At 46.5% G+C, this 57,671-nt stretch carries 54 protein-coding genes and 2 riboswitches (2 of these 56 running past the window's edge); of the genes, 23 read left to right on the forward strand and 31 right to left on the reverse strand.

Annotated features, from left to right (window positions below; genetic code table 11):
- The 11 genes from ACV3PA_RS01175 to pta form a co-directional block, all read right to left on the reverse strand.
- On the reverse strand, nucleotides 1-76 hold the start of the coding sequence (locus ACV3PA_RS01175) for a GDYXXLXY domain-containing protein (protein ID WP_456125444.1). The gene continues 368 nt to the left of window position 1, outside the view; only the first 76 of its 444 coding nucleotides appear in the window; the start codon lies at nucleotides 74-76; its stop codon lies off the left edge, out of view.
- A complete protein-coding gene (locus ACV3PA_RS01180) occupies nucleotides 73-1,260 on the reverse strand; it encodes a DUF2157 domain-containing protein (protein ID WP_456125445.1) in 1,188 nt (395 codons plus the stop codon). Before ACV3PA_RS01180 ends, ACV3PA_RS01175 begins: the two co-directional genes overlap by 4 nt.
- 169 nt (nucleotides 1,261-1,429) lie before the next feature.
- Nucleotides 1,430-3,409, reverse strand: coding sequence for a methyl-accepting chemotaxis protein (locus ACV3PA_RS01185; protein ID WP_456125446.1), 1,980 nt, complete (start codon nucleotides 3,407-3,409; stop codon nucleotides 1,430-1,432).
- 154 nt (nucleotides 3,410-3,563) lie between these two features.
- Nucleotides 3,564-3,863, reverse strand: a complete 300-nt coding sequence (locus ACV3PA_RS01190) for a rhodanese-like domain-containing protein (protein WP_053452423.1) — start codon at nucleotides 3,861-3,863, stop codon at nucleotides 3,564-3,566.
- Between the two features lie 223 nt (nucleotides 3,864-4,086).
- Nucleotides 4,087-5,532, reverse strand: coding sequence for a glycoside hydrolase family 1 protein (locus tag ACV3PA_RS01195; protein WP_456125447.1), 1,446 nt, complete (start codon nucleotides 5,530-5,532; stop codon nucleotides 4,087-4,089).
- 25 nt (nucleotides 5,533-5,557) lie between these two features.
- On the reverse strand, nucleotides 5,558-7,387 hold the full coding sequence (locus ACV3PA_RS01200) for a beta-glucoside-specific PTS transporter subunit IIABC (RefSeq protein WP_456125448.1): 1,830 nt from the start codon (nucleotides 7,385-7,387) through the stop codon (nucleotides 5,558-5,560).
- 105 nt (nucleotides 7,388-7,492) lie between these two features.
- On the reverse strand, nucleotides 7,493-8,344 hold the full coding sequence (gene licT, locus ACV3PA_RS01205; RefSeq protein ID WP_456125449.1) for a BglG family transcription antiterminator LicT: 852 nt from the start codon (nucleotides 8,342-8,344) through the stop codon (nucleotides 7,493-7,495).
- A 347-nt stretch (nucleotides 8,345-8,691) separates the two neighbouring features.
- The gene (locus tag ACV3PA_RS01210) at nucleotides 8,692-10,068 is read right to left on the reverse strand and encodes an amino acid permease (protein WP_456125450.1); all 1,377 of its coding nucleotides are present in this window, start codon (nucleotides 10,066-10,068) and stop codon (nucleotides 8,692-8,694) included.
- A gap of 220 nt (nucleotides 10,069-10,288) precedes the next feature.
- Nucleotides 10,289-11,590: a nucleobase:cation symporter-2 family protein gene (locus ACV3PA_RS01215; RefSeq protein ID WP_456125451.1), complete on the reverse strand. Its 1,302-nt coding sequence runs from the start codon at nucleotides 11,588-11,590 to the stop codon at nucleotides 10,289-10,291.
- Nucleotides 11,587-12,171 (reverse strand): xanthine phosphoribosyltransferase, encoded by a 585-nt coding sequence (locus ACV3PA_RS01220; RefSeq protein ID WP_238238505.1) that lies wholly within the window; start codon nucleotides 12,169-12,171, stop codon nucleotides 11,587-11,589. Before ACV3PA_RS01220 ends, ACV3PA_RS01215 begins: the two co-directional genes overlap by 4 nt.
- 76 nt (nucleotides 12,172-12,247) lie before the next feature.
- Nucleotides 12,248-12,347, reverse strand: a riboswitch (purine riboswitch).
- Between the two features lie 70 nt (nucleotides 12,348-12,417).
- A complete protein-coding gene (gene pta / locus ACV3PA_RS01225) occupies nucleotides 12,418-13,404 on the reverse strand; it encodes a phosphate acetyltransferase (protein WP_053452419.1) in 987 nt (328 codons plus the stop codon).
- Nucleotides 13,405-13,749: 345 nt separating this feature from the next.
- On the opposite strand from pta, the gene hemQ reads away from it, so the two are divergent.
- Nucleotides 13,750-14,526: a hydrogen peroxide-dependent heme synthase gene (hemQ, locus tag ACV3PA_RS01230; RefSeq protein ID WP_456125452.1), complete on the forward strand. Its 777-nt coding sequence runs from the start codon at nucleotides 13,750-13,752 to the stop codon at nucleotides 14,524-14,526.
- 92 nt (nucleotides 14,527-14,618) lie between these two features.
- A complete protein-coding gene (locus ACV3PA_RS01235) occupies nucleotides 14,619-14,768 on the forward strand; it encodes a hypothetical protein (protein ID WP_023466754.1) in 150 nt (49 codons plus the stop codon).
- 94 nt (nucleotides 14,769-14,862) lie between these two features.
- Here ACV3PA_RS01235 and ACV3PA_RS01240 read toward each other — a convergent pair whose 3' ends face one another.
- Both ACV3PA_RS01240 and ACV3PA_RS01245 read right to left on the reverse strand, forming a co-directional pair.
- Nucleotides 14,863-15,231, reverse strand: coding sequence for a DUF423 domain-containing protein (locus ACV3PA_RS01240; RefSeq protein ID WP_029343179.1), 369 nt, complete (start codon nucleotides 15,229-15,231; stop codon nucleotides 14,863-14,865).
- 2 nt (nucleotides 15,232-15,233) lie between these two features.
- The gene (locus tag ACV3PA_RS01245) at nucleotides 15,234-15,839 is read right to left on the reverse strand and encodes a trimeric intracellular cation channel family protein (RefSeq protein WP_053452417.1); all 606 of its coding nucleotides are present in this window, start codon (nucleotides 15,837-15,839) and stop codon (nucleotides 15,234-15,236) included.
- Between the two features lie 165 nt (nucleotides 15,840-16,004).
- Here ACV3PA_RS01245 and ACV3PA_RS01250 point away from each other — a divergent pair, with 165 nt between their 5' ends.
- The 4 genes from ACV3PA_RS01250 to ACV3PA_RS01265 all read left to right on the forward strand — a co-directional run bounded on the left by ACV3PA_RS01250 (nucleotide 16,005) and on the right by ACV3PA_RS01265 (nucleotide 20,437).
- The gene (locus tag ACV3PA_RS01250) at nucleotides 16,005-17,633 is read left to right on the forward strand and encodes an ABC1 kinase family protein (RefSeq protein WP_456125453.1); all 1,629 of its coding nucleotides are present in this window, start codon (nucleotides 16,005-16,007) and stop codon (nucleotides 17,631-17,633) included.
- Between the two features lie 142 nt (nucleotides 17,634-17,775).
- Complete coding sequence (locus ACV3PA_RS01255; RefSeq protein ID WP_456125944.1) at nucleotides 17,776-18,627, forward strand: GRP family sugar transporter; 852 nt, start codon at nucleotides 17,776-17,778, stop codon at nucleotides 18,625-18,627.
- 17 nt (nucleotides 18,628-18,644) lie between these two features.
- Complete coding sequence (locus ACV3PA_RS01260) at nucleotides 18,645-19,430, forward strand: glucose 1-dehydrogenase (protein ID WP_456125454.1); 786 nt, start codon at nucleotides 18,645-18,647, stop codon at nucleotides 19,428-19,430.
- Between the two features lie 32 nt (nucleotides 19,431-19,462).
- Nucleotides 19,463-20,437: a cation diffusion facilitator family transporter gene (locus ACV3PA_RS01265; RefSeq protein ID WP_456125455.1), complete on the forward strand. Its 975-nt coding sequence runs from the start codon at nucleotides 19,463-19,465 to the stop codon at nucleotides 20,435-20,437.
- 44 nt (nucleotides 20,438-20,481) lie between these two features.
- Here ACV3PA_RS01265 and ACV3PA_RS01270 read toward each other — a convergent pair whose 3' ends face one another.
- The 3 genes from ACV3PA_RS01270 to ACV3PA_RS01280 all read right to left on the reverse strand — a co-directional run bounded on the left by ACV3PA_RS01270 (nucleotide 20,482) and on the right by ACV3PA_RS01280 (nucleotide 22,245).
- Nucleotides 20,482-21,192 (reverse strand): thermonuclease family protein, encoded by a 711-nt coding sequence (locus ACV3PA_RS01270; protein WP_456125456.1) that lies wholly within the window; start codon nucleotides 21,190-21,192, stop codon nucleotides 20,482-20,484.
- A 75-nt stretch (nucleotides 21,193-21,267) separates the two neighbouring features.
- Nucleotides 21,268-21,918 carry an SDR family NAD(P)-dependent oxidoreductase gene (locus ACV3PA_RS01275; protein WP_456125457.1) on the reverse strand — a complete coding sequence of 217 codons (651 nt, stop codon included), beginning with the start codon at nucleotides 21,916-21,918 and terminating at the stop codon, nucleotides 21,268-21,270.
- 60 nt (nucleotides 21,919-21,978) lie between these two features.
- A complete protein-coding gene (locus tag ACV3PA_RS01280; protein WP_456125458.1) occupies nucleotides 21,979-22,245 on the reverse strand; it encodes a DUF5327 family protein in 267 nt (88 codons plus the stop codon).
- 57 nt (nucleotides 22,246-22,302) lie between these two features.
- On the opposite strand from ACV3PA_RS01280, the gene ACV3PA_RS01285 reads away from it, so the two are divergent.
- Both ACV3PA_RS01285 and ACV3PA_RS01290 read left to right on the forward strand, forming a co-directional pair.
- Nucleotides 22,303-23,271: a Gfo/Idh/MocA family oxidoreductase gene (locus tag ACV3PA_RS01285; RefSeq protein WP_456125459.1), complete on the forward strand. Its 969-nt coding sequence runs from the start codon at nucleotides 22,303-22,305 to the stop codon at nucleotides 23,269-23,271.
- Nucleotides 23,272-23,304: 33 nt separating this feature from the next.
- The gene (locus tag ACV3PA_RS01290; RefSeq protein ID WP_456125460.1) at nucleotides 23,305-24,966 is read left to right on the forward strand and encodes a glycerol-3-phosphate dehydrogenase/oxidase; all 1,662 of its coding nucleotides are present in this window, start codon (nucleotides 23,305-23,307) and stop codon (nucleotides 24,964-24,966) included.
- Nucleotides 24,967-25,014: 48 nt separating this feature from the next.
- On the opposite strand, the gene ACV3PA_RS01295 is transcribed toward ACV3PA_RS01290, so the two are convergent.
- The 5 genes from ACV3PA_RS01295 to ACV3PA_RS01315 form a co-directional block, all read right to left on the reverse strand.
- On the reverse strand, nucleotides 25,015-26,451 hold the full coding sequence (locus ACV3PA_RS01295; protein ID WP_456125461.1) for a branched-chain amino acid transporter BcaP: 1,437 nt from the start codon (nucleotides 26,449-26,451) through the stop codon (nucleotides 25,015-25,017).
- A gap of 226 nt (nucleotides 26,452-26,677) precedes the next feature.
- Nucleotides 26,678-27,973 carry a DUF2252 domain-containing protein gene (locus ACV3PA_RS01300; RefSeq protein WP_456125462.1) on the reverse strand — a complete coding sequence of 432 codons (1,296 nt, stop codon included), beginning with the start codon at nucleotides 27,971-27,973 and terminating at the stop codon, nucleotides 26,678-26,680.
- A gap of 67 nt (nucleotides 27,974-28,040) precedes the next feature.
- Entirely contained in the window at nucleotides 28,041-28,988 is a 948-nt protein-coding gene (gene msrA / locus ACV3PA_RS01305) for a peptide-methionine (S)-S-oxide reductase MsrA (protein WP_456125463.1), read from the reverse strand.
- 69 nt (nucleotides 28,989-29,057) lie between these two features.
- On the reverse strand, nucleotides 29,058-29,240 hold the full coding sequence (locus ACV3PA_RS01310; RefSeq protein ID WP_035399267.1) for a hypothetical protein: 183 nt from the start codon (nucleotides 29,238-29,240) through the stop codon (nucleotides 29,058-29,060).
- 80 nt (nucleotides 29,241-29,320) lie between these two features.
- Nucleotides 29,321-30,802 (reverse strand): amino acid permease, encoded by a 1,482-nt coding sequence (locus tag ACV3PA_RS01315; RefSeq protein WP_456125464.1) that lies wholly within the window; start codon nucleotides 30,800-30,802, stop codon nucleotides 29,321-29,323.
- Nucleotides 30,803-30,933: 131 nt separating this feature from the next.
- A riboswitch (Lysine riboswitch) is annotated at nucleotides 30,934-31,122 on the reverse strand.
- 165 nt (nucleotides 31,123-31,287) lie between these two features.
- Here ACV3PA_RS01315 and ACV3PA_RS01320 point away from each other — a divergent pair.
- Both ACV3PA_RS01320 and ACV3PA_RS01325 read left to right on the forward strand, forming a co-directional pair.
- Nucleotides 31,288-31,743 carry a MarR family winged helix-turn-helix transcriptional regulator gene (locus ACV3PA_RS01320; RefSeq protein ID WP_456125465.1) on the forward strand — a complete coding sequence of 152 codons (456 nt, stop codon included), beginning with the start codon at nucleotides 31,288-31,290 and terminating at the stop codon, nucleotides 31,741-31,743.
- Nucleotides 31,744-31,879: 136 nt separating this feature from the next.
- Nucleotides 31,880-32,971, forward strand: coding sequence for a diguanylate cyclase domain-containing protein (locus ACV3PA_RS01325; RefSeq protein WP_456125466.1), 1,092 nt, complete (start codon nucleotides 31,880-31,882; stop codon nucleotides 32,969-32,971).
- A 42-nt stretch (nucleotides 32,972-33,013) separates the two neighbouring features.
- Here ACV3PA_RS01325 and ACV3PA_RS01330 read toward each other — a convergent pair whose 3' ends face one another.
- A complete protein-coding gene (locus ACV3PA_RS01330; RefSeq protein ID WP_456125467.1) occupies nucleotides 33,014-33,619 on the reverse strand; it encodes a TetR/AcrR family transcriptional regulator in 606 nt (201 codons plus the stop codon).
- A 191-nt stretch (nucleotides 33,620-33,810) separates the two neighbouring features.
- Here ACV3PA_RS01330 and ACV3PA_RS01335 point away from each other — a divergent pair, with 191 nt between their 5' ends.
- The 5 genes from ACV3PA_RS01335 (at nucleotide 33,811) to ACV3PA_RS01355 (ending at nucleotide 38,959) form a co-directional block, all read left to right on the forward strand.
- Nucleotides 33,811-34,467, forward strand: a complete 657-nt coding sequence (locus ACV3PA_RS01335; protein ID WP_456125468.1) for an HlyD family secretion protein — start codon at nucleotides 33,811-33,813, stop codon at nucleotides 34,465-34,467.
- A gap of 12 nt (nucleotides 34,468-34,479) precedes the next feature.
- The gene (locus ACV3PA_RS01340) at nucleotides 34,480-36,171 is read left to right on the forward strand and encodes a DHA2 family efflux MFS transporter permease subunit (RefSeq protein WP_456125469.1); all 1,692 of its coding nucleotides are present in this window, start codon (nucleotides 34,480-34,482) and stop codon (nucleotides 36,169-36,171) included.
- A 130-nt stretch (nucleotides 36,172-36,301) separates the two neighbouring features.
- Entirely contained in the window at nucleotides 36,302-36,859 is a 558-nt protein-coding gene (locus tag ACV3PA_RS01345; RefSeq protein WP_456125470.1) for a hypothetical protein, read from the forward strand.
- A 123-nt stretch (nucleotides 36,860-36,982) separates the two neighbouring features.
- On the forward strand, nucleotides 36,983-37,540 hold the full coding sequence (locus tag ACV3PA_RS01350; RefSeq protein WP_456125471.1) for a nitroreductase family protein: 558 nt from the start codon (nucleotides 36,983-36,985) through the stop codon (nucleotides 37,538-37,540).
- 222 nt (nucleotides 37,541-37,762) lie between these two features.
- Complete coding sequence (locus tag ACV3PA_RS01355) at nucleotides 37,763-38,959, forward strand: MFS transporter (protein WP_456125472.1); 1,197 nt, start codon at nucleotides 37,763-37,765, stop codon at nucleotides 38,957-38,959.
- 79 nt (nucleotides 38,960-39,038) lie between these two features.
- On the opposite strand, the gene ACV3PA_RS01360 is transcribed toward ACV3PA_RS01355, so the two are convergent.
- The 3 genes from ACV3PA_RS01360 to ACV3PA_RS01370 all read right to left on the reverse strand — a co-directional run bounded on the left by ACV3PA_RS01360 (nucleotide 39,039) and on the right by ACV3PA_RS01370 (nucleotide 40,538).
- Nucleotides 39,039-39,338 carry a hypothetical protein gene (locus tag ACV3PA_RS01360; RefSeq protein ID WP_456125473.1) on the reverse strand — a complete coding sequence of 100 codons (300 nt, stop codon included), beginning with the start codon at nucleotides 39,336-39,338 and terminating at the stop codon, nucleotides 39,039-39,041.
- 68 nt (nucleotides 39,339-39,406) lie between these two features.
- Nucleotides 39,407-39,859, reverse strand: a complete 453-nt coding sequence (locus ACV3PA_RS01365; protein ID WP_456125474.1) for a DUF4385 domain-containing protein — start codon at nucleotides 39,857-39,859, stop codon at nucleotides 39,407-39,409.
- A gap of 49 nt (nucleotides 39,860-39,908) precedes the next feature.
- The gene (locus ACV3PA_RS01370; RefSeq protein WP_456125475.1) at nucleotides 39,909-40,538 is read right to left on the reverse strand and encodes a TetR/AcrR family transcriptional regulator; all 630 of its coding nucleotides are present in this window, start codon (nucleotides 40,536-40,538) and stop codon (nucleotides 39,909-39,911) included.
- A gap of 108 nt (nucleotides 40,539-40,646) precedes the next feature.
- Here ACV3PA_RS01370 and kynU point away from each other — a divergent pair, with 108 nt between their 5' ends.
- The 4 genes from kynU to kynB are packed head-to-tail and all read left to right on the forward strand — an operon-like array spanning nucleotide 40,647 to nucleotide 44,814.
- Complete coding sequence (kynU, locus tag ACV3PA_RS01375) at nucleotides 40,647-41,924, forward strand: kynureninase (protein WP_456125476.1); 1,278 nt, start codon at nucleotides 40,647-40,649, stop codon at nucleotides 41,922-41,924.
- Between the two features lie 10 nt (nucleotides 41,925-41,934).
- A complete protein-coding gene (locus ACV3PA_RS01380) occupies nucleotides 41,935-43,314 on the forward strand; it encodes an amino acid permease (protein WP_456125477.1) in 1,380 nt (459 codons plus the stop codon).
- A gap of 23 nt (nucleotides 43,315-43,337) precedes the next feature.
- Complete coding sequence (gene kynA / locus ACV3PA_RS01385) at nucleotides 43,338-44,177, forward strand: tryptophan 2,3-dioxygenase (protein WP_456125478.1); 840 nt, start codon at nucleotides 43,338-43,340, stop codon at nucleotides 44,175-44,177.
- A 13-nt stretch (nucleotides 44,178-44,190) separates the two neighbouring features.
- A complete protein-coding gene (gene kynB, locus ACV3PA_RS01390; protein WP_456125479.1) occupies nucleotides 44,191-44,814 on the forward strand; it encodes an arylformamidase in 624 nt (207 codons plus the stop codon).
- A 40-nt stretch (nucleotides 44,815-44,854) separates the two neighbouring features.
- Here kynB and ACV3PA_RS01395 read toward each other — a convergent pair whose 3' ends face one another.
- The 3 genes from ACV3PA_RS01395 to cydD form a co-directional block, all read right to left on the reverse strand.
- On the reverse strand, nucleotides 44,855-45,493 hold the full coding sequence (locus tag ACV3PA_RS01395) for a cyclase (protein WP_456125480.1): 639 nt from the start codon (nucleotides 45,491-45,493) through the stop codon (nucleotides 44,855-44,857).
- 123 nt (nucleotides 45,494-45,616) lie between these two features.
- Entirely contained in the window at nucleotides 45,617-47,326 is a 1,710-nt protein-coding gene (gene cydC, locus ACV3PA_RS01400) for a thiol reductant ABC exporter subunit CydC (RefSeq protein ID WP_456125481.1), read from the reverse strand.
- The gene (gene cydD, locus ACV3PA_RS01405; protein WP_456125482.1) at nucleotides 47,323-49,053 is read right to left on the reverse strand and encodes a thiol reductant ABC exporter subunit CydD; all 1,731 of its coding nucleotides are present in this window, start codon (nucleotides 49,051-49,053) and stop codon (nucleotides 47,323-47,325) included. Before cydD ends, cydC begins: the two co-directional genes overlap by 4 nt.
- Before the next feature lie 208 nt (nucleotides 49,054-49,261).
- On the opposite strand from cydD, the gene ACV3PA_RS01410 reads away from it, so the two are divergent.
- On the forward strand, nucleotides 49,262-49,744 hold the full coding sequence (locus ACV3PA_RS01410; protein ID WP_456125483.1) for an Rrf2 family transcriptional regulator: 483 nt from the start codon (nucleotides 49,262-49,264) through the stop codon (nucleotides 49,742-49,744).
- 21 nt (nucleotides 49,745-49,765) lie between these two features.
- Nucleotides 49,766-50,134, forward strand: a complete 369-nt coding sequence (locus ACV3PA_RS01415) for a nuclear transport factor 2 family protein (protein ID WP_456125484.1) — start codon at nucleotides 49,766-49,768, stop codon at nucleotides 50,132-50,134.
- Between the two features lie 62 nt (nucleotides 50,135-50,196).
- Here the strand turns inward: ACV3PA_RS01415 and ACV3PA_RS01420 are convergent, their stop codons facing one another.
- Nucleotides 50,197-50,364, reverse strand: coding sequence for a hypothetical protein (locus tag ACV3PA_RS01420; RefSeq protein WP_456125485.1), 168 nt, complete (start codon nucleotides 50,362-50,364; stop codon nucleotides 50,197-50,199).
- Between the two features lie 83 nt (nucleotides 50,365-50,447).
- Nucleotides 50,448-51,290 carry a KPN_02809 family neutral zinc metallopeptidase gene (gene ypfJ / locus ACV3PA_RS01425; RefSeq protein ID WP_456125486.1) on the reverse strand — a complete coding sequence of 281 codons (843 nt, stop codon included), beginning with the start codon at nucleotides 51,288-51,290 and terminating at the stop codon, nucleotides 50,448-50,450.
- Nucleotides 51,291-51,474: 184 nt separating this feature from the next.
- Between ypfJ and ACV3PA_RS01430 the strand changes: the two genes are divergently transcribed.
- The gene (locus tag ACV3PA_RS01430; RefSeq protein WP_456125487.1) at nucleotides 51,475-55,920 is read left to right on the forward strand and encodes a hypothetical protein; all 4,446 of its coding nucleotides are present in this window, start codon (nucleotides 51,475-51,477) and stop codon (nucleotides 55,918-55,920) included.
- A 47-nt stretch (nucleotides 55,921-55,967) separates the two neighbouring features.
- On the opposite strand, the gene ACV3PA_RS01435 is transcribed toward ACV3PA_RS01430, so the two are convergent.
- Entirely contained in the window at nucleotides 55,968-57,140 is a 1,173-nt protein-coding gene (locus ACV3PA_RS01435) for a glycosyltransferase (protein ID WP_456125488.1), read from the reverse strand.
- 49 nt (nucleotides 57,141-57,189) lie between these two features.
- Here ACV3PA_RS01435 and ACV3PA_RS01440 point away from each other — a divergent pair, with 49 nt between their 5' ends.
- A protein-coding gene (locus ACV3PA_RS01440) for an MATE family efflux transporter (protein WP_456125489.1) crosses the window boundary here: on the forward strand, nucleotides 57,190-57,671 show its start. Its footprint extends 697 nt past the window's final position; 482 of the gene's 1,179 nt are visible here — the first part of the coding sequence; its start codon is at nucleotides 57,190-57,192; its stop codon lies beyond the right edge, outside the window.

The following is a 57,671-nucleotide window of genomic DNA, read 5'->3' on the forward strand; positions in this document are numbered from 1 at the left end:
AGGAAGTCGCAAAAAAACTGATAATCAATAGACCAACAACGCATGTTTGAAGTACAGGCATGAGATAACGTTTCATGATGCGACACCTCCTTTTCGGCGTAACCACCATAAGACACCGGATAATAGGAAGATAAGCAACGCACCGATGAGGAAAAATAAAGACATGTTCAAACGATTCCAGGCATAGATGACGTAAATTGCGACTTGAACAAGAATGAAATAGAGAAAGGCGGGCCAGACGACCGCATGACGGCGTTCTTGATACAACAGATAAAGTAGCGCGGATAATTCAAAGAGGATAGCGAGTAGAATCGCCTGTTCATCGAGCCAAAGGACGCCGACGAAACCAAGCGGAACGATGAATAATAAAGAACGGCGTTTTTGATAGAGGAAAATTCCTAACCCGATGGATACGATTGCTAGCAAAACTGCTTCTGTCACGGAAGGTAATGCAACGGTTGATTCTGCACGAACAGACAGATAAATGATTGAACTAATGGCAGCAACAATCAGGTAGATCATCTCAACGATTCGACGGTTAGATTCCTCACGAACAAGCCAGAGCAGTGGGACGAGTAAGAATAGCGTCCAGACTGGCCACAGGAATCCATCATATGATACGAGCAGAAATAAAGATAAGCCGCTGAAAAAGAGAAACAACCAGCTAAACAAAAGCGATGGTAGACGTTGACTAAAATAAAACCAGCTGAACGAAAGTATGACCATAAGACCAAACGACGTCCAGTCGAGATAACTCGCCTGCTCCTGACCAAAGCCCCCGAGACTCGTGAAGATTGTCCACCCGGAAAGAAAGGTGACGACACCGTATGCTTCATGACGCCAAAGTACATAATGTACTAACGCGGCGACAAACACACACCAACCGAGTAATGATCCTTCCATCGGCAAATGAAAACTTTGAACAACGACAAGAATTGAGGCACCAAATGCTAGGATTCCACCGATTCGAAAAATAATCGGATGAAGAATACTGCGACGTTCTGAGAGATCTGCCATGATGTAACAGCTCCACATGAGTACTACGACGAGTCCAATTTTCCAACCGACCGGCATCGCTTGCCAATTAGCAGCTAAAAAGCTGAATACAGCCAATACGACGAAGGTACCTCCAATGATCAACAACAAAGGCAGACGTTGTTTCGTGGAACGTTGATTTTCGTAATTCACGATTCGTTCAACGGTTGCTTCATCCAAAAGACCTGCATCCTGCCATTCTCGCATCTTGCGTAACTGCTTCACCGTACCCACCTCCTTCGAAGTGTTAGATACTTATTAAATTCCCGTTTTAACACCGTCTCAAGCCCGGATTAGCAAGGATATCAAGATGTTTGTTCGTTTTTTCACAAGATGTTAACAGACGAAAAAGGCAAGGAAGACGGGCTTCCTTGCCTTTGTTTGATTTGATCATTTAAACACGGAAACGGGCAACGAGTCCCTGTAATTCTTCCGCCATATCAGATAATGCTTTAGCTGATTGCGAAATCTCTTCCATCGCACTCAACTGTTCTTCCGTCGTCGCTGCGACTTGTTTCGAAGCGGACGAATTCTCTTGCGCGATATGTGCGATTTCCGTCGCTGACGCAGATACTTCTTGGACATTCGCCGCGATCTCTTCGACCGTCGCCGTCACATCTTCGATCCGTGGCGTCATTTCCTGCGTGCGTTCGAGAATCTTTTGGAAACGCTCTGCTGATGCTTCTGTCGTCGACAAGCCAGCTTTCGTCTGTCCTGAGACCTCCTTCATCATCGTGACAGATTGATCCGTCTCTTGTTTAATGTTTTGAATCAAGTGAGCAATTTGTTTCGTCGAATCCTGTGATTGCTCTGCCAGTTTTCGTACTTCGCTTGCGACGACAGCAAATCCTTTTCCGTTTTCGCCTGCGCGTGCTGCTTCGATTGCCGCGTTCAGTGCTAACAAGTTCGTTTGCTCGGCAATCCCGTTGATGACATCAACGATTTTTCCAATCTCATTCGAACGATGGGCAAGTGACGTGATAACACCGCCGAAGTTCTGAACAGAAGCATCGATTTCTTTCATCTGCTCAACGTTCTGCAATACAGCAACTGTTCCATTCTCGGCTTCTGTTGCCGTTGAACGTGACAATTCCGAGACGTCCGTTGAGCTCTCAGCGATTCGCATGATGCCTGCTGTAATCGATTGAAGTGAAACAGCGTTCGCATCGAGTTGACGTTTCGATTGATCCGCCCCCGCTGCAACCTGTTGAATCGATCCTGCGATCTGCTCAGATGCAGATGTCGTTTGGGCAGAGTTCGCCATCAATTCCTGTGAAGAGCCAGCCACTTGTGTAATCGACTGATCGAGATTGATGATGATTGAACGGAGTGAGTCGACCATGACATTAAAGCTTTGCGCCACTTGTCCCACTTCATCGTTTGATTCAACGATGACTGGTTCTGTTAAATCCCCAGACTGAATACGTTCTGCCCCACGCGTCAAATGACCGAGTGGACGTAAGATCGAGCGAAGGATGAAGTAAATGAAGACTGCTGCAATGAGTAACATCCCGCCAATGACGGCAAGTGTCGTCCAAAGAATGCTCGATGTCGCATCTGTAATTTCATGATCGTACAGCGTTCCTGCCACTTTCCACTTCGTCAGGTCATTCGTCATGAAGTCCATCTGTTTGCCTTCATTTTCGAATTCATAAGAAAATTGTCCGGCCGGGTCAGCATAGAGTGGCGCCACCCAATTCCCCGTTGCCTTTTCACCTGGTTTTAATGTCGGATGCGTAACGAACTTCTTATTCGAATCGAGAATCGTCACATAACCCTCTTTACCAATTTTAATCTTTTTAGCAATTTCTGCGATGCGGTCGACATCGACATCAATCGCGACGACGCCTCTTCCGTTACCCGTCGATTGCGAGAGCGTGACCATCATCTTGTTCGAGGCAGCATCGACATAGGGATCAGTGATGACAACCTTCCCACCCGCTGCTTCTGCCGATTGATACCATGAACGTTCACGTGGATCATAGTCATCTGGCATGACCTGTTCCGGGAAAATATTCATATCCCCTTCTGTCGTCGCGAAATAGATATTCGCAGCTTGCGGATGCATATCGAGGTATTCCGTCATTTTTTCCTTTAACGCAGCATTCGGTTTCCCTTGTTGATAAAGCGTACCGTCAATCCGATCCGCAAAAAAGGCGACATCGCGTCGCATCGGATCAATAATATTCTGAATCTCATCGTTCATCCGATCGACTCCACCGTGTGCCGATTGCAGGATTTGCTCTGTCATCGATTGTTTTGCCTGATTGTAGGCGACGAATCCGATAACAAGTGCTGGAATTACTAACAGTAAAATTGATGTCAGAATTAATTTTTGTTTGATACTCATCGTTCGTTTAATCTTTTGTTCCATGTGTCACTCCATTCTCGAGTGCAAGGACTCGCTATTCTACCTTCTCTATCGGAAGAACAACGAAAAATATTCATAGAAAAAATGATATTCGTTCATTGATTCACATAAAAAAAGACGACTCACTTGGAGTCGTCTTACTTGGTAACGCTTACGCTTAGGCTTCTTGATCGCCCTTCCAGTTCATCATACCGCCTTCAACGTTGACGACGTCGTAGCCGTACTGTTCGAGGAAACGACCAACGTTTTCACTACGTCCGCCCGCTTTGCAGATCAAGTAGTATGTTTCGCCTTCCTGAAGTTCTGTATAGCGTTCACCGATCTCAGACATCGGAAGGAAGCGGACGTTTGGAATATGTCCTGCATCATATTCATCTTGCTCACGTACGTCGACGACATGTAACGCCTCGCCTGTTTCTAATCGCTCTTGTAACTCATCTACATGAATCGTTTTCATCTCGTATGACCTCCTGTATCGTTCTGTCGTAAGTGTAGCAAATCTCTCATTAAAACAAAACGAAACCGTTCTCTTTGTTAAGCGCGATGAAAAAATTGCACGATATGATCTCAACGATTTCAAAGAGAAACAACATTTTTTTAAATTGATCAACACTACATATCAAAACCCTAAAAATAGACAGCTCACGTCTACTTTTAGGGTTCAGGATCATTATTTTTGTTTATTTCGAGACGGACGTTTGCGTGAGTGAAGCACCATTTGAAGCAATCACTTCTTTGTACCAATAGAATGAATCTTTCCGTGAGCGATTCAATGTGCCTGATCCATCATCGTGTTTATCAACATAGATGAAACCATATCGTTTGCTGTATTCGCCAGTCGATGCACTAACGAGATCGATACAACCCCAGCTCGTATAACCCATCATCTCGACGCCGTCCTGAATCGCTTCCATCATAGCTTTCAAGTGACCTTCGAGATACGTAATCCGGTAGGAGTCATGAATCGTACCGTCTGCTTCGACGTTATCATAGGCACCGAGTCCATTTTCGACGATGAACAACGGAATCTGGTAACGGTCGTATAGTTTATTCAGAATGATTCGTAGACCATCCGGATCGATTTCCCAGCCCCAGTCACTCGCTTTCAAATACGGGTTCTTGACACCACTCATGATGTTTCCGTCTGCTTCATCTCCGTCTTTTTCTGCCTTTTCCGTTCGCGACATATAGTAGCTGAGTGAGAAGAAGTCGACCGTATAGTCGCGTAACAGATCAAGATCGCCGTCTTCGATTGCTAGCTCGATTCCGTTTTCTGCGAAGAAACGGTCAGCAAATGCCGGATACGCACCACGAACATGAACGTCGCCGCAGAAGTAGTTCATCATCCGTTCTGCTTCGAGTGCAAACTGAACATCGACTGGATTTGAACTGTAAGCATATACCGGTGCAGAAATCAGCATACAGCCAATTTGCATCGATGGATCAATTTCGCGAGCCGCTTTCGTTGCTAAACTGCTCGCAACGAATTGATGATGTAACCCTTGATATGTCGACTGCAGCATATTTTCATCTTCACGAACCGCCATTCCGAGACTAAGCATCGGCATAAACTGGGCTCCATTGATTTCATTGAACGTCAACCAGTACTTGACTTTCCCTTGATAGCGTTCAAATAATACCCGGCTGTATCGCTCGAAGAACGTCACGAGTCGACGATCACGCCAACCACCGTACTCTTTCGCGAGATGAAGCGGCAATTCGTAATGTGAAATCGTTACGAGTGGCTCGATGCCATGTTTCAACAACTCGTCAAAGACATTATCGTAAAACTGCAGTCCTGCTTCATTCGGTGCTGTCTCATCTCCGTTCGGGAAGATTCGACTCCAAGCAATCGACATCCGGTATGTCTTAAAGCCCATTTCGGCAAACAAGGCGATGTCTTCTTTGTAATGATGGTAAAAGTCGATTCCGTCATGATTCGGATACGTGTATTCTTCTTTTAATTCAAAATCAAATTGTGGATCGTGGATGACGTTCATCCGGTGCTTCCCACCCGGCATGACGTCAGCAATCGACAAGCCCTTCCCATCCGTCGCATACGCGCCTTCTAGTTGATTGGCTGCTGTTGCGCCGCCCCATAAAAAATCGGATTTGATCTGTTTCATAAAAAGTTCCTCCTCTGATTGAATGTTAGACTAAGATGCGTAAGACATCGCGTGATGGTTCGACTGTTCCTCGGTATGTCGGTAAGACATCCAGATAACTTGCTGTATTCGTCACGATGACCGGTGTGATGATGTCGTACCCTGCTTGTTTGATCTGTTCAATATCAAAACGAATCAACGGATCGCCAACTCGAATCGACTGACCACTCTCGACCAGCGCTTCAAAATATTGACCATTCAACTGGACTGTATCGAGTCCGATATGGACTAAAATCTCAACTCCTGTATCAGATCGTAATCCGATTGCATGTTTTGATGGATATACTGTCACGACTTCTCCATCGAACGGTGCATAAACGACACCTTCGTCTGGAACAATCGCTAATCCTTTTCCCATCGCCCCACTTGAAAAGACTGCGTCCTCTACTTGCTCGAGCGAAATAATTTCACCTTTGACCGGTGCTAGTACGGGGAGACCAACCTGTTCACTGATGACCGGCATATCTTGTGTGACCGATTGTTTTTCATTTGCGAAGAAGTAGGTCAACGTAAAGGCAACTGCCGCTGCGACAGCTAGTCCGATGAAGGCACCCCAAAAGGCAAGGCTGACACCACTTTGCGGAATCATGACGGGAATACTGAAAATACCAAGTCCACCCATCGCGTAAGCTGCCGTACCTAATCCACCACCAACCAATCCGCCTGCTGCACCACCGACGACACCGAAGATAAATGGCTTTTTGCGTGGGAGTGTCAGACCATACATCGCTGGTTCGGTGATCCCAAAGATCCCAGCAATCGTCGAAGAGGTACCAAGTCCTTTGATTTTCGGATCTTTCGCCCGTAATGTAAGGGCAAAGACAGCACCTACTTGACCAAAGGTTGCCATCAAGACTCCGACACTGATTGTATCAAAGCCATTCACGGCTAAATTGTTAATAAGAATCGGGACGAGGCCCCAGTGAAGACCAAACATGACGAAGATTTGCCAAAATGCACCGATGAAGGCAATCGCAATGACTGGACTTAAGTTGTAAATGAACGAGTAACCGGCTGCCAGTCCTTGGCTGGCATACGTTGCAAGTGGACCAATCGCAAGAAATGTCAGCGGGACAACCAACATGATGACGAGCATCGGTGTCGTAAAGTTTTTAACTGCTTCATGCGAATGACGATTGAAGAACTTTTCAAGTTTTGACGAAACGAACGTCGCAAGGATGATCGGAATGACGGACGACGCATAACTCATGAGGACGACCGGAATCGTCAAGAACGTTAAGCCATCACCCGAAGCTTGTAAGGCGACGATCGACGGATAAACTAGCGCTCCCCCGATAATCATCCCGATATATGGATTACCTCCGAACTTTTTCGCCGCCGAATGACCGAGGACAACCGGTAGGAAGTAAAACAGGGCGTCCGCTGTTGCATTTAAAACGATGTACGTGCCCATTGTCGGCGTCAATAACCCCGTCGCAACAAGGATTGCAAGCAAACCTTTTAAAAGTCCGCTTCCTGCCATCGGACCAAGGATTGGTGTGAAGATGCCAGCAATCGTGTCGATGAAACGATTAAATAAACTCGTTTTTTCCGTATCTTCCGACGTCTCCTGACCAATGCCGTTTAGTTCGTTGTAGACATCACCGACATGGTTGCCGATGACGACCTGGAACTGACCACCACTTTTTACGACGGTAATGATGCCATCGATTTGTTTTAGCGCTTCAGCATCCGCTTTTTGTTCGTCTTTTAATTTGAAACGTAATCGTGTTGCACAGTGAAAGACTGTTTTGACGTTGTCTTCGCCACCAACCAAGCGTACGATGTCTTGCGCAAGAGCTTGATATTTGCCCATCTGATTCACTCCATTCGTATTTTTGGAATAAAAAAACCTAAACGACGGCAAGTGGAAAAACACCTGCAATCATTTAGGTTTGGCCCGTCGATGCGGTAACCATCCTTAAGATTGATTCTGTTTCATCAGATTTTCGATATGAATCATCAAATAGAGTCGTTCATCCTTCGATACTTCATAGTCATACTTACCAGCAATCAAATTCGCAATTTTTTCGACGCAATCATAGGCGAGTGGATAGCGAGACTTGACCATCTCATACAGTTCCTCGTCCCCACCAACTTTCAGCGTCGTTTTTGAGACAATCCGTTGGACAAAAAATTTTAAATGCGTCAAAAAGCGAGCGTATGCGTGAGATTCCTCATCTAATTCTACTTGAAAGTGGTACGTGATGATTGTCATGATGGCTTGTGTCGCCTTCGTCATTTCAGTGACGATATGAAGGCTCTCACCTTTAACACCAGACATCGAGGCATTGACGAGGTGTAGCGCAATCGAGACGGCTTCCTCTTCTTCTAAACGAACTCCGTGCCGGTCATTAATCAGCCGAACTGCTTCTTTTCCGATTGAAAATTCAGGACCGTAAAATCGTTTGACCTCCCAGACGAGCGGGTTTCGAATCACAATTCCTTCTGCATACCGTGATAGCGCATAATGGATGTGGTCTGCCAGTGTCACGTAGATCGTGTCATGGAGTGATTTGTTGAGCTTCGTTTCTGCCATCTTGACGATTTCCTTGACTGTCTCGATTTCAGCTTGCGGCATCTCGTTTAAAAAATCGATAAATCGTTCCCGACTTTCCTTACTCTCGAGCGTAAATATTTTTTCAATCCGTGATTCGTCAATCACATCACCCATTCGTTTTTGAAACGCGATTCCTCGCCCCATGACGACATGTTCTTGCCCATTCGATTCAATCGCCACCACGTTATTATTGAACACTTTCACGATTTGCATGGAATCTCTCACCTCCACCCTTGAGCATCGTATTGAAAAGAAAAAACCTAAATTCATATCCATCGCCGCAACACGCAACAGATATCAATTTAGGTTTTGCCTGCTTTCGCAGTAACAATCCTGAACGGTTTATTCTTTTCATGATTAGCATACGACGGAATGGATACGGCGTCAACTAATTTATGAAGCGCTTTCAAAATATATTTCAAAGGATAAAAAATAGGTATGATCTTATGAAGAAGAGCATGAAAAAACTGAGTCCAGTATTGACTGGACTCAGTTGATCAAGATCACTTTACGAAACGATACCGCATGATATGTTTCGTTTAGTTCCATTTGTCTATCTCTTATTCCCCTGATGCTTGACGCGTTGATTGACGTGTCTCTTTATGCATTCCCCGTGCATAATAGACGGCAATCAAAATTGCGTACCAGAGTGGTCCAACGACGAGAGCAATTCGTGTACTTGCATCGAATGCCATCAAGACGATGACTCCGGCAAGTGCTACGAGTGCGATGTAGTTTGCAACCGGGAAGAATGGAACACCAAATTCTGCTGAACCATGTACTTTCCGCGCCCGCATCTGAGCAATCAGAATCATTGCCCACGTCCAGACGGCACCAAACGTTGCGATACTCGTTACGATTGCAAAGACATCTTCCGGTAAAAAGTAATTCAAAGCAACACCAACGAGCAACGCGACACCTGACAAGATAGTCGCAAGTGCTGGAACACCGTTTTTCGAGATTTTCGAGAAACGACGTGGCGCTTCACTATTCTCTGATAAGTTCATCATCATTCGAGCTGTCGAGAAGATACCCGAATTACATGATGAGAGTGCTGCCGTTAAAACAACGAAGTTGATGATACCGGCTGCTGCCGGAATACCAAGTGAATCAAATAATAATACAAACGGACTGCTGTTGTTCGCACCGACTTGATCCCACGGATAAATCGATAAAATGACGAAGAGTGCTCCGATATAGAATACTAAAATCCGAAGGAAGACGTTGTTAACGGCTTTTCGAATCGTTTTTTTCGGGTTCTTCGCTTCCCCTGCTGTGACCCCAATCACTTCAATTCCTAAGAACGCAAACATGACCATCTGCATGGCAAGAAGTACTCCACCGAATCCGTTCGGTAAGAATCCACCATGTGACCATAGGTTCGAAATCCCAACCGGTGTGCCACCGTTTCCAAGACCAATGACGATCGTCAAGGTTCCTAAGATGATCATGGCGACGATCGCGACGATTTTAATCAACGCAAACCAAAATTCGAATTCACCATAAAATTTAACAGCAATAAAGTTGATACTCGTCATCAACACAAGTGCTGCTAGTGCCCATACCCACCCCTGGGAATCTGGGAACCATACTTTCATGTAAATACCGACTGCTGTGATTTCCGCCATACACGTAAAAATCCAGAGTAACCAATAATTCCAACCTGTTAAAAAGCCAGCTAATGGACTGACATACTTTCGGGCATACTCCGCAAAACTACCGGCCACCGGCTCTCGCACCGCAAGCTCCCCAAGTGCTCGCATGATGATGAAGATGATGATACCACCGATAAGATAACCAAGTAAGATCCCTGGACCTGCCAGTTGGATTGCTTTCGCCGATCCGAGGAAGAGTCCGACACCGATTGCCGCCCCCAGCGACATCAATGTAATATGACGTTCTTCCAGTCCCCGATTCAACTCTGTCTGTTGTTTCATTTTTACGACGTCCTTCCCGTCTCTGTTTGTTTCTTAGCAGTTCCCCGTACCGCTACGTTGTCAGTATAAAGAAGATGTGTCGATTTTGTAAACGTTTTCAATGTATATTTCTTACCAAATCCACATACTCGGAATATTCTGATTACGATAGCAGTATAAAAAAGGAACCAGCTGCTACTATGTAGTATACAGGATGGCTCCTTTCGGAAAGTTACAATTGTTATTCAACTTTAGCAAGTGGTACATCCGGCGACTCAGACTTACTAGTCAACCGGAAGATCCCATTTAACAGTAACGCTGTCAGAGACCCAGCGACAATCGGACTATCCGTTAGTACACGGATTTGCGACGGTAGCCCGGCAACGATCTCAGGATTCATACTAATTCCTAGACCAATTCCGAGTGCGAGTGCGACTGTAATGACGTGTTCGTTTTTCGAAAAATCAACCCGTGACAGAATACGAATCCCACTTGCTGCGACCGTTCCAAACATGATCAACATCGCTCCACCCAAAACAGGTTTTGGAATCAACGTCGTAAACGTCGCTACTTTCGGTAAGAAACCGAGCAAGATTAAGAATCCACCGGTAAACAGAATGACCTTTCGTGTTTTAACACCCGTCAACTGAACCAAACCAACGTTTTGACTGTAGGTCGTATACGGGAAGCTGTTGAAGATGCCGCCAACGATCGTTGCAACTCCTTCTGCCCGGTATCCACGTGCTAAATCCTTATCTGTCAAACGACGATCCGTAATCTCACCAAGCGTCAAGAATACGCCCGTCGATTCGACCATTGAGACAAGACCCACGAGTGTCATCGTCAAGATGGCTGTAGCGTTGAATGTCGGGACACCGAAGTAGAACGGCGTCACCATTTGGAACCATGATGCTTCCGCAACTGGGCTAAAATCGATCATTCCCATACCAAACGCAACGAGTGTACTGATCATCACAGCAATCAAGACAGCTGCTGCTTTTGAAAAAACGGTACCGTAGCGATTCAAGATCAAAATCAAGACGATTGTTAATCCGGCAAGTCCGAGATAACGCAAGTCACCAAAGTCCTTCGCTCCCTGTCCGCCTCCGATGTCGTTGATCGCAGCCGGAATCAGCGAAATCCCGATGATCGTGACGACTGAACCCAGAACAACCGGTGGAAACAGGACCGCAATCTTACTAAACCAGCCCGAGATGACGAGAATGATGAGACCACTGGCAATCAAAGCACCATAAATTGCTGTAATGCCTTGGAGACTTCCAATCGCAATCATTGGACCGACTGCTGTAAAGGTACAACCAAGTACGACTGGAAGACCGACACCGGTGTATTTCGTGACGAGTACTTGTAATAAGGTCGCCACTCCACACATGAAGAGATCAATTGCAACGAGATATGCAAGTTCTTCTCCTGACAATCCGATCGCACTCCCGACGATCAGTGGAACAACAGCTGCTCCCGTGTACATCGCAAGAACATGCTGAAGTCCGAGACTGGCTGCTTTGAAGTTCGACAGTCTCATACTGTCACCGAGTCGACGAATGTCGCTTTTCCGTCCTTCAATGACTCAACACGTGCGAGTGACTCGACACGGAATCCAGCGTCGATTAGCTTTTGACGTCCTGGTTGGAATGACTTTTCAATGACGATTCCAAAACCAGCGACTTCTGCTCCTGCCTGTTCAACGAGACGCGCGAGACCGAATGCCGCTTCCCCATTCGCAAGGAAATCATCGATGATCAAAACACGTTCGCCCGGTTGTAAGTATTTCTCTGCGACCGTAATTGTACTCGTCTGCTGTTTCGTAAACGAGAATACTTCAGCTGAAATCGTTCCTTCATTCAGCGTGACGGATTTCGTCTTACGGGCATAGACCATCGGTACACCTAAACGGAGTGCCGTCATCATTGCCGGGGCAATACCACCCGCTTCGATTGTCAGAATCCGTGTGATACCTGCCTCTTGAAAACGTTCCATAAACTCATAGGCGATTTCCCACATTAAGGTCGGATCGACCTGATGATTTAAAAACGCATCTACTTTCAATACTTGATCCGATAATACGATTCCCTCTTGATTAATCATGTCGTGTAGACGTTTCATACATGCATTCTCCTCTTTAAAAAACGAAAAAACGTACAGCCGCTACCCGGGGGCAGCCACTGTACGCCAAAAAAGAGAGCAGTAACTCACCACCCGTAGTCGGACCGTTACGGCGATCCGGTAGAGACTCGTGGGCCAATTCCCACTATTATACGAGCGTTGCTATACGTTTACGTTTCGTGATTTTCGTGATGTGTACCATTGTACGGGGTTTAGCGAAAAAGTAAAGACTTTTTCACACCATGTTTAGGCTTGGCGTTCTTCGACCGCTTGTGCTGCCGTGATGATCGCAAGTTTGTAGACATCTTCTTCGTTACAACCGCGTGAGAGATCGTTGACCGGTTTGTTCAAACCTTGAAGGATGGGACCGATTGCTTCGAATCCACCAAGACGTTGCGCGATTTTGTAGCCAATGTTTCCTGCTTCAAGACTCGGGAAGATGAAGACATTTGCTTGACCTGCAACATCTGATTCTGGTGCTTTTGATTTTGCGACACTTGGAACGAATGCAGCATCAAATTGAAGTTCGCCATCGATCGCAAGTTCTGGTGCACGTTCTTTTGCGATGCGCGTTGCTTCAACGACACGCTCTGTCTCTGGTGATTTTGCTGAACCTTTTGTTGAGAAGCTGAGCAATGCAACTTTCGGATCGATCCCGAATGTTTTCGCTGTTTTCGCAGATGCGATTGCGTTCTCTGCTAGATCGTTTGCATCTGGTGCAATGTTGATTGCGCAATCTGCGAAGACGTATTGCTCATCGTCACGTACCATGATGAAAACGCCAGATGTTTTTTTATAGCCTTCTTGCATTTTGATGATTTGAAGTGCTGGACGAACTGTATCGCCTGTTGCGTGCATTGCACCCGAGACGAGACCTTCTGCTTGTCCTGTGTGAACGAGCATCGTACCAAACGTGTTCACGTCTTTTAAGATGACTGCACGTGCTTGTTCTTCTGTCGCTTTCCCTTTACGACGCTCAACGAACGATGCGACGAGCTCATCAATACCAGCATAAGAAGCCGGATCGATTGTATCGAGTCCAGTGACATCAATTCCGTTCGCTGTTGCTGTTTCTTCGATTTGTACGCGTGGTCCGATGACGATTGGTGTGACGAGACCATCTTTTTTCAAACGGACAGCTGCGCCAAGAACACGCGCGTCAATTCCTTCTGGGAAAACGATTTTTGGTTGGTGCGCTTTAATCTTTTGTTCTAACATATCGAATAATTGCATGAGTTTCTCTCCTTTTTAGGTAAACACGACGTCGTCGATTTGATCCATTTTCTTTTCCACCGTTTATTATACACAGTTCTCAATCGTTGTTAAAACAATTTGCAAAAAAGTTATCTAACAAAAGCACTGAAGCCATATTCACTGACTATTACAGTCATTTTCAAGAATGGTACAGAGACTGTTTCGAAGCAAAATAATGTCCCTTTCCCCTTTTACCCACTCTCTGCTTTTTTCATGTGTTACGATCTCATGGACAAAGACCTTTTAGAACGAAGCCGATCACTAGAATGTGATAAGATAGGATATGGAAAAAGACAATTTATTTCAGACTCAGGAGGTCATCCCATGCAACACCAAACATCTGAACCGACTGCTACGCAACAAGCCGCTGAAACACTCGACGGCTGGTATACATTACATGATTTCCGCCGGATCGACTGGTCACGCTTGAAACAAATCGATGCAACAGAACGCGCGCGTATGATCGAAGAATTCCAAGCCTTCCTCGCAGAGCTTTCTGGGGTCGAAGCAGCTAAAGACGGAAGCCATGCACTTTATACGATCATTGGTCAAAAAGCCGATCTTGTCTTAATGGTCCTTCGTCCAACGATGGAACAAATCCAAGACGTCGAAGTCAAGATGCAGAAACTTGATCTGTATGATTATCTCATTCCGACGTACTCTTACGTCTCTGTCGTCGAACTCGGTACGTACCGTGGTTCAGGCGAAGGAAACCCATACGAGAATCCATATGTTCGTGACCGTCTCTATCCAATCTTGCCGCAAGCGAAGCATATTTGCTTCTACCCGATGAGTAAGTCGCGTCGTGATGGTGACAACTGGTACACGCTTTCGATGGAAAAACGAAAAGAACTCATGTACCGTCATGGAATGATCGGTCGGAGTTATGCTGGAAAAATTCAGCAAATCATCGGCGGATCAACTGGATTTGACGATTGGGAATGGGGCGTCACGCTCTTCTCAGACGATATTCTTCAGTTCAAAAAAATCGTCTACGAAATGCGTTTTGATGAAGTTAGCGCGAAATACGGCGAGTTTGGTGAGTTCTTCATCGGGAACCGCCTTGAAAGTGATCAATTAAATACTCATTTTGCACTTTAATGTGTTGAATGACGTTTGATTGAAATATCTCATGGGAATATACTCCTTGCGGCTATAAAACAGTAAGTTGAATGACGTAAGGAGGAATTACCATGGGGAATGCTATGAACCGATCAACACGATCGCGTGAATTGCAATTCGCTGTGCTTTCAAAAGAGCTGAAACCGGTTGCAGATCGCGTACTGGATCGCTATGAGCAAGCATTATCGAAGCTAAATAAAACACAAACGACAAAACGATGAATTCGTTTTGATACCTACGCCTACTCCATCGCGAGTAGGCGTTTTTCGTACAAAAAACCGTCTTTCTCCATAACAGAAGAAAGACGGTTAATCATCATAATCCTTTGTAGGCACCAATCGCAACAAAGATCCACGCTGCGATGAATAAGACACCACCGATTGGTGTGATCGCCCCGAGTTTCGTCACGTTCGTCAATGCCATGACGTACAGACTGCCTGAGAAGAAGACGATGCCGGCGAGCATCAGCCATGCAGCTAATGACCATTGTGGAATCGAAACTTTCAATAGCAAGCCACCGAGTGCCAAGATTCCGAGTGAGTGCACCATCTGATACAAAACACCGGTCTGCCAGTTTGCGAGCATCCGCTCCGTTAACATATCTTTTAAGGCATGAGCACCAAATGCTCCAAGTGCGACCGATAACATCATCGAGATCGCGCCAATCATAATGAAAACTTTCATACTTATTCTCCCCCTAACCGTCGTGCTGGTAAATTCCATTCATAATAATACGATAGCATACGTAAAACGGTAATGAGTCCGAGCAATGTGAACAAATGCAGAGGATTCGTCAATTGGAAACGATCAATCACGAGTGCTGCCATAACGGCCCACATCGCATAAATCTCTTTATGCAAGACGAGCGGTTTTCGACCAGCCAGCAAATCCCGAACGACTCCACCACCGACGCCAGTCAATACAGCTGCCGAAATCGTTGCCGACAACGGCAATCCTTTTGCTGACGCCATCAACGCCCCTTGAATCGCAAACGCAGATAGACCGAGCGCATCTGCGAGAACGCCCCAACGTGTCCAGTGCGGCAAGAATAACTGGGGTAACATGAAAATCAACAATGCAACGAGAATCGCGACTAAAAAGAGACCACCTTGCGACCAAAGCGCGGATACCGGCACACCAATCAATAAATTACGAATGGCACCGCCACCGAACGCTGTAATTAAAGCAAGTAACCAGACGCCGAATAAATCATATTTTTCTTCCATCGCAACGATTGCTCCACTCATCGCAAAAGCGACCGTGCCGATGATATTCAATAAGTCCCAGGACATGCGCACATTTCACCTTTCTACAAAGAAATTCCAATACTTACTATACTCTCTTTTTGGTTTCCGTAAAGCATTAATTTTCTGTCACCGTTTCGACCGTTTGCGAGTGACGTTTTTAGGTAAAGTAACCTATACTGAAACAAACTGTACAGGAAGCTAGGTGACCGTATGAAACGTTGGGCGCTTTATCGCATCGTCGTCATTGTGACGATGTTCGCACGTTACATCTTTACGATCTATCGATTCACCCGGAAAAACCGGCCAGGTACGAACAACGAAGAGTTTGAGCGCATCATGATTCGAATTGCGCGTGACTATAAGAAAAAAGCATTGCGACTTGAAGGACTACTGATTAAACTGGGTCAGTTCTTATCGATCCGAGCCGATCTGTTCCCGCCATCCGTCTTGATGGAACTGACTGAACTCGTCGATAAAGTACCTTCAAGTAAACTTGGCGAGTCACGAAAGATCATCGAAGAAGATTGGGGTATGCCGATCGAAGAAATCATTACGGATATCAGTCCCCGTCCTGTCGCTTCTGCTTCGATTGGTGAGGTTTATAGCGGCATCTTAAAATCAAACGGTAAGAAGGTTGCGATCAAAGTTCAGCGACCAAATATCGAACAAATCATTAAAACCGATTTCCGTGCCATGCGAATCGTCATCGCCATGTTGCGCCGGACTTCATTAAACAAATCAACTGATTTACAAAGCTTATACCGCCAAATGGTCTTCGTCATTGGTGATGAATTAAATTACCGGACCGAATTGAAGAACGGTCTCTACTTTAAAAAGATGTATGAGACGAACCCTGTCATCTATATCCCGAGTTATTATGAAGAACATTGTACAAATCGGGTTCTCGTCATGGAATGGATTGATGGGACACGCATCACCGATCTCGATTATTTAGCAGAACATCAGATTGATCGAGACGAACTGGCACGTAATCTATTCTTGAATGCTGGCGAACAATTGTTATTCGGTGGGAAGTTCCACGCCGATCCACATCCGGGCAATGTCCTTGTTCAGTCTGACGGCAAGATCGTTTTATTAGATTTCGGGATGATTGGTTCGACGACGCCAGACGATATGCGGGCGATTCAACGGATTCTCCAATCCTTCGTTACCTTGGATTATGATGCAATCGTTGACGGTTTAGAGGATTTACGGTTCTTATTACCGAATGCGAATAAGCAAAATATCCGACAAGCGATTGAAAAAGCAGTTACGTTCTATCTCGAAAGCGACATGGAAAATGTCGATACGAAACTGATTGAGAAAGTATTATCCGATATCGAATTGCTCGTTCGAAACGAACCGATTCAACTCCCTGCTGAATTTGCCTTCTTCGGACGTGCCGCATCAACGATTCTTGGAATCCTACAAATTCTTTCACCACAAATCAATCTACTTGAACTCGCTAAACCAATGGTTCGACGTTGGCTCGATGACGAAGGGAAAAACCAAAACCGTTATCTCCAAATCGCTGGCTCTTACGGCGCACGGTTGCTTGCCTTCCCGCGACTTGTTAACGATGCCTTAAGTGAACCGACACGTTGGCGGATCATGGAGCAACAAAAGTTCTCTCGCGTTGCGAACATTGAGTCACTCAAAATTCGACAGTGGACGAGTTCACTCGTCGGGATCGTCAGTCTCCCTTTTAGTTATCTCGGTTATTATTTTACGCAGTACGACGTCATGGGTATTTCATTGATGATCGCCGTCATCGCTTTATGGAATGGTCGGCGGATTGGGCGACAAATCGTTCGGATTGCTGATGAACCTTTCCGATAAACGAAATACCAAAAAACATCCACTTCGGTGGATGTTTTTTTATTTCAGAATAATTCCTTTTTACGCTCCGAGGTTTTTCCTATCCTTTTGCGGGGTACAGCTTCAAGTAGAGAGATAACAGTAAGGAGAGGTGAAACACTTGATTGATATTCTAATTGCCATCGTTCCTGCATTGATGTGGGGATCGTTGCCGCTCGTCGTTTCAAAAATCGGAGGCTCGACAGCGCAACAAATTATTGGTACGACTCTGGGTGCGTTGCTTTTCGCTATCGTCACCTTCTTTTTTGTCAGCCCAGAGATGTCGACGACCGCTTGGATCGCTGGATTCTTTTCTGGTGCCTTCTGGGCGCTCGGTCAAAAAAATCAGTTTGCCGCATTCCGTCAAATGGGTGTCTCGAAGACGATGCCGATTTCAACAGGGATGCAACTCGTCGGAACATCGCTGTTTGGTGTTCTCGCTTTTGGAGAGTGGTCAACGACAACTGCGTTGATTCTCGGAATCAGTGCCCTTGTATTGATCATTGCCGGAGCAGCCTTTACTTCTTATAAAGAAGATAAGAGTAAACAAGATGAAAATATCGGAAAAGGACTGACGCTCCTCCTCATCTCGACTGTTGGATATGTCGGCTACGTCGTCATTGCCCGTTGGTTCGATATCAACGGTTGGGAAGCCGTCTTACCACAAGCTGTCGGGATGGTCGTGAGTGCGATTCTTCTCTCTTTACGAGAAGGAGATCTCTTCACGAAAAAAACAGCTGGCAATACGATTGGCGGACTCATGTGGGCTGTCGGGAACGTCGCTTTGCTATTTGCGACGGCAAAAGTCGGAGTCGCAACGAGCTTTTCCTTATCTCAAACAGGTGTCGTCATTTCAACGATTGGCGGCGTGCTTTTACTGAAAGAATCAAAGACAAAGAAAGAAATGACATTCGTCATCATCGGCTGTATTTTAGTTGTCGCTGGTGGAATCATGATTGGATTTACGAAACAATAATAAAGGAGTGAAGCATCATGTATGAGAGCTTAAAAGGAAAAGTTGCAATCGTAACAGGTGGATCAATGGGAATTGGTGAAGCAATCGTTCGCCGTTATGCAGAAGAAGGTATGCGTGTCGTCATCAACTATCGTAGTCATCCGGAAGAAGCCAAAAAAATTGCCGAATCGATTCAAGAAAAGGGTGGCGAAGCCATCATCGTTCAAGGTGATGTCTCAAAAGAAGACGATATGATTAATCTTGTAAAAGAGACGGTTGATCACTTTGGTCAATTGGACGTTTTCGTTAACAACGCAGGAATCGAAATGCCGTCAGCATCGCATGAAATGTCACTCGAAGACTGGCAAAAAGTCATCGATGTCAACTTAACAGGTGCATTCCTTGGGGCACGTGAAGCACTGAAGTATTTCGTTGAACATGATGTCAAAGGTAGCATCATCAACATGTCGAGCGTTCATGAGATCATTCCATGGCCGACGTTCGTTCACTACGCAGCAAGTAAAGGTGGCGTTAAATTGATGACGCAGACACTTGCAATGGAATACGCGCCAAAAGGTATTCGTGTCAATGCGATTGGACCAGGTGCAATCAATACACCAATCAACGCTGAAAAATTCGAAGATCCAGAACAACGAAAAGAAGTCGAGAGCATGATTCCAATGGGCAATATCGGGAAACCAGAAGAGATTTCAGCCGTTGCTGCATGGCTTGCGTCTGACGAAGCAAGTTATGTCACAGGTATCACGCTCTTTGCAGACGGTGGAATGACACTTTATCCATCGTTCCAAGCGGGCCGCGGTTAACCTATTTTGAGTAGACAAGGAGAGAACCGCTCATGACCACTTTTTTCTCATTGATCCGTCGTGGTAATAAGTCAGCTCTTGCTGCTGCCATCGTCAATACGATCATTGCTGCCATCAAGTTCGTTGCCTATATCTTGACCGGAAACGTTGCGATGTTTGCTGAAATGATGCATACGATCGGTGACGCGGCGAATCAGTTCTTCGTCTATATCGGTTCTGCTCTGAGTAAAAAAGCACCTACGAAACGATTTCCGAATGGTTTCGGTCGCCTCGTTAACCTCGTGTTACTTGCTGCGATCATCGTTGTAGCTCTACTTGCTTACGAAACGATTCGCGAAGGCATCTTGCATATCGCACATGGTCCTGGCGAAGAGACGACTGGGCTTTGGATCATTTTGACGGCACTTGGAATCGGGGTTGTGCTCGAAGTCGGGGTCTTTTATAAAGCGATGAAAGAAATTGCTCATGAAACGGGACTTAAGTCGAGCGGACTAACACTTGTTGGTCAAAGCTTCGCTCATCTCGGACAAGCAAAACCAGCTACACGTCTGGTCTTCATGGAAGACCTTGTTGCGACCCTCGGTGGTATCATCGCTATCATCGCTGTTCTGATTTCGCACTATACATCGTTTTATCAAGCAGAGGGCATTGCATCGATTTTGATTGGTCTGATGATGTTCTACGTCGTCTATAACGTCTTTATTCAAAACGCTGCCGGTGCGCTCGGTGAGATTGATGAAGTACTGACTGCTAAAATCGGTGAAATCCTATTACGTGATGAAGCGGTTCGTGATATTGAAAAGCTTGAGGTCATTAAGGAAGGCGATCACTTCCATGTCGAAACAGAGATTGAAGTCGATCCCAACTTAACGATTGCCCAAGCGGACGACATCAAAGATCGGCTTGAACTGCAAATTCGAATTCTTAAAGGTGTAACCGATGTCACGATCTCTTTTGATGAAGATGATAAAGTACAGCAGTATCAATCCCCAACACCACCCGTATAACAGACAAAAAGCCATCGCTCGCGATGGCTTTTTGTCTGGGCTGATTAGCGTGCGGCTCGGACAAATCCGGCATCTTGCGCTTCTTTTTCCGTACAAAATTGTTGCTCCGGTTTCACTTCTTTGTAGGATTGTCCACCCGGTACATGGTAGATTTTTTTACCCGACCGATTGATGTTCCCTTTGATTGCACATGAATCTGTTTCTTTAACAGCTTGAGCGTTGAAGCCACGATTCGTGACGTAGCCATCGTGCTCCCAAATCTTTTTCTTCGCCTGCTTGGCTTCTTGTTCGATCTGTTCAAACATATCGACATAACGTGTATCCGGCTCATAGACGAACGCTACACGTGCGAGTCCTTTTCGAAGTAACTCTTGATTCAACATTTTGTCGCCATACCAGACGTAAGCAAGTACTCGTCCGTATCGATCGGTTCGGGAATGATCACGCTCCAATCGAATCGCAGTCCCGCTCGGTAAGGTCTCTTTCGTAAACGCTGACGCTTCCGTTCCATACGGTTGAACCGGCGTATCCGGTTTGACGGTTTCTGGTGTATCGACAAGGAGTAGACGAACGTCCTCCGTTTTCCCATCCACCAACTTTACTTTTAACGTATCCCCATCGATGACGCGCTCGACCGTCGCCTTTGTGACCTTTTCGGCATCCGGTTGTTTGATGCCAAGCACATCGGTTTCTTCTGGTGCACAACCGATGAGAACGAATAGAAAAAGTAGACTCATCATGGCGTATCGTCTCACTTTTGTTTCGCTCCTTTCCATGAAAATACGGATCCGGTCAAAGCCCGAACCCGCATACGCTATCTTGGTTATTCGTTAGTCTGCTGATAAAACCGTCTCGACTTCATTTTGATTCGTATAGAGTTGATAGAACGCTTCCGCTACATTTTTCGGGTCAAGCGCTGTTCCACGCTTCACTTCTCCAGCGATCGTGACGGTTCCGACGTAAACGCCATCTTCCTTCAACGTATCATGGAGCATATGCGTCACTTGGCGAACGCCTGCCTTCCCGATTGAAAGCCCTGGTAGCGATTTGATCGCTTGCATCGCAGCACCGCCTCCAGTAATCAGGATCGCGCCGTCTTTCCGTTCCTGCATTGATGGAGCAACGAGTTGTGCGGCATGCAGTGCACCAAGAACATCGATTTCGAACTCTTTCGTAATCTGTTCTGCCGAGACTTCAAGCACCGATGCTTGATGTAAAATCGAAGCATTATAGACTAAGACATCAACTTGTCCGTACTGCTCCTCTGTCCATTCGATGAGCGATGCGATATCGGCTTTTCGAGAAGCATCACATTCCACTCCAACCGCTTCCACGCCTGCTTCTTTTAGTTCCGTGATGACGGCTGCGAGCGTTTCTTGTGTTCGTGCCGCACAAACGACTTGAAAACCTTCTTGTCCGAATCGTTTACTGATCTCATATCCATTCCCTGGTCCTGCTCCGATGACGATTACTGTTTTCATGACGTATCTCCCCTTCTCGTTTCAACTGTGATGGTTATTCCCTGAATTGCGTTATTTCATTCAAAAATCGAGCAATGAAGTGCCTTTTTCTTCTTTCTCCTGCGCGACACCCATGAAACGCGCTAGCATCGGATCGACTGCTGGAGTTCCTTGAGGCGTTGCTGTAGGTAACGATATCGTTGAACTCGGTGTCGATTCGGATTCGAGTAATAGTTCACAGTACACCTTCATCGCTGCAATCTGTTCTTTCTGGGCGGCTCCTGTTGTTTGATCGATGCGTTGCATCGCTTGGCGCATCTTTTCGATGATGTGTTGTTCCGTAATCATCTTGTATTCCTCCTTATGGTAGATTGAGGGTATGAACTTGAAAAGGATGTGTTTTCTATGATTCGTACCGCTTTAGTTGGTTTTGGTCTTGCTGGCAAACATCTGCATGCGCCTTACTTGCACGCACCTGATTATCAGTTAGTGGCTGTTCAGTCGAGTCGTCCGGAAGCAGTCGCCGCTTACGACGCGACGCTCCCTGTTTATCCGACACTTGAAGCATTGCTTGAAGCAGAGCAGGTGGATTTAGTCGTCATCGCGACGGCAAATGAGCTGCATTATCCACTCGCAAGACTCGCCCTTCTATCGGGCTGTGACGTACTGGTTGAAAAACCGTTCACCGTCACGCTCGAAGAAGCTCAAACGTTAACAGAATTAGCACGTACACACGATCGATTACTGACAGTTTATCATAATCGTCGGTACACGAAAGACTTCCGAACATTAATGAGCTTACTCGAATCTGGACGACTCGGTATACTTCAAACGTTCGAAGCGCATTATGACCGCTATCGTCCCGACGTACAGGATCGTTGGCGCGAACAGGATATCCCTGGTGCCGGTCTACTGTACGACCTTGGATCGCATTTGATTGACCAAGCACTCGTCGCTTTCAATGAAGTCCCGGATCGTGTCTTTTGCGATCAGACGATTCAACGACAAGGCGGGCTTGTCGATGATTACACACATCTGATTTTAGCGTTCGGTACGCGGCGTGCAATCCTCCATATCGGTTCAATCGTTCCGGCTGTTGGTCCTTCCCTGATGGTGCACGGGACAAAGGCGAGCTACTTCGTCGATGAAGTCGACACAAAACGGTCGACGTATCAATTGGCTGAAGCAAACGGTCCTCTTGAAGACTTTCCGTTTGTTCCTGGTCATTTTGGAGATTATTACACGGACCTCTCTCCAGCCATCCGTCAGCGGACGACACCACCCGTCTCTCCGAAACAGGCTGAACTCGTCATGAAAATCATTGATCGTGCTCAAAAGAGTGCAAAAGTGGGTACATGGATAGAAGTAGACTAACTATCCATTTCAAACGAACAGGGGGAAGACAAGATGTTTTCAAGTACGGAACGGACAGCATGGTTAGAAGAGATGGGACAAGAACTTTTAGACGTCCTCGTCATCGGGGGCGGTATTACGGGAGCAGGTATTCTGCTTGACGCGCAAAGCCGAGGCATGCGGTCAGGCTTAATCGAGATGCAGGACTTCGCCGAAGGGACATCGAGCCGATCGACGAAACTCGTCCATGGTGGATTGCGTTATCTGAAGCAATTCGAAATCAAACTTGTCGCCGAAGTCGGAAAAGAACGTGCCATCGTGTATGAGAACGCTCCACACGTGACGACACCGGAGTGGATGATGCTCCCACTCGTCGAAGGGGGAACATTCGGTAGCTTCTCGACATCAATCGGTTTGCGTGTCTATGACCAACTGGCTGGTGTCAAACGCCATGAACGCCGGACGATGCTCAGCAAAGAAGAAACCTTACGTTACGAACCACTGTTGCGCTCGGAACACCTAGTCGGTGGTGGTCGTTATGTCGAATATAAAACGGATGACGCTCGTCTGACGGTCGAAGTTTTAAAAGCAGCCGTCGGCTACGGCGGACGTGCCGTCAACTATACGAAGGCTGAATCGCTCGTCTATCACAATGGAAAAGTCGTCGGTGTGGAAGTCCGTGACATCTTAAGTGGTAAAACGTATACGATCCGGGCGAAGAAAATTATTAATGCAACTGGTCCTTGGGTCGATGAGCTACGTGAAAAAGATGGTTCAAAAGCTGGAAAATCACTTCATCTGACGAAAGGGATTCATCTCGTCATCGACCAATCACATTTCCCATTACAACAAGCCGTCTACTTCGATGTTCCAGACGGTCGGATGATTTTTGCGATTCCACGTGAAGGGAAAACGTATGTTGGCACAACGGATACAAACTATAAAGGAGATATTCTTGAGCCTGGCGTCACCGTCGAGGATCAGGACTATATCCTAGAAGCGACGAATCAAATGTTTAACGTCGAGTTACGACCTGAACACGTCGAATCCACGTGGTCTGGACTGCGTCCACTCATTCATGAAGATGGAAAGGACCCAAGTGAACTGTCCCGAAAAGACGAAATCTTTGTCTCGAAATCAGGGCTGATGTCAATCGCTGGTGGTAAGTTGACCGGTTACCGAAAGATGGCAGAACGCATCATCGATATGGTCGCAGACCAATTCAAGACAGAAGAAAATCGAATTTATCTCGCTTCGCGTACGCACGATATCTTGCTTGGTGGTGGTCATCCACAAGGAAGTAAAGGATTTGCCCGTTACTTGAAGGAACAACAACCAAAAGGAGAAGCACTCGGATTGTCACCGAATGAGGCGACATGGCTCATCCAACGTTACGGTACGAACGTCGAACGTGTCTACGAGTTGATTCGGACACGTGGCGACGAGGCGGCTCGTTATCAATTACCGTTACACTGGTTCGGCGCCCTTTTATATGGATTAGAAGCTGAACTCGTCATGCAACCCGGCGACTTCTTGAACCGTCGTGCCTCGGCCGTCTTCTTTGATTTCCCTCACGCTGAACAGTACGCAGATGGTGTTCTCGCCTTGATGCGTAGCGAACTCGGCTGGTCGGCAGAAGATGAAGCGAGAGCCAATGAAAGCATTCGTCGTGAATTCGATGCGGTCCGCGTCAAAGGACCTGTTCCACTTTCATAATACGAGAAAAGACCCGGTCGCTTTGAGGCGATCGGGTCTTTTGGTGTGTTACTCTTCCTCTTTCGAAACAGCGAGTTCCGCTGCAGGCATGTTTCCAGGATGCAAATTCGAACTCTTACGCGCAAAACTAAAGTAAAGAACTAAACCGATTGCGAGCCAAATTCCGAAAGCAATCCATGTTTCGAGCTTCAAGTTAAACATTAAGAAAAGACACGAAGCAATTGCTGCGATTGGCACATACGGCATACCCGGACATTTGAAAGCACGCGGGAGATCTGGTTGTGTCTTACGAAGAATCAAGACAGCGACAGAGATCAAGACGAACGCTGCGAGTGTTCCCATGTTGACGAGGTTCGCGATGACATCGAGTGGAACGAATCCAGCGACGAGTGAGCTACCGAGTCCGATCATCCAAGTCGCCTTGAATGGCGTTTGGTACTTCGGATGCACTTCAGAGAAGACTTTCGGGAACATCCCGTCACGCGAGATAGCAAACGCAAGACGAACCATTCCGTATGTCATAACAAGAATAACTGTTGTAATCCCAAGGATCGCACCGAGATCGATGAAACCAGCAACCCAGTTTTGACCTGCCATTTGAATCGCAAGTGAAACTGGATGATCAATACCTTCGAATTTTTGATACGGTACGATACCTGTCATGATCGCTGCAACGATGACGTAAAGAATCGTACAGACAGCGAGCGAACCAATGATACCGCGTGGCAAGTTCTTTTGCGGATCGCGAACTTCTTCTGCTGCCGATGTGACGGCATCAAAACCAATATAAGCAAAGAAGACGATCGCAGCACCGGAGAAGACGCCTCCCCAACCAAATGGCGTAAATGGTGCCCAGTTCGTAGGTTCAACGTAGCCGACCCCTACAACGATGAAGAGAACAACGACGGCTAATTTGATGACAACCATGATGTTATTGACACGCTTCGTTTCCTTGATTCCCATCGACAACAGTGCCGTAATGGCAAAGAGGATTAAGAACGCTGGAAGGTTAAAGTACGTCTTCGCCCCTTCTACTGCTCCCGGAGCTGCCGAAAGTGCTGTTGGCACATGGATATTAAATCCTGCGAGTAAAGACTGGAAGTATCCGGACCAACCGGCTGCAACAGCACTGGAGGCGAGTCCATATTCTAGAATCAAGTTCCAGCCGATGATCCAAGCGAAGATTTCCCCCATTGTTGCATACGTGTACGTATAGACGGATCCACTGACCGGAATCGTTGATGCAAATTCAGCGTAAGCAAGAGCAGCTAGACCACAGGCGATGGCAGATAGAATGAAAGATACGATAAGTCCTGGTCCTGCAGTTAGAGCTCCTGTTCCCGTCAAGACGAAGATTCCGGTTCCGATGATGGCGCCAATTCCTAAAAACGTTAAATCCATTGCGCCAAGATTTCGAGCAAGTCCACTGTTGCGTTTACTTGCAGCAATCATAGCGGAAACATCTTTTTTCCGCGTCAAACTCATGATGTACTTCCCCCTATTTCTCTTGTGATTTGTCTTACGAAGCGAGTCGTTCGCAAGAACTTAATCAAAAATTTACGAAGTTTTCTGATAAATTGATATAGGTCATTGTACCTATTTGTTTTTTGACTAGCGCTTTCACCTGTTAAAGAACAAAAAAACTATAAATAAATATCGATGTGTAACATCTGTTACACACCGATAAAATATACTTTAGTTTATTCGCTTTTTAAATCGTCTGTCTCGTCTTTTTCCACTCCAAAAACACTTGATAATCCAGCTTTGTTCGTGCAACATAGGCTTCTGACCAGCGTTCGATTTGTTCCAAAAAAGCTGTATCAGATACACCGATCGCCTGAATGATTTCGACGTCCGCATGATGCGTTAAAACTTTTTCTTTAATACCGGCATCCTGATCCGCCCGTGCATGGACTTTGGCGGTAATTTGACCTTGAATGCACAAGACGTTTTCAAGGTCTTCCTGACTTTTTATATGCTTAGCTTTTAGTTTTTTCTTATACGGTGAGCGCTCCCGTACATAATATTCCTTTTGCCCAATCGTTAGATAGCCAAGATATGGATCTTCATATGCCTGCATCGCTTTTTGAGACGTGATGATTCTTCGTCCTTGATGAACGGTTTCAGCTTCTGGACGATAAACGGGTAAAAATAATGACGGAACAGAAGTTTGTGCTTGTTTCATCTCAAGAATCAAATCTTCTTCTCCTCCCTCCCCCTCAATCAGAATGTAATAGCGCTCGAGACCAATCGACGCTGTTCCACTATCTAGCTTTCGGACAATATCTTTGATCATATAAAACGACTCATCACGACGATCGTCAACGTCAATCGTCTCAATATAGGATGACCAGGCAGTCTCGATCGCCGATCGTGTCGCGTCATCTATTGCTTCCATATCCGGGAGCGTACAAAATCGTCTTACGCCATCCACTAGTTCCGTTCGTTCTCCCATTAATTCCTCGCGTTTCTTTTCTGCTTTTTTGATTAACTTCTTGATTGGTCCTTTCGTATTATCCCGTGTAAAACAGACATCACTTGGATCTTTTCCAAGAGCATACTTTTTTAAATCGTGTAAGTATTCCAGGACATAATTGCGAATTGCAGGGGTCGGATCGTATCCCGCCTCTTCTGCAAACAGTCGAACGGAGACTGCCATTCGAATCAAATCGTACAGGTAAGATCCTAAGTATCCTTCATCAAAGTCATTGACGTCGTAAATGATTTCCCCTTTTGCATTTCCATGGACACCAAAGTTCTCAAAGTGAAGATCACCTTGAATCCAGGTTGGTTTATCCTGCGGTGTATCAAAACCGAGTGGAATGCGAGTGACATCATAATAAAAAAGATGCGAACTTCCTCGGAAAAAGCGAAACGGACTCAAACTCATCTTGTCGTACTTTTCCTGACGTGCTGTCTCATCCAATTGACGGATTTCGTGATCATAAAAATCAAGAACCTTCGCAATCGTCATCTGTCGAATCTCTTCGTACACGGGCTGAAACATTCGATTCTCTCCTCTCCATTTGAAAAAAGAGCAGTCAAAACGAAATCGTTTGACTGCTCCTTGCGTGTTACTCGAAATGTTTTTTATATTCCCCGTATCCTGCCGAATCAAGCTCTTCGAGCGGAATAAATCGTAATGCCGCTGAGTTGATACAATAGCGAAGACCACCAAGTTCCGTCGGGCCATCATCAAAGATGTGACCAAGGTGACTATCTGCACTCGCAGAACGAACTTCCGTCCGTGTCATTCCGTGACTTGTATCGAGTTCAACTTCCATCTTATCTTCTGAGATTGGTTTAGCGAAGCTCGGCCAACCGCAGTTCGACTGGAATTTGTCTTTCGATGTGAAAAGTGGTGTACCGTCCACGATATCGACATACAGACCAGGACGTTCTTCGTCCCAGTATTCATTACGGAAAGCAGGCTCTGTCCCGTTCTCTTGTGTGACTTTATACTGAATCGGTGTCAGACGCTCTTTTAGTTCCTTCTCTTTCCCGTGATCTTTCCATGCTTCTTTGATGAATTTTGCGCGACCTGAGCCGACACTGTACATCTGGTAACGGAACGGGTTCTTTTTATAATAATCTTGGTGATATTCTTCAGCTGGCCAGAACGGTTTTTCTGGACGAATCTCTACCGCGACCGGACGTGAGAAACGTCCCGATGCGTCAAGTTCAGCTTTTGAACGCTCAGCTGCTTCACGTTGCGCTTCATCGACATAAAAGATTGCAGGTTGGTACGATTCACCACGGTCATTGAATTGACCACCACCATCTGTTGGATCGATTTGACGCCAGAAAATCTCGAGTAATTCTTCATACGTAATGACGGACGGATCGTACGTCACTTCGACTGCCTCTAAGTGACCTGTCGTTTCCGAACAGACCTCTTTATAAGTCGGGTTCTCTGTATGACCACCGGTATATCCTGAAATGACCTGCTCTACACCATCATATTTATGGAATGGCTTGACCATGCACCAGAAACAACCACCTGCAAATATTGCTTTTGCCATCTATCTTCCCCTCCTCTGTATGCTTCTATTTTACCGCGTTCAGAGAATGGACTCGACTTTCCTGCTCATTCAATCCTCCGGGTTCGCTTTTAGGCGACGCATGACGAAGTAGATCGCCGCAAAGACAAGAAGAAGTCCTCCAAGCGAATACCAGATATTATTCAAACGATAAATCATTTGATACAAGGCAAGCGTCACAAGCAATAACGCGATCGGTAAGAAGGCACGCTTAAAGTGGTACCAGTAATTCACGAAGATCGCCTCCTGTTTTTCTTTCATCTTACTTGAAGCGACATCTAAAAAGCCACCTTCATTTGAAGGTGGCTCACTAATTACGATTGGCGTGGATGTTCTGGGAAGTCCATCTCGTCATAACGAACGACGGACGTTCGATTTTTGAATTTATGTCCTAACCAGAAAGCAAGGAATAATGGAATACCGACGTACGTTGCGGCGATTCCAACCCAATCAATTTGGTCAGCGAGGAATGCTGCATAGTTTTGACCAACGATGACAAGGAAACAAAGACCGAATGCGAACAGCGGACCGAATGGGAACGCTGGTGCAACGTACGGCAAGTCTTTCAACGAGTGCCCTTGTGCAACGAAACCTTTACGGAAACGATAGTGACTGATCGCAATTCCGAGCCATGCGATGAATCCTGTCATCCCGGAAGCATTGAGTAGCCACAAGTAGACTTGTCCACCAAACATCGACGTCAAGAAACAGAGGGCACCGATCGCTCCTGTTGCGAGCAAGGCGTTACGCGGCACACCGTTTTTTGACACTTTCGCGAACAACTTCGGTGCATCGCCTTGACGCGCAAGTGTATAAAGCATCCGTGTTGAAGCATACATCCCTGAGTTTCCGGCAGATAGGACAGACGTCAAGATGACAGCGTTCATGAGTGCTGCCGAGAATGCAAGACCTGCTTTTTCAAAGACGAGCGTAAACGGACTAACCGCTACGTCGGTGATATCATTTGAAACTAAGTTCGGACTCGTATACGGAATGAGCATCCCGATGACAAAAATCGCGAAGACGTAGAAGAGTAAAATACGCCAAAAGACTTGTTTGACCGCTTTTGGAACGTTCTTTTTCGGATCTTCCGACTCACCTGCTGCAATCCCGACCAGTTCCGTTCCTTGGAAACTGAATCCAGCAACAAGGATAATCCCGATGACGGCAGGAATCCCACCGACGAACGGCGCATCCCCGAGAGCAAAGTTTTTAAAGCCAACCGGTGGCTCTGAGGTAAAGACGCCGAAAATCATTGCAACACCGACGACTAAGAAGACGATGACCGTGACGACTTTAATCATCGCAAACCAATATTCGGCTTCTCCGAACCCTTTAACGGAGAAGAAGTTCAACCCAATCATCAGTACTAAGAACAAAGCACTGAAGTAAAAACCAGGAACGTCCGGGAACCAGTAAGACATGACGATTTGTGCTGCAACGAGTTCGACTGCGATCGTGACTGCCCAGTTGTACCAGTAGTTCCAGCCGAGTGCAAAACCGAACGATGGATCGACGAATTTCGTTCCATATGTCGAGAAGGATCCAGCGACCGGCATATACGCTGCCATTTCACCAAGACTTGTCATTAAGAAATAGACCATTAAACCGACGATTGCATACGATAGGAGCGCACCACCTGGTCCTGCTGCTGCGACGGAAGCACCGGATGCGATGAAAAGTCCTGTTCCGATAGCTCCGCCAATAGCGATCATCGACATATGACGAGCTTGTAATCCACGTTTTAAACCTTCTGCTGTTGAATCTGTTGTTTTGTTAACATCTAAATTGTTCATTTCGTTCGCTTCTCTCTGTATAGATTTTTGAGAGGACACTTTTTGAATGAAAAAAACAAAAAGCGCCCTCATCTTCCAGATGGAAGATGAGAACGCAACATAATAAAATGGATGCGCCTCATTCTACCGTCGTGAAAGATAGCTCTCCACAAGTAGGTCATACCCGACTTGTGACAGTATTAGACCTGTTCGATCTAATCCCAATCGATCATCTTCAAAGCGATGATTGATTTCGGCAATTCTTCCTTTCAGGTCACCTCATTTGTCGCTTGACGACATCCGTAACCGTACTCTTAAGAACTGCAACCTCCATCCCACTGGTTGAGTGAGAACTGAATTAAGTTAGTTATTACTACGCCATATTACACAAACCGCCACGAAATTGTCAATTGCCTTTTTCGAATATCGGGTAGTCGATGGTAAAAATCCGATATGTTTAGTACACTAAATGGTAGAAGTCCACTGAGAGAAAGGATGCTGCTTGCATGCCACAGGAACGTGATTTGCTAACTTACCGACTCGAGGAACAAATGCGTGTCATTCTTCGTACCCTGCGACGTGAACTAAATCGACTATTTGAAGGAACAGCAACCCGGAGTGAATTCTTCATCTTACGGAGCCTTTCAGAAAATGGTCCTCAGCGCCCGACGCTTCTCGCGGAACAATTTGAGCTCGCAACGAGCCAAGTTACTGCTTTGACGGATAAGCTGTATAAACAAGGATATGTCACACGGACACGTTCGACGGAAGATCGTCGTTCGATCGTCCTCGCCTTAACCGATGACGGCGAACGAGCATTTCGAGAACTCGAAATTGTCCGGAAAAATTATTTACAAGATCGCTTCGGAACCCTAACGGAAGAAGAACTCGAAACGATGATTCGTGTCTTTGATAAAATTTTATTGACGATGGATGAGGATACGCTCACTTCGTCTTCATAAAAACGGTAGATTTTCTACCGTTTTTTCTTTTTTACCTAAACATTTCCCACAATCTAACCGTTACCTAGATGAATAAACTAGAGTATATATATGGAAATCTGTTAGCTGGGGGAGTTGGGAGGATTTGTTGTCCATCATGAATCAATTCATCATTAACTTTTGTCTACTGTTTACAACGATTACTCTCTTGTTCTTACCGTTTCGTAATCAACCACGTATTTCGCTCAATTCAAGCTGGAGCACACGTCTCATCTTAGGGGTTGTCTCTGGTCTGATTGCAGTTTTATTAATGTTTAATGGGATCCAGATCGATGTCGCCCGTGTTGATTTGCGCATCGTTCCCGTTGCGATCGCCATGTTGTTTGGTGGTTTCCCAAGCGCCATCGTTGCAGGTGTGATGATCATCGGGACGCGTTATTTTTTGACACCAGTCGAGCAAATGGAAGGTTTTTATCTATCTACACTGATCATTGTCTTGTTCATCATAACAATCGGGATCATACGTCGCTTTGTTCACATCTCGATGCGTCATTTTCAACTCATGGTGTTGGTCGGTATTTTGTATTCGTTACCCGCCATTTACATTCTGACGCACAGCTGGTCGACATTCGTTAAAATTTCGATCGCTTATATCTTCTTTAATCTATTAGCTGGATTCGTCGCCTTTCGATTATTGACGGAATTACGCCGTCACTTTGAAAACATCCAGTATCAGCAGAAACTTGCGATGACGGATGCTTTGACCGGACTTGCCAATCGCCGTCGCCTCGACGATTCACTATCACTCGTCGGTTCAACCGATCAAGGGTATTCGCTCGTCTTAATCGATATCGACTTCTTCAAACATGTCAATGATACATATGGTCATGACGCAGGTGATGATGTCTTACGCCAACTGGGTATGACGCTCGCTTCTTTGACACGACCGGACGACCTCGTCGGACGGTATGGTGGTGAAGAATTTTTGATCATCTTACCAAGTACATCGGCAAAAGAAGCACAAAAAATCGCAGAACTAGCCCGGACGACAGTTGCACGTAATCTATTCCCAACAGCAGATGTACCTGATCTGCAAATTACGATTTCGCTTGGTATCGCGCATTCTAGTGGTTCCCATACGTCTCTTGAAGCATTACAACAAGCAGATAAAGCACTGTATTACTCAAAAGAAAGCGGGCGAAACCGGAGTACGATCTATACGAAAGAACTCGCCTTCCAACAAGCCTGAATACGAGACGCTTCCTAGCGGGAGCGTCTTTTTTTTATGAACTTATTCCGTTTCCTTAGGAAAACCGATGCTTTCCACGGTTCCAAAGACGATCATCCGACTTAATTGTTCCGCCATATATGCTGCTGAATATGGACGATCGTTTCGTAACCAAGAAATCAACAATCCCAGTTGCCCTCCAATAACATAATTCAATAATAAGTCTCGATCGACGAAAGTCGCCTCCTCTGCAACTTGCGGTCGAAATACAATTCGATAATTCTCTTTCAACGTATCGAGAAAACGCGAGATGAACGTTTTAATGGGTCCTTGAACGAGCATTGTCTGATAAAACAATTCATTTTCTTCAATATGAATGAACAACCGAGCAAAATAGCGACTGACCTGCTCGACTGTCGGAAACACGGTTCCTGTACCTGTGATTCGAATTGCCTGTTCGAGTGCCGTCATCTGCTCCTCAACCACTTGGTCGAGCAAATCATATTTATCTGTATAGTGTGCGTAAAACGTCGAACGGTTCACCCCCGCCCCATCTGTCAGCATCTTGACCGTGATACTCGAGAAGCTATGCGTCTTCAATAAACGAAATAATTCCATTGTAATACGGTCACGTGACCGTTTCGGTCGTGGATCACGGCTCTCATTCATTCACATTTCACTCCTTTTTCATTACCTTTTCATAAATGAATCCGTTATCATTTATTTTTCCGACATTTTGTCGGAAATTGTCGGTTGTTTGTTAGCTAACTATCCATATAATTAACTATATTAATTACTCCTCCCCCAGAGGAGTACTTTTTTTGAATCGATTGTACACAAGAAAGGATGCTAACACACCCATGAGTATGAAAAAATTATTAATCATCAATGTTGTCACTCTCATCGTCTTGATTGGTGGCGGTGTCGTCGGATACTACTATTACGATCAAGCCACAAGCTATGTCAAAACAGACAATGCAAAAATCGATGGCAAAATGATAACCGTTGCGAGTCCAAGTGCTGGTAAATTAACAGACTGGTCTGCGAAAACTGGTGAATCACTCGACAGCGGCGCAACACTTGGTCACATCATGACTGCACAAGCCGGACAAAAACCGACAGATCTTTCTGTTTCGATGCCGTCTAAAGCAACGATCGTTCAGTCGATGGCGACAAAGAATGGCTTCGTCGCAGCAGGTACACCTCTCGCCTATGGTTTTGACTTAAACGACCTTTGGGTCACAGCAAACATCGAAGAAACAGAAATCGATGAAATCAAAGTCGGACAAACCGTTGATGTCTATGTCGACAGCTATCCGGACACGACACTTTCTGGTGAAGTCGAACAAATCGGAATGACGACAGCTTCAACCTTCTCGATGATGCCTTCTTCAAACGGAAATGCGAATTACACGAAAGTCGCACAAGTCATTCCGGTTAAAGTGTCACTATCGCAAGAAAAATCGCTCGACATTCGACCTGGTATGAATGTGACCGTCCGCATTCATAAGGATTAAGGAGGGACGTTCATGTCTACTACCTTCTTGTTCGGATATAGCGCGTTTACGATTCTGATCATCATCGGCGTCAACTGGATCGCTCGCCGGAATCGTCAATCCGACATAGCACTGGCTACTGACGGACCGACACTCGAGGAATCTCTCGAAGCGGAACCGACGATAACCGTGACACCTCCGGTCGCAGCACCTCCAAAACAAGTATCAACTGAAAACGTCAGTATTCCTAAAGTATTGACGGTCTTACTGATTGGTATGTTCATTGCTATTTTGAACCAAACGTTGATTAATGTCGCGTTGCCGGTTTTGATCAACGACTTTAACGTTTCAACATCTACTGCTCAATGGTTGACGACGGGCTTCATGCTCGTCAACGGAATTTTGATTCCAATCAGTGCCTTTTTAATGCGGAGCTACACATTCCGCCAATTGTTCCTTGCTTCGATGACGCTCTTTTTCTTCGGATCCATCATCTGTTCCATGGCGATGAACTTCCCAGTCATGATGATTGGGCGTGTCGTTCAGGCAGCGGGTGCTGGTATCTTGATGCCACTTGGATCAAATGTCTTCATGACATTGTTCCCGCCGCATAAGCGTGGAGCTGCCATGGGAATGCTCGGGATTGCGATGATTCTCGCTCCAGCTGTCGGACCAACGATCACGGGATATGTCATCCAAAACTATGATTGGCACGTCATGTTTTATGCGATGTCGTTCTTTGGATTAGTGACGTTGTTACTTGGTGCAGCCTGGTTCCGTCTGACGCAACCACTCTCGAAGCCATCTTTTGATGCACTTGGTGTCTTATTTAGTACGATTGGATTCGGTAGTCTGCTTTATGGCTTCAGTGAAGCTGGTAATGATGGCTGGGATAGCCCAATCGTCATTAGTACGATCGTCATCGGTTTAATCGGAATCGCTGCTTTTGCAATGCGTGAACTTTCGATGGAAGATCCCATGCTGAACATTCGTGTGTTGAAGGTCCCGGAATTTTCTTTCACGCTCTTCATCAACGTCATCGTCACGATGGCCTTGTTCGGCGGGATGTTACTTCTACCAATCTACCTTCAAAGTATTCGCGGATTTTCACCGGTCGACTCCGGTCTTCTTCTTTTGCCAGGATCATTGATCATGGGGATCACTGGTCCAATTGCCGGGCGTTTATTTGACCGCTTCGGCATTCGCCCGCTCGCCATCTTCGGTTTGACGTTGATGACGTACGGGACATGGGAATTGACGCAATTGAACATGGATACATCGTATTACTCGATCATGGGGATTTATATGCTTCGGTCATTCGGAATGGCATTCATCATGATGCCAATCATGACTGCCGGTATGAACGCCCTACCGATGAAGATGATTCCACACGGAAATGCAACGCAAAATACGCTTCGTCAAGTCGCCGGGTCCATCGGAACTGCGATTCTCGTCACAGTCATGACACGTCAAACGACGGCTCACTTAGCAGACGATGCGAATCAGTTCACGACCCTTGATCCGACGCTTTCGCAACATCTAAATGATCTCGGACAACAGCTTGGTAGTTCACAAGCCGCTTCGATGAGCTGGTTTACGACACTGACGAAACAAGCGACGATTCAAGGAATCACCAATGCATTCTGGATTGCGACTGTATTATCTGCTCTCGCATTGATTTTGTCCTTCTTCTTGCATGGGAAAAAAGAACCGAATCTAGATTAATTGACGACGGGCCAGTTGATGTGACATCAACTGGTCTTTTCTTATCCTTTACGAAAAGTTCTTCTTTGCACTTCAGCTTTAAAATCGATACACTAGGGACAATGAGTTTCATATCTAAAGGAGATGCTTTATGGTTGCCTTTCTGCAATTTTATGCGTTCATCTTTGCTTGTTGTTTTGCTTGGCAAGTTGGTCGACCATCACCTTGGTCACAAAAGATAGTTCGTGCCTTTTTAACAAGTGTCAACGGACTCTTCGTATTCGCACGTGCCTCGATTTCAATCTTTTTATTAGTTGGACCACTATTACTCGTCACATATCTTGTCTTTCCACGATTAATCACTTTTGAAAATGGTTTAGCAATGGTGATTAGTGTGCTCGTCATCGGACTAGTCGATCGTCTCGTCAGTCTTGTCGTCCTACCCCTTATGCGTTCCTTTTTCCTAAAACGTCAACGCGTCATGCCACAATCGGTGGAAATGGTGCTCTATACGATGGCGATGGCAGTCTTGCTCTTTATTCAGCTCCACGCTGTCCCTGGCGTTCAGATTCATGTAGCACTGACGATTTTCCTTGGATTTACGATTTATTTCGCCCATTATTTATTTGCGCTGTATCGAATTCGTTTGATGAAAAAGAAACTAACGACCGTTGCTCAGGATCAAGACGATGAACGAAAAGCCTCTTAATACGAGTTTAGTAAAAGACGATCTCCGAAAGGAAATCGTCTTTTTGTTTTCTGACAAATAACATTGACAATGATAATCGTTATCATTTATAGTGAAAAAGTACTCAGTGAGGAGATGAAACGGATGCATGCCCAACAAGTGATTGAAACACGCCGGTCGGTCCGGTCATACACAGAACAATCGGTTCCGGTTGAATTGATAGAAGCAATACTCGAAACGGCAATTTATGCCCCGAATCATAAATTACGAGAACCTTGGCGCTTTGTCCTTGCGATGGAAGACGGACAGACACGGTACGTTGATGCCTTGATGAAATTGCTGACAGCGCGCGGTCAATTCGAGACAAAAACACTTGAACAACGTCAACAAGCAGAACAAAAATTAAGAGAAGTCCCGGTCTACTTAACAATCCTTTGTCAGAAACAAGGAACACCGGATCAACAGTTAGAGGATACACTCGCAACGGCTGCCATGATTCAAAATCTACAATTGGTGGCGACAGAACGAGGTCTTGGTTGTTGCTGGAAGAGCGGAAAACACTGGTTTACACCAGAGTATGCGTCTCTCGTCGGCGCTTCAGAAGAAGAGCGTGTTCTCGGTGTCATTCAAATCGGCTGGCCTGCTATCGTTCCACCTGTCAAACCTAGAACGTCCGCGAAGGACAAGTTGACGCACTTTTAAGAGGTGCGCATTCTGCGAGCTACCCCTGCTCGCGCCAATCAAGCCCCAATTCAAAATAAAAACGTTCCGATGACGTCTCCCTCCCCAAATGGAGGCGCAATCGGAACGTTTTTCTGTTAGAGAAATCCTTCATTATTGACAGGTGATTTAGCTTGATTCTAAGATAATGAAGGTGAAACAAATAACCGCTTACAAAAAAGCGGGTCGAAAGAAGGGGTCCCCTTGCACGCGGATCAACGAAAAAAATTAACGGTTCTCATGATCAATATGTTTATTGCGGTCGGGAGCTTCGGGATCATCATTCCGATTCTACCCGCTTACTTAGCCTCGATTGGACAAGGTGGGACAGCAGCTGGATTAATGATTGCCATCTTTGCTGGAGCACAACTCGTCATGTCACCGATTGCCGGAAAATGGGCAGATCAATACGGTCGTCGGAAGATGATCATTTACGGGTTGATCGGTTTGACGCTCTCGATGTTCGTCTTCTATTTCTCAAACTCCGTCACGGTTCTCTACATCTCGCGCGCAATCGGCGGTGCCGGTGCTGCCCTCCTGATTCCAGCAATCTTTGCTTACGTCGCGGACATCACGACGATGGATCAACGCGCAAAAGGAAACAGTTACGTCTCGGCTGCGATGTCACTTGGGATCGTCATCGGTCCAGGAATCGGTGGTTTCCTTGCCGAGTATGACTTAAAATTGCCGTTACTCGTCTCAGCAATCGTCTCGGGCGTAGCCGTCTTATTCAGCGTCTTGTTGCTTCAAGAAAGCGAACAACACGATGCGACGGCGATGGCACCAGACGAAGGATCGATGCTTCGAAAACTCGGCACATCGTTTAAGAAACCGTACTTTGTCCCGCTCGTCATTACACTCGTCATGAGTTTCGGTCTCATGGCATATGAATCAGTGCTTGGTCTATTCGTCGATGACCAATTCGGCGCTTCACCGAAAGATATTGCCATCATGGTGACGTCGACCGGTATTATCAGCGTCATCGCTCAAATCTTCATCGTTGATAAGTTATCGCGTAGTCTGGGTGAAGGAAAGGTCTTGAACTTATTCCTCTTCATCGCAGCGCTCGGCTTCTTGTTATCGCTATTAACATCAAGCTACAGCGGATTCTTTGCGATCACACTCGTCATCTTCCTTGCGACATCGATTTTACGTCCTGTCTTGAATACGATGATTTCAAAGCTTGCTGGGAATGAACAAGGATTTGCCATGGGAATGAATAATGCTTATATGAGCATCGGGAACGTGCTTGGACCAACGCTTGCTGGTCTACTGTATGACGTCAACATTCTCTATCCATTTGCGCTCGGTCTGATTTTCCTCGTCGTAACGTTCATCGGATCGTTCATTTGGCAAAAACGTCAAGCACGATTGATCGCCAAGGTCGAACAAAGTTCTTAAACGCATTAAAAATAGCCTCGATTACTCCATCCAATCGGACGGAGTAGTCGAGGCCATTTCGTTTATTCCTATTCGTTCGTCATACGAATTGTTCCTCTGTTCCTGATACGAGAAGTTTCGCACTGATTTCTGTTAACAAGAAAACAAATATGACTCCCGTAAAATCAAGCGTCAACCATGGCATAAGACCAAGGCCTAGCAATAGTGTGCCAATCATCAATGAACGATATGAAGAAAAGGTCGGTCGATTCGGACGAAGACTCAGTAAGATACTGACAACACCAAGCACGATGAGCCACGTCACTGAAATATTATAGAAAAAGTGATCCACCAGTAAGAATAGACCGATCGGATACAGCGGAATCCACCAACGGTTCATACCAATGCCTCCCGTTTTTCTTTTCATTATCGCACCATTTGAATTGATTCCCTTTATTTTGAAATGACTTAACCGTATTGTTTTTGATGTGCGCGTTTGAGCTTGAGATATTCTTCATCCGCTCGGATCAAATCCCACTTTTCTTGGAAAATCGCAGCCGATTTAGCTTTTTCTTCATCAATCTCGCGTGTATGCAATTCTTTTTTCTCTTTATCTTTATACTTACGTCCACCTTTATAGTTTGCGTAGCGTCGCGCGCGCGTATGACCCATCTGAATGAACTTCCGCGCCATGTCCATGCCGACGAAGTCTCCGTCTTCTTTATAAGCTAAATACATCTCATAAATTTTATCGGACGATTCTCGCGCAATCTCCGGTGTCTTAAAACGCCAATGTGGCAGAATCTCACTTTTATAAGGTTCAACGAGTAACACCCCTTGCTCTCCGCGCCCGACCCGATATTTTTCCGGTTCCTTGCGAAAATCAGTCGTCTTAAAATCGAGATCGTAATCAAATGGCATCCCGGTCACGCTCCCTTCTACTCGGAAACGTTCCCTCCCCGCACGTTCATCAATCCTCGATTCGGTAGAGCCCTTGCGTATAAATGGTCGCTAAGACGTGTGCAATCTCTTCGATTGTTGCCGTCGCTTCTTCACGGACGACTTCAAATAAATACATTTCATTGGCAAAGAACCACCCTCGGGCAACGAGTTTTGAATCAACATCTTGCCGTGCGAGTCCTGTCTCTTGTGCATACTGAATGTCTTGACTAATACGATCAATGAATCGTTCCCGAATCGCTTTCCATTTGGAACGGACAATATAGGATACGCCGATTGCTTGCTCGACGATTCGTAGCATCGCTCGTTCTTCTTCCGCAAGACGTAGGAAATCCGTCGCCTGCGTCACGATGCGTTCTTTCGCCTCACCCGGCGTCATTGGTTCAAATGTTCGTTCTGCGATCGTATGGAAACGACTCATGACATCTTCCATCAGGACGACGAGTAGCTCATCTTTCCCTTCGAAATGGACATAAGCGGTTCCATAACCGACGCCAGCCTGTTTAATGATTTGCGAAATCGTTGCGGTCTGAAAACCTTGTTCTAAGAAAACGTCACGTGCTGCACTCAACAGTTTCTCGCGTGTCCGCACCGTACGCAGGTGACGTTTATCGATTTTTTCTGGTTGAGAAGATGACATGTCCTTCACTCCTTTTGTTTTCTCTATTCGATAATATTGACACAATGTCAATTTGTTTGCTACGCTTTTGTCAAAATTGATTGAGCATTCATTTAAGGAGGATGACGTATGACATTGCAAGCAAAACGGACCGATGCCGTTACTCGGGACGAACAAGATGCTTTAGCCGCCTATCGTGATGAGTTTTATCTGCAACCGGGTAGTATCTATATGGATGGAAATTCGCTCGGGTTATTATCGAAGCGTGCTGAGAAGACATTACTCGAGTCGCTATCAGACTGGAAAGAGCTCGGCATCGATGGCTGGATGAAGGGACGTCATCCTTGGTTCGAATTATCAGAACGACTTGCTGCCCTCAACGCACCATTGATTGGCGCTCAGGCAGAAGAAGTCATGGTCACTGGTTCAACGACCGTCAATCTCCATCAACTCGTCGCGACATTCTTTCAACCGACGGAAGGACGCGATAAGATTTTAGCCGATGCACTGACATTCCCTTCGGACATCTATGCCCTCCAAAGCCAACTTCGCCTGCGCGGGCTTGATCCGGAGACGCACCTCGTCCAAGTGCCGAGTCGCGATGGTCGCTTTTTAGAAGAAGACGATATCATTGCCGCCATGACGGACGATATCGCTTTGATTGTCTTACCAGCTGTGCTATACCGAAGCGGACAGATTCTTGATATGGAACGTCTGACGAAAGCCGCACGCGAACGTGGCATCTTGATCGGTTTTGATGGCTGTCACTCCGTCGGGGCAGTTCCGCATGCTTTCCATGACTGGGATGTTGATTTTGCCTACTGGTGCAATTACAAACACTTAAACGGTGGTCCTGGAACAGTTGGTGGATTATTCGTCCACGAACGTCATTTTGGAACACTGCCTGGTCTGACGGGCTGGTTCGGTTCACGCAAGGATAAGCAGTTTGATATGGATCATACGATGACACCGGCTGCGCATGCGGGGGCGTTCCAGATTGGTACACCACATGTCTTAAGCCTTGCCCCACAAATCGGCGCGTTAGAGATGTTCGAAGAAGTCGGTATCGAAGCTGTCCGGACAAAGTCCCTTGCTTTGACGCAGTACATGATGGAACTTGTGGAGCAAGAGTTAGCACCATTTGGTTTCGTCATTGGAAACCCAGTCGACGACAAACGTCGTGGTGCGCACCTCAGCCTCGAGCACCCAGAGGCAGCACGCATTTGTAAAGCACTTAAGGAACACCGGATCATTCCTGATTTCCGGGCACCGAACATCGTTCGTTTGGCACCGGTCGCGCTCTACAATACATTTACTGATGTCTATGACGTCATCGCAACACTCAAACAAATCATGGAAGATAAAGAATACGAACGCTTCGCGAATGAACGCGAAGTCGTTGCTTAAGGAGTACACCATGGAACAACCTACTGAACTACGGCGTGAACTCAAGACACGCCAATTAACGATGATCGCGATGGGATGTGCGATCGGAACGGGTCTCTTCCTCGGAAGTGGACTGGCGATCGGACTTGCCGGTCCGAGCGTTCTGATCAGTTACGCAGTCGGCGCCTTCATCGTCTTACTCTTAATGGGCTGCCTCGCTGAAATGACGGTTGCCCATCCAACATCCGGCTCGTTCGGGACGATTGCTGAACGTTATATTAGTCCCTACGCCGGTTTCCTCGTCCGCTATTCGTACTGGATTGCAAACGTCCTTGCGATCGGTGTCGAAGTCAGTGCGATTGCGATTTATATGAAATACTGGTTCCCGGACGTTCCTGGATTCGTTTGGATTCTCGTGTTTGCCGCTGCATTGATTTATATCAATGCCACGACGGTCAATACATTCGCGACCTTCGAATACTGGTTCTCGGTCATTAAAATCAGTGCGATCTTGCTGTTTATCTTACTCGGTGCTTATCTGGTCATCGGTAGTCCGAGTCCTGAGATTGGTCCGCAAAACTTTACGAATGATGGTGGTTTCATGCCATTCGGTTTCTCGGGTCTCTGGATTGCAATCTTCATCTCCTTGTTTAGTTTCCTTGGAACAGAATTGATTGCTGTTACTGCAGGTGAAGCGAAGGATCCGGACGTCGCCGTACCGAAAGCATTAAAAGCGACGGTCTTCCGTCTCTCGACATTTTACGTCATCACAATTGCTTTGATGTTGATGATCGTGCCATGGCAACAAGCAGGTGGTGTCGATCAAAGTCCATTCGTCAAAGTAATGGAGATGCTATCGATTCCGTATGCAGGTGGTATCATGAACTTCATCATCCTGACGGCAGCTCTATCTGCGATGAACAGTCAACTGTATGCTTCGACGCGAATGATGTACTCGTTATCCAAAGCAACGTACGCACCAAAAGTGTTTGGTCGTTTAAACCGGAAAGGTGTTCCACTCTTCGCACTCGCCGTATCAACGATCGGGATTTTCCTTGCTGCGATCATCAGCAGTCAGTCGAGCGTCTCTTATCCGTTCATGATGGGGATTTCGATGTTCGGGGCAATTTTCACGTGGTTCATGATTTTCATATCCCACCTCTACTTCCGTAAAGCGTGGGAACGCGAAGGCGGACGGACGTTACCGGTCCGGATGATGGGGTATCCGTACCTGACGGCTCTCGGTGCGTTGCTCTTATTCGCACTCGTACTGACGACATGGTTCACGGATTTCCAAATCGTCTTGAAATTTGGTGTACCGTGGTTGTTGTTCTTGTCCGTCGCTTATTTCTTCTGGAAACGAGCACATCCGGAACAACCGAAGACCGCTCAAAAACGAAAACTGAATTAATTCGATAAAGGGGATGAACGGGTATGGAAAAGACAGATCCTACGTCTATTGAAGCATCGATTCAAACGGATTTTAAGAAAGACATGTCCTACGGGGACTACTTGCAATTAGATCCTTTGCTTACGAGTCAACATCGCTTATCGGGGCATCATGACGAGATGTTGTTCATCATCATTCATCAGACGAGCGAACTATGGATGAAGCTGATCCTGCATGAGATGAGTGCGGCAACACAAGCGATCGCAAACGATGATCTCGAATCATCGTTTAAGATGCTCGCACGGATCTCAAAGATTCAGCATCAGTTGATCCAGTCGTGGAACGTTCTGTCGACCTTGACCCCTGCCGAGTATTTGGAATTCCGGGATGCACTCGGTCACTCATCCGGGTTCCAATCCTATCAAAACCGACAAATCGAATTCGCGCTCGGCTTCAAAAACGAGCAGATGCTACAAGTTTATGCGCATGACGAAACACTCTACCCGATGATGCTCAAAGACTTGAAGACACCAAGCATCTATGACGAAACGATCCGAGCGATGGCGCGCCATGGCCTACCGATCGATGAGTCCGTCCTCGAACGTGATGTTACGCAAGACTGGACGCCGAATGCGAGTGTCGAGGCTGCTTGGGCGACCATCTATCGGGATGTCGATCGGTACTGGGATCTATATGAACTCGGCGAAAAATTACTCGATATCGGGAGCCAGCAACAAATATGGCGCTTTAACCATATGAGTACCGTCGAACGGATCATCGGACAAAAACCAGGTACAGGTGGTTCATCGGGTGTCAGTTATCTACGGCGTGTGCTCGACCATCGGTTCTTCCCGGAACTATGGTCGGTCCGCACCACATTATGAGGAGGATTCAGCAATGACGCGATGGATTGATGTTTCACAACCGCTCAATCGCCACGTCACGACGTGGCCGGGCGATACACCATTTGATGCAACACTGACGTGGAATAAGGCAGACACCGGTTCCGTTAACGTCGGCAAAGTAACGATGAGCCTGCATACCGGCACTCATGTCGATGCGCCGTTTCATTTTGATGATGCCGGACAAAAAATCATCGACCTGGATCCGGATCTCTATATCGGACATGCTCGTGTCATTTATTTGCCGGGTCGAACAGAAATTACAGCCGCTGATTTGGAAGGATTTGATCTCACTGACGTCCAACGCTTGATTATCAAAACGGATGGTTGGATCGATAAGTCGACTTTCCCAGAGACGATTCCCGTGTTGACGCCAAGTCTTGCCGAACGTCTCGGAGAGCTTGGAGTTTCACTGATTGGTCTCGACTTACCAAGTGTAGATGCGATCGATAGTAAAGAGATGGCAGCCCATCACGCACTCGCGCAACATGGTGTCCATATCCTTGAAGGACTTGTCCTTGATACGATCACCCCTGGTGATTATCATCTAAATGCTGTCCCGCTCCCACTCGTTGACGGAGACGGTAGCCCCGTTCGTGCCTTACTTCGTCCCTACTAAACAAAAATCCGTCTAGCAGAGAATCTGCTGGACGGATTTTTTACTGATGTAGCGATTCAAACAAACTCACTTCGATCTGACGAATGACGTGTCCAAGAACTGCAAGTGACGCATCGACCTCAAATCCTTGATCCAGTGAATGATTCGCTCCTTCGATGACATCAATCTTTAGTTGTGATGTCCGACACGTTTCGAGTAGCGCTTCATCATAAAACTTATCAGCCGTGCCAATGACAATCAGTCCAGCTTGCGTCGATGTGGCGATTTGCTCGACCACTTCATTCAAAACGGGTGTTAAAAAGACGAACCGTGCTGTCTGTAGATTTGGTTTAGCAAGTAACGCGGCAAGCGGAATCGTTCCTAACGACTTCGCGATGAACTGGACGTTCTCATATGTATGCGTAGCGAGTACTTCTGAGACGACAGCGTCGACTCGACGGGTCATGCAGGCATTCGATTCCGCGTCTGACATCGAGAATAACTCCTCCGTCACATAGTGAATGCAGATGACATCAATGCCTCGAGCGAGTAGTGCCATCCGACTGAAGTAAAAGTATGGATGGTCGTATAAGTAAGATGCTCCCGAAATCAAGAAGCAGACCTGTTTTGATCCCATCTGAAAATGATCGTATGAAATGGTCGTCTGATCGACGACGATGGATGATTGCTCGATCCGCATGAAATTACCCCCTTTTTTTCTAGACTTTACCATTTCAGAAGTAGACTGTCATGTCTTTTCAGTTCTTCCAAGCTAAATAAAAAAGGCAATGAACCTTACTTGATTCATTGCCTTCCATACTTTTTATCCAATTGGAGCAAACACCGACTGCTCGACTTGTTTTAACTCGTAAAACGCACCTTGTCGCGTCATCAATTCGGTATACGTTCCGACTTCGATGACTTGTCCTTGATCCATGACGATGATTTGATCCATCGCTTCAAGACCTGCTAAGCGGTGGCTGACGAGGACGAGTGTCGCATCCGTTGCCCGTTCGAACAGGCGCGTAAGAATCATCTGTTCTGTCAAAGCATCAACGGAAGACGTCGGTTCGTCCAGCAAGTAAAGCGATGCTTCCCGCAAGAGCACGCGGGCAATCGCTAAACGTTGCTTTTCTCCCCCGGATAAATTCTCTCCTTTTTCAAACACACGATCACTCAACTCGAACGTCGTTAATCCGACATCGTCGAGTGCTTGTCGCATCGCTTCGTCCGTTGCTGCTTCGTTTGCGAGTAACAAATTGTCGCGAAGCGTTCCATAAAAGTAGTGATTCTGTTGCAAGACGACATTCGCATGCTGCCAGAGTCCTTCCGGATCAACGGTCTGACTGTCCTGTCCAGCAATCGTTAATCCGTCCGTCGGATACATCCGCAGCATCAATTGAAGTAACGTTGATTTCCCGGAACCACTGGCTCCGACGATTGCCGTCTTCTTACCAGCCGGAATCGAAACGGTGACGTCACGTAAGACCGGACGTGGTGCATCAGGGAACGTAAACGTCAACGCATTCGTTTCAAAGGATGGTGCCTGATCGAGGACAAACGGAGTGTACGTTGGCTCCTCTTGCTCGGTCACGACCTCATCAAGTCGTTTCGCAGCATGGCGGCTATCTTCGAAGAAGCCGGGTAAAATCGCCATCGGTGCCGCATTCTCAAAGACGGTCAGCGACGTCATGACGAGTAAAGCGAGGAAAACTCCCTCGAGTTGTCCGCTTGCGACGAGATAGGCACCCACACCGAGGACAAGCCATGAAATGATCAGCGTCACCATCGTATTCAAAGCAAGGTTCGAGACAGCGTGTAAGCCATTGCGCTTCTCTTCCTCGACATACTGTTTCGCGACCGCATTCAAATCCTGTTCTTTTTGGTCGAGCTGTTGGTAAATCTTCAAATCACGATAGCCTTGGAACAACTCCGTCACTTCTGTCGACAAGTCACCGCGTCGGACACGGACTGAGCGGGCGAAGCGCTGCTCTCGGTACGCAAACCATCCTGGAATCAAGACCCCGGTCAGAATCAAACCAAGTAGTAAAATACCAGCAATCGTCCACGAGAAGAAGCTGACGAAAAAGATCGTACAGAAGAAGACGAGCAACAACACGATCGGTGGATAAAGGACACGTAAGAACGTATTTTGTAGACTCTCGACGTCCCCGACGATCCGAGCGAGTAAGTCACCACTGCGGTACTTACCAAAAATCCCTGGCGCAAGCGGCTCGAGACGACGGTAAAATGACGTTCGGATGTCACTAAGGATCGTAAACGTCGCCCGGTGCGAATAGTAACGTTCCGCATAACGACTGACAGCACGTGTCAAACTCGAGATTTTCTGTAGGGCGATCAACACCGCAAGCGTTTGAATTGGCGGCAACAAAGCTGCTTTTGAGACCAGGTATCCACTTGCTGCGAACAAACCGACTGCCGTCACACCGGCGAGGACACCGAAGAAGATCGACCAGGCAATATCGCGTTTTTGATGCACCATCAACCGAAAGACTCCTAGTAATTCCTTCATCGTGTTTCCTCCCCTCTCTGGACGCTACGCATCCGCGCATATTCCGAATCGCGACGAAGCAGTTCATCGTGGGTGCCACGATCGACGATTCGTCCGCCGTCGAGGACGACGATTTGATCTGATCGCTCGATTGTATGCAAACGGTGTGCGACAGTGATGACCGTTGCCGATTGTCCGAGTTGCTCAATTGCTTGTTGGAGCAATCGTTCCGTTTTAACGTCGAGTCCAGTCGTCGGTTCATCAAAGACGATGATGTTTGGTCGTTTCAAGAACGCCCGTGCTAAAGCAACACGTTGCTTTTCGCCACCTGATAGACCACGTCCGCCTTCTCCAATCACGGTATCGAGTCCTTCAGGCAACGTCGCAATCAACTCTTCTAGTCCTGCTGCCTGCGCCGCTTCGAGAATCTCATCCGGCGTCGCTTGGCGGAGTTCACCGATTGTGATGTTTTCTGCCAGTGTTCCGGCATACAGATACGGATGTTGTGAGATATAGCTCAACTGACGGAACCAGCTCGCTTCCTCCACCTGACTTCGCTCGGTACCGTCGAGTAGAATCCGCCCTTCTTGTGGATCCGCGAGTCCGGCAATCAACTGCAAGACGGTCGATTTACCGGCACCACTGCGACCGATCAACGCTACCTTTTGATACGGTTCAATCGTAAGCGCGATATCTTGCAAGGCAAAACGTCCTTCTTGGTACGTAAAGCCGACTTCATCCAAGACGATTCGTGGTGGGCGATCGGTCGTGAGTTCCGATTGACCGAATGCAACCGGACGATCGTCTGCCGTCAGTTCGGCGGCAATCTGTTTCGCTGCTGCGACACTACCGCGTCCTGTATGGAAGGCAGCCCCCATCTCCTTCAGTGCCAGGTAATACTCTGGTGCCAACACGAGCATCAAGAATGCCGGGATGAACGTAATGCTTTGGAAGAGAATCAAGCGCAGACTGACTTCAAGTGCAATCATCCCCATGCTAAGCATCGAGATGAACTCAAGCATCAACGATGACAAGAAGGCGAGCTTCAAGACCGTTAATGTCGCATCCCGGAAATCGAGACTACTTTTTTCGATGACGTCACGCTGGCGTTTTGCGCGACCGAACAACTTCAATGTCGTTAGTCCTTGTAACGTATCGAGGAACATTCCTGAGAACGCCGTCATCTTCTCGAGTTGAGCATCGGCCCGCTTTTGCGTCATGATCCCGATGATAATGTAAAACAACGGAATGAACGGTGCCGTGATCATCATGACAAGACCCGTGATCCAGTCATAGCTGAATGCCGCAATCAGGACCATCAAAGGAACGATCGTCGTCTGGACGACTTTCGGCAAGTATTGACTATAGTAGCTGTCCATCTCGTCTACTGCGTCGAGCAAGACACTGACCTTCTGTCCCGCTTGCCCTTGTAGCATCATCTCGACCGAACGACTCGTATATTTCGCGACGAGTGCTTCCCGGAGTGCTTGCTTCATATGTGCTGATAACGTCGTACCAAGACGACCGTTCCAATACGTCACGGCAACTCGGAGCAACAGCATACCGAGCACGATGAGTAGTAACGGAATGACGGCTTCAAACGGTTGCTCTTTTAGGAAAATTCGATCGACCGTCAACACGATTCCGTATGACTGACCGACAACCGCGACCCCCATTAAGAAAGCCGCAATGATGAATTGAATGAGAATACTACGTGGAATCTGGACGATTCCTTTTAATGGATTCATATAAAAACGTCCTTTCACAAAGTGTGAACGACTTTTAGTGAATATTTTCACATATCGTACATTTAGTATACCGAATCCGGAACAGGGATGCCATGCAGATGCTGTCGAAAAGGTGTGACGGTTTTGTGAGAGCATATCATTCGACAAATCTCCAAGGCTGAACTATTATGGATATACATTATCCATGTTTAACGAAAGGAGTCTTTCTATGCAAATGAAAACAGGAGTCGAGCAATCCGTTTATGCGATGTTGCTCTTAACCTTCCTGCCGGAGCGCGCCGTTTTGTCTGGTGAGTTCATCAGTCAACAACTCGGTGCTTCACCGACCTACTTCCAAAAGCTCTTGCGAAAACTCGTTCAGGCGGATCTGTTGTATTCCGTACCTGGTGTCAAAGGCGGTTTTCGCTTGCGACGTCCATCAGAAGAAATTCAAATCTTCGATGTCTATCAAGCCATTGAGGGAAAACAGACGTTGTACGCGTCAAGCGGTGTCTTTGAAGATTTGATGGGGATTCAGGAACAGGAGATCGGTCTTCTCTCGAATCTGATGACAGAGGCAGAAGATGCTTGGCAGTCGACACTGAAACGTGAATCAATCGGCTCGATTCGTCAAGCTATCGATGCATCGTGTCCACCAGAACATTTAGAACGGCTTCATATGTTAATCAAAGATCGGATGATGGCACTTTAATTAAAGAAAGAGGTTATTACTATGGTATTGAATCGCTATTTTGACTTATTCGACGCGTCACGCACGGACGCACAAGCTTTCGAGGATCTCGCTTCCTTGTTTACGACAGACATTACGTTCGTCTTGAACGGACAACCTCAACACGGCATCGAAGCCTGGAAACAATTCGTCCGTTACGTATTTACAGTGAATCAGGATATTAAGCACATGTATGCAGGATGGGAAGAAACAACACCCGGAACATATGAAACACGCTGGGCAGTCTGCGGCAAACGTGCCGACGGTAGTGTCTTCACACAAGACGGAAAAGATATCGCACGTCTCGACGAAAACGGACGGATTGCGTATCTTGAAAATGTTCCGGATGATCCAACGATGTTCCGGTCATGAGGTAAGTTCATATCAGCAAAAAACTGTGTTCCGCTTTTAAGCAGAACACAGTTTTTTGATTTCTAGCGTTTGATCACAAGACGTTTTATCAAGTAGCCTGTGATGACGATTAATGATGCTATCGCAATATAGACCATGTAGATCAATAAATCTGGCGCAAATCGTGACACGATATACGTCAATACAACGACAGCCGTATAGATTAATAAAAACAAACTAATATGTTTCAACTCCGACACTCCTCTTTGAATCTCTCACCTTATCTACGGAGAAAAACTGGAAGATGTTTCAAAAAGAGTATCGGCGATTGGTCTCATAGATTTTTTGCTTTGAATGTATCTCCACCTTCAATCGTTCCGTTATCAAAACCTTTTTGGAACCAACGCTCTCGTTGCGCAGACGTACCGTGGGTGAAGCTTTCTGGTACGACATATCCTTGACCTTTTTCTTGTAGCGTATCGTCCCCGACGGCATTGGCTGCTGTCAACGCTTCTTCAAGATCGCCCTCTTCGAGTAAGTTTTCTCCTTGCGCATGATGTGCCCAGACACCCGCGTAATAATCTGCCTGTAGCTCGAATCGAACAAGGTATTTATTGAACTTCTCTTCACTCATCTGCTCTCGCAGTGGCATGATTTCATCGGATTTTCCAAGTAACGTCTGAACGTGATGTCCGACTTCATGTGCGATGACATATGCCATTGCAAAGTCTCCTGGCGCTCCGTACTTCGTCTGTAGTTCATCATAAAAACTTAAATCAATGTATAATTTCTGATCGCCGGGACAATAAAAAGGACCGACGGACTTCCCTGCTTGTCCGCAAGCTGAACTGACTTGATCCGTATATAAGACGAGCTTCGGTTTTTTATACGTCTTACCGTCTTGTTCAAATTCCTTCGTCCAGACTCGCTCCGTATCGGCTAAGACGACGGAAACAAAGTCAGCTGCTTCTTTTTCCTGAGCTGTTTCTTCATACGTCGTACTTTGCTGATCACTACCGGTTAAGTCTCCGAGTAACTCAGTCGGATTCCCGCCCATCAAGGTGATGACGATCAGCAGGATGATCCCAACACCACCCCCGATACCAGCGATTCCTTTACCACCCATTCCCCGACGATCTTCGACATTCGAACTTCGTTGTCTTCCCTTCCATTTCATACGCGTTCCTCCTACGTGTTTCGTTGTTGGTCTTTACCCGAAAGTATTCTTCCGTAACGCTCCTTCTCACGGCGGACGCTCCCTCTAGAAATTATTGCTAAAATAAGTACATCCATTTCTAGGAATATCACTCCTCTATAGAGAAGAAGTTCAGCACGGATTTTTTGCAGAAAGGAGTTGTCCAATGCACTCGTTACGTCAACACCTCAAAAACTTCATGTATACGTATCGTAAGGACATCTTCGTCCTGTCTGGTATGTTTGTATTTATCCTAGCTTTCAGCTTCCCGCTATTTCGTTCTGGCATGGTCACTTTTAGCGATCTATCCTTCGGGTTATCCTCTCACCGCTATCTAGAAGAAATTTATGGGGCTTGGAACAATCGTTGGAGTACGACGACACTTCTTAACGTCGCGCGCTTGCTCTACATCCTCCCTTTTTATGTATTAAGTCTATTATTCGGTTCGTCCGGGCCAGTCTTGATTAAGTCGTTCATCATCGGTCTGTTGACGATTTCTGCCCTATCGATGTTTGCCCTTACGAAACGTCTCCATTCCGTTTATGTGTCAAAACACTTTTCCTACCTGTCACTCATTGCCTTCGCGATCGCCGCTTTGTTTTATGCCTTGAACCCCTGGGTGATCACGCGAATTCAGCATATTTATTTACTGTGCGGATACTCTGTCTTTCCATACGCTTTGATGTTGTTTTTCAACATCTTCGACCCGAAGTTCCGCGAACAGCTCGACCCCGGATTTCGCTTCTCTAATCGCTTAAGTCGACGAACTTGGATCGATATTACCGGTTTATCGATCGTCTTCGCTTTCATGGCAGCTGGCATTCATTACTTCTTTTTTTCCTTAATCTATATGGGTATCATGGTCGGATTGATTTTCCTCAAGACGAGCTGGACACGACGTGAGGAACGCGTCTGGTCGTCGTTACTTTGGTTTTATATTCGGGCAACATGTGCTTTTGGTATTGTTTTCCTACTATTCAATGGCTATTGGTTCTTGATGTACGTCGGCTCGATCCTAACCGGTTCTCAAGCCTCACAGCATAATATCAATGTCTCCGATACGCTGATGTTATTCAGTCGGCACTCGAGCTGGACGAACGTTTTATTTTTGACGAGCTACTGGTGGCCGATGTTTGATTTGACGACGTTACCGCTGCGGTTTTGGATTGGTGGTACCATCGCCCTTTTGCTCATCCTACTAGGAGCCATCGTCGCCTATCGCCAACCAATCCATCTCTTCTTCAGTCTGCTCGCGATTCCACTGATCGTCTTTGCGACCGGTACACATGAACAAGTTGCGGATGCGTTCGTCCTGTTCGTGACGAAGACACCGTTGATCGGTGCGATGTTCCGCGATCCGAACAAACTCGTTGGTCTTTTGATTGTCAGTTATAGCTTGTTGCTCGCCGTCGGGTTGAACGCTGTCTTCACCCGTGCGTCCCGGACGATTCCACTGAAATTGTATCGGGTCGTTTCGATCGTCGGAACACTAATCGTCGTCGCCTGCTTTTTCCTTCCTTACTGGACTGTCTATATGGAAGGCTTTTATCATCCGGTCAAGATGCCTAAGGAGTACACCACTATCCAAGAAGAAGTCGATGGGAAGTGGTTACAATTCCCGATTGCGGACGAGATGACGCAACCGAGTACCGGCATCGCGACCCCACGCTGGAATCAAAATCCACGAAAAGGTGGCGAAATCAAAGCAACAGGTGACGTACAAGTCTATACGTCAGCAAACGATACCGTCTTTCATCATGAAGGAGCGACGCCGACGATTGGTTACATGATGACGTTCATGCAATATCTACTTGATACTGGTCGGTCGGAACAAGCAGGGCAGATCGCAAAAGCATTCGGACTGAAACAATTTGCGTACCGCAATGAATATACCGGTATGAAGGATCGACAAGACTTCAATCTAAAGGTTCTACAGGAACAACGTGATCTCGTACAGACGAAACAAGTCGGCTTGTTCACCTTATTCGACTTGATCGCCCCACTTGATACCCGAACTGTTCCACAACTGATTTTGACGCCCTATGGCCTCGAACGGTCGATCAGTTATCCAACACTTGATGGATACGATCTTGGTCGTCAATCGATTTTGTACGCGACACAAGCCCATCAGGACAGTCTCTCTTGGATCAAACAGGGAGATATCGTCGAAATGATCGAGGAAAACGATCTTGTCCTCAGTCAGGTACCGGAAGAATACTACTGGAAACCGTTCGATGCGATTGATTCAGCGAATGCTTTCTTGAACTGGGGGAAGACGTTTCTCGCGAACAATGACTGGCGCTGGTATTTACGGACTCAAGGCATGACAAATCCGTCGTTTGACCTCGATTTCGGAGACGGCATCGGTCTATCATTCGCTTCCGCCCGGATCGACGCTCCCGTTTATAAATTAAACGGACTAAAGGCGAAACAGGTCGCTTCCTTCAATTCGCTGCTTGAGGATGAGACGTTCTTTAAAGCTGATAATCCGGACATCGTCGACTTGTCCCCAAATCCGATGTCAAAAGATAACGACTTACCGGTCCTCCATGCCGAAGTCGCGGAAGGCGACCCAAAATACATTTGGCAAGTCGCGAAATCTGGTAAGTTGCCGGCACGACCGAATAACGCCTATCGCTTCGATATCACAGCGAGTGGACGTGGAGTTGACCGGCTCCATGTCAAAGTCCGGTTCTTTGATGAAAAGGATCGTGAGCTGAATCAAACGTATGTCGTCGCCCCACGTGATTCTGGTGATGTCGATGCGATTCACTTACAAGGTGAATACGTCACACCGCGAAACGCAAAGACGATGCGCATCGATCTACTCAGTTTCCAACGTCCTGAGCGGAAAACGTACTGGTGGGTCCATGACATTAAAATCTTTAGCTATGAGGATTATATGATTCCGAACACGTTTACGATGTCGAAAGACTTACCTGCCGGTCGCTATGCTGGTTTTGCCCGCGTGCTGTTGAATCAAAAAGGCGGACAACTGGATCTGACGTTCAATAAACGAAGTGTGACGATTCCAACCCAGCAACAATCCGGTACTAAACTCGCTTGGGTGCCGCTCGGTTCGTTCACGACACCGACCGGTCCTGCGACGCTCAGCGTCACGAACACAGAAGGTTTTAATGCGATCCAAAACATCGTCCTGATTCCGGAAGAAAAGTTGAACACTTTACGAAAACGCGTCGACGATACACTCGCTTTTACAAAGACTTTGATGGTACTCGAAGCAGAGACCGGATTCGATTATACCGGTCACTTGCAATCGGAACGAAATTATCCCGGACTGAGCTTTGGTAAAGGAATTGCTGCGCAACGTGGACGTTTACAGCGTTCGATTGATATTCGTGAAGCGACCGACTATCAACTCCAGTTGATCTTGACCCCGCCGCCTGGAAATGATGGTCGAATCACTGTCAAAGTCCGAGACGGGAAACAGGTCGTCTTCGAACGCGCTTTGTCTCGTGCTGATATTCTAAAGGGTCAAAAACACCAACAGCAGATCGGTGATCAGACGGTGACGTACGATCCGCTACACTTAGCGTTCCCGTACCGGATGACAGAGTTGAGTGATGTCTACCAAACGTTATACGATGTGAAGTTATCCGATATCCCCCTCGAGAAGGGACGCTATCAGGTAGAACTATCCTATGCGAGTAAGGTACCGTCACTCGTCGGTTGGAAGGATCTACACAAGTTTGATCCGAGCGAGATCGTGACCGATAAAGCTCTCACTGCTCCCGAGGCGGCAGCAAATTGTGCGACGTGCGTCTCGATCACGGACGATATGTTCGACGCGATTGAAACAGAAGACGGCTACACGATTGATTATGAACCGACATGTTCGTGTGACTGGTACATCTATGCCTCGCAAAAAATGAAGGTGAAACCGAGTCACGAATATTTGATTCAGTTCGACGCCGTCAGTAAGAACGTTCGTCAGCGACATCTTAAAGTCTATTACTTGGATGAAGATGATCGTGTCATCGGTACGGACTTCATCAATGAAGTCGAGGAAAAGAAAAAGAAGCAGTGGAACCATTATGAACAAATCGTTATTCCACCGAAGAAGACCGTCCGGATGCAGTTGCATATCTGGACGCGAGGAAATGAGAAGAAGGCCGGGCAGTTGCGTCTGAAGAATCTTGAAGTATTACCGTATGACCAACTGATTCTACTCGATCAACTCGTGCTATCGGAGCAAAGCGAGATGTTGTTCTCGACAAAACCTTCCCGTGCCCTTGATGTGGACGCTTCACAGATGGGACGGACTATAAAAAGCGATGCGCCACTCGAGCGCTTCACGGTCAACGATTCTCCGACACCATTATTTAAGCTACAGACGGATCAGGAAACGATGCGTGGTGACACGGCATTAAACGGCGTCAGTCAGTTGTATCGTTCGAACGAAAAGACGGCACATGTGACCGTCGTACTACGTCCGATTTATTACGCTGGACTGACCATCCTCGTCTTAGCGCTCCCACTTAGTATCTTGTTGATTTATTTCATGACGAGCACTCGGGGTCTAGCAATTCGCCAACGCCTATCATCCATGTTCATGCAACGTCTTCCCCGTCTGAGACGAAACAAGAAATAGCATATTTAAAAGGACAACGGAGATTTCTCGATCCCCGTTGTCCTTTTTCATTTCATCGGAACTTTGTCTTTCCGGTGGCGCTGATACAGGCTGACCATCGTCTTCAAGAAGGCGACGGAATCCTTGACAAGATTGACGTGCGATCCTTCGCGCTCGATGCAGGTCACGGGTTGTTGATAGACCCGTAAGCGTTCTTTTTTCGCTGCATACATCAGCTCTAAATCAATTGCAAGACCGCTCTCGACGTGTAGATAAGGCAACAGACGATGGACGACCCGCCGGTTGATGATCTTCAGACCAGTTTGCGAATCGGTCACCCCTTTTGGTAAGAAGAACCGTGTCAGATTCCGTTTCCCGAAACTCATGAAACGCCGGACGGCTCCCCGATCTTCAATCGTCAAATCCTTCGTTCCGACGACGATGTCATAGTACCCTTCCTGAGCAATCGTCAACAGCCGCGCAATATCTTCAATCCGAAACGAGTTATCCGCATCGACGAAGACATAATAATCACTCGAGATATTTTTCATCCCTTCGATGAATAGACCGGCTTTTCGTGTATTCTGCTCGACCTGATGCACTTCGAGGTAACCGACGGTGAATAACGTATCCGTCGCTTCCATGACGATCGAGCGGTACTCCTGTAAGAGTGCTTCCGATCGATCCGACGAAGCATCATCAAAGAAGTTGATCGAGGCATGGATATAATCTTCACTGATGAAGGTCGCAAGTGACTCTAAAAAATCTTTTACATAATTAAAACGTTTCTCTTCGTTAAATATTGGCAATATAAAGGCTATAGTATCCTTTAAAATGGGATATTCAGGATGGATGATATGCTGGATTTCAGCAAAGAGTTCATTCGGATAACCTGGTCGGTAGGAAAACAGGCGAAGCATACCGTCTCCTTGAACCGTGTGATACGGAAAATCTCCTTTTAAGCGAATAGCTTCTTTAATCAACAGGATTTTAGAGCGTGGACGTACAGCTCGAATCTGGTTGGCAATCGCAAGCTCCTCTTCACGCGTCTTATAGTCGACGACATACAACAGAATCTCGTGTTCTTCCGCTTCTTGAATTTCAGTGCTGGCGATTTGTTCGAATGAGGCGGGACATCTACCAGGTTGTGTGTAAAACAGAACCGGATAATAAGAAATCAATGATTCGTATGGAATATGCCGCGAGTGATCGGTGAAAACAGCAATATGTCCTTGACTCATAATTCTCATCCTTTCCGTAAAACAGCTCTGACTGATGGGAGGTGGCTCCATGACAAGTTTCATTCAGCGACATGCAGTCCTGTTGATTTTTCCAATTCTCGATGTAGCGTTGAATCTCGTGAACTATGCCTATCATTTACTATTGGCCCGCGAGCTTTCTAGTGCTGTTTACGGATTATTGAATGCCTACTTGGCTTTCTTAGGTCTTCTGCTCATCATCGGTAGTGCCTTACAATGGACCGTGACCCGGGACTACAGTCAACAGAAGACAAATGACTATCAAAAGCTCCGTTTCCGTATACTGATAGTTACAGGATGCTTCTTACTTATTTTACTTTATGCATTACCTTATTTCCTCCCGTTTACCAAAATAAACCTATTAATCGTTTATTTCATCATCATGTTTCATATCCATCTCTCTTTTCGCCGAGGTGTCTTACAAGCGACTGAACGCTTCTATGCCCTGAACCTCTCTTATTACATTGAATCCGTCGTCAAAGTCTTAGCCACATGGCTCTTGATTCAACAAAC

This window comes from Exiguobacterium sp. EA-TM-5 (genome assembly GCF_053878415.1).

What these genes read in the sequence shown, in the direction of transcription:
- ACV3PA_RS01350 (WP_456125471.1), top strand. Translation starts at nt 36,983, where the DNA reads ATGCATGCCCAACAAGTGATTGAAACACGCCGGTCGGTCCGGTCATAC.
- ACV3PA_RS01300 (WP_456125462.1), bottom strand. Translation starts at nt 27,973, where the DNA reads ATGTTTCAGCCCGTGTACGAAGAGATTCGACAGATGACGATTGCGAAG.
- ACV3PA_RS01240 (WP_029343179.1), bottom strand. Translation starts at nt 15,231, where the DNA reads ATGAAAGTTTTCATTATGATTGGCGCGATCTCGATGATGTTATCGGTC.
- ACV3PA_RS01340 (WP_456125469.1), top strand. Translation starts at nt 34,480, where the DNA reads ATGTCTACTACCTTCTTGTTCGGATATAGCGCGTTTACGATTCTGATC.
- ACV3PA_RS01190 (WP_053452423.1), bottom strand. Translation starts at nt 3,863, where the DNA reads ATGAAAACGATTCATGTAGATGAGTTACAAGAGCGATTAGAAACAGGC.
- ACV3PA_RS01315 (WP_456125464.1), bottom strand. Translation starts at nt 30,802, where the DNA reads ATGAACAATTTAGATGTTAACAAAACAACAGATTCAACAGCAGAAGGT.
- ACV3PA_RS01435 (WP_456125488.1), bottom strand. Translation starts at nt 57,140, where the DNA reads ATGAGTCAAGGACATATTGCTGTTTTCACCGATCACTCGCGGCATATT.
- ACV3PA_RS01220 (WP_238238505.1), bottom strand. Translation starts at nt 12,171, where the DNA reads ATGAAACGTCTACACGACATGATTAATCAAGAGGGAATCGTATTATCG.
- ACV3PA_RS01295 (WP_456125461.1), bottom strand. Translation starts at nt 26,451, where the DNA reads ATGAGTTTGACGCGGAAAAAAGATGTTTCCGCTATGATTGCTGCAAGT.
- ACV3PA_RS01330 (WP_456125467.1), bottom strand. Translation starts at nt 33,619, where the DNA reads ATGAATGAGAGCCGTGATCCACGACCGAAACGGTCACGTGACCGTATT.
- cydC (WP_456125481.1), bottom strand. Translation starts at nt 47,326, where the DNA reads ATGAAGGAATTACTAGGAGTCTTTCGGTTGATGGTGCATCAAAAACGC.
- ACV3PA_RS01380 (WP_456125477.1), top strand. Translation starts at nt 41,935, where the DNA reads ATGGAACAACCTACTGAACTACGGCGTGAACTCAAGACACGCCAATTA.
- ACV3PA_RS01325 (WP_456125466.1), top strand. Translation starts at nt 31,880, where the DNA reads ATGAATCAATTCATCATTAACTTTTGTCTACTGTTTACAACGATTACT.
- kynB (WP_456125479.1), top strand. Translation starts at nt 44,191, where the DNA reads ATGACGCGATGGATTGATGTTTCACAACCGCTCAATCGCCACGTCACG.
- ACV3PA_RS01250 (WP_456125453.1), top strand. Translation starts at nt 16,005, where the DNA reads ATGAAACGTTGGGCGCTTTATCGCATCGTCGTCATTGTGACGATGTTC.
- kynA (WP_456125478.1), top strand. Translation starts at nt 43,338, where the DNA reads ATGGAAAAGACAGATCCTACGTCTATTGAAGCATCGATTCAAACGGAT.
- ACV3PA_RS01415 (WP_456125484.1), top strand. Translation starts at nt 49,766, where the DNA reads ATGGTATTGAATCGCTATTTTGACTTATTCGACGCGTCACGCACGGAC.
- ACV3PA_RS01200 (WP_456125448.1), bottom strand. Translation starts at nt 7,387, where the DNA reads ATGGGCAAATATCAAGCTCTTGCGCAAGACATCGTACGCTTGGTTGGT.
- ACV3PA_RS01285 (WP_456125459.1), top strand. Translation starts at nt 22,303, where the DNA reads ATGATTCGTACCGCTTTAGTTGGTTTTGGTCTTGCTGGCAAACATCTG.
- ACV3PA_RS01195 (WP_456125447.1), bottom strand. Translation starts at nt 5,532, where the DNA reads ATGAAACAGATCAAATCCGATTTTTTATGGGGCGGCGCAACAGCAGCC.
- ACV3PA_RS01245 (WP_053452417.1), bottom strand. Translation starts at nt 15,839, where the DNA reads ATGTCCTGGGACTTATTGAATATCATCGGCACGGTCGCTTTTGCGATG.
- hemQ (WP_456125452.1), top strand. Translation starts at nt 13,750, where the DNA reads ATGCAACACCAAACATCTGAACCGACTGCTACGCAACAAGCCGCTGAA.
- ACV3PA_RS01280 (WP_456125458.1), bottom strand. Translation starts at nt 22,245, where the DNA reads ATGATTACGGAACAACACATCATCGAAAAGATGCGCCAAGCGATGCAA.
- ACV3PA_RS01335 (WP_456125468.1), top strand. Translation starts at nt 33,811, where the DNA reads ATGAGTATGAAAAAATTATTAATCATCAATGTTGTCACTCTCATCGTC.
- ACV3PA_RS01320 (WP_456125465.1), top strand. Translation starts at nt 31,288, where the DNA reads ATGCCACAGGAACGTGATTTGCTAACTTACCGACTCGAGGAACAAATG.
- cydD (WP_456125482.1), bottom strand. Translation starts at nt 49,053, where the DNA reads ATGAATCCATTAAAAGGAATCGTCCAGATTCCACGTAGTATTCTCATT.
- licT (WP_456125449.1), bottom strand. Translation starts at nt 8,344, where the DNA reads ATGCAAATCGTGAAAGTGTTCAATAATAACGTGGTGGCGATTGAATCG.
- pta (WP_053452419.1), bottom strand. Translation starts at nt 13,404, where the DNA reads ATGCAATTATTCGATATGTTAGAACAAAAGATTAAAGCGCACCAACCA.
- ACV3PA_RS01360 (WP_456125473.1), bottom strand. Translation starts at nt 39,338, where the DNA reads ATGAACCGTTGGTGGATTCCGCTGTATCCGATCGGTCTATTCTTACTG.
- ACV3PA_RS01260 (WP_456125454.1), top strand. Translation starts at nt 18,645, where the DNA reads ATGTATGAGAGCTTAAAAGGAAAAGTTGCAATCGTAACAGGTGGATCA.
- ACV3PA_RS01185 (WP_456125446.1), bottom strand. Translation starts at nt 3,409, where the DNA reads ATGGAACAAAAGATTAAACGAACGATGAGTATCAAACAAAAATTAATT.
- msrA (WP_456125463.1), bottom strand. Translation starts at nt 28,988, where the DNA reads ATGGCAAAAGCAATATTTGCAGGTGGTTGTTTCTGGTGCATGGTCAAG.
- ACV3PA_RS01410 (WP_456125483.1), top strand. Translation starts at nt 49,262, where the DNA reads ATGCAAATGAAAACAGGAGTCGAGCAATCCGTTTATGCGATGTTGCTC.
- ACV3PA_RS01370 (WP_456125475.1), bottom strand. Translation starts at nt 40,538, where the DNA reads ATGTCATCTTCTCAACCAGAAAAAATCGATAAACGTCACCTGCGTACG.
- ACV3PA_RS01210 (WP_456125450.1), bottom strand. Translation starts at nt 10,068, where the DNA reads ATGAAACAACAGACAGAGTTGAATCGGGGACTGGAAGAACGTCATATT.
- ACV3PA_RS01345 (WP_456125470.1), top strand. Translation starts at nt 36,302, where the DNA reads ATGGTTGCCTTTCTGCAATTTTATGCGTTCATCTTTGCTTGTTGTTTT.
- kynU (WP_456125476.1), top strand. Translation starts at nt 40,647, where the DNA reads ATGACATTGCAAGCAAAACGGACCGATGCCGTTACTCGGGACGAACAA.
- ACV3PA_RS01290 (WP_456125460.1), top strand. Translation starts at nt 23,305, where the DNA reads ATGTTTTCAAGTACGGAACGGACAGCATGGTTAGAAGAGATGGGACAA.
- ypfJ (WP_456125486.1), bottom strand. Translation starts at nt 51,290, where the DNA reads ATGAAATGGAAGGGAAGACAACGAAGTTCGAATGTCGAAGATCGTCGG.
- ACV3PA_RS01395 (WP_456125480.1), bottom strand. Translation starts at nt 45,493, where the DNA reads ATGCGGATCGAGCAATCATCCATCGTCGTCGATCAGACGACCATTTCA.
- ACV3PA_RS01430 (WP_456125487.1), top strand. Translation starts at nt 51,475, where the DNA reads ATGCACTCGTTACGTCAACACCTCAAAAACTTCATGTATACGTATCGT.
- ACV3PA_RS01215 (WP_456125451.1), bottom strand. Translation starts at nt 11,590, where the DNA reads ATGAGACTGTCGAACTTCAAAGCAGCCAGTCTCGGACTTCAGCATGTT.
- ACV3PA_RS01275 (WP_456125457.1), bottom strand. Translation starts at nt 21,918, where the DNA reads ATGAAAACAGTAATCGTCATCGGAGCAGGACCAGGGAATGGATATGAG.
- ACV3PA_RS01235 (WP_023466754.1), top strand. Translation starts at nt 14,619, where the DNA reads ATGGGGAATGCTATGAACCGATCAACACGATCGCGTGAATTGCAATTC.
- ACV3PA_RS01265 (WP_456125455.1), top strand. Translation starts at nt 19,463, where the DNA reads ATGACCACTTTTTTCTCATTGATCCGTCGTGGTAATAAGTCAGCTCTT.
- ACV3PA_RS01365 (WP_456125474.1), bottom strand. Translation starts at nt 39,859, where the DNA reads ATGCCATTTGATTACGATCTCGATTTTAAGACGACTGATTTTCGCAAG.